Annotated in this window: 50 protein-coding genes and 1 pseudogene; 30 read left to right on the forward strand and 21 right to left on the reverse strand. The window is 71.5% G+C overall.

Annotated features, from left to right (window positions below):
* The first annotated feature begins 191 nt into the window (after window positions 1-191).
* A complete protein-coding gene (locus ACGFIQ_RS30270) occupies window positions 192-722 on the forward strand; it encodes an Lrp/AsnC family transcriptional regulator (protein WP_393248906.1) in 531 nt (176 codons plus the stop codon).
* Here ACGFIQ_RS30270 and ACGFIQ_RS30275 read toward each other — a convergent pair.
* On the reverse strand, window positions 652-1,263 hold the full coding sequence (locus tag ACGFIQ_RS30275; protein WP_357067322.1) for a histidine phosphatase family protein: 612 nt from the start codon (window positions 1,261-1,263) through the stop codon (window positions 652-654). The two genes, ACGFIQ_RS30270 and ACGFIQ_RS30275, sit on opposite strands and share 71 nt — an antisense overlap.
* Window positions 1,264-1,420: 157 nt before the next feature.
* On the opposite strand from ACGFIQ_RS30275, the gene ACGFIQ_RS30280 reads away from it, so the two are divergent.
* From ACGFIQ_RS30280 to ACGFIQ_RS30290, 3 genes are all read left to right on the forward strand, one after another.
* Window positions 1,421-1,615: a CsbD family protein gene (locus tag ACGFIQ_RS30280; protein ID WP_393248907.1), complete on the forward strand. Its 195-nt coding sequence runs from the start codon at window positions 1,421-1,423 to the stop codon at window positions 1,613-1,615.
* A 74-nt stretch (window positions 1,616-1,689) separates the two neighbouring features.
* Window positions 1,690-2,031, forward strand: coding sequence for a YnfA family protein (locus ACGFIQ_RS30285; RefSeq protein WP_393248908.1), 342 nt, complete (start codon window positions 1,690-1,692; stop codon window positions 2,029-2,031).
* A 193-nt stretch (window positions 2,032-2,224) separates the two neighbouring features.
* Entirely contained in the window at window positions 2,225-3,106 is an 882-nt protein-coding gene (locus ACGFIQ_RS30290; RefSeq protein WP_393248909.1) for a polysaccharide deacetylase family protein, read from the forward strand.
* Between the two features lie 108 nt (window positions 3,107-3,214).
* Here ACGFIQ_RS30290 and ACGFIQ_RS30295 read toward each other — a convergent pair whose 3' ends face one another.
* On the reverse strand, window positions 3,215-4,606 hold the full coding sequence (locus ACGFIQ_RS30295; RefSeq protein WP_393248910.1) for a KamA family radical SAM protein: 1,392 nt from the start codon (window positions 4,604-4,606) through the stop codon (window positions 3,215-3,217).
* 154 nt (window positions 4,607-4,760) lie between these two features.
* Between ACGFIQ_RS30295 and ACGFIQ_RS30300 the strand changes: the two genes are divergently transcribed.
* The 9 genes from ACGFIQ_RS30300 (at window position 4,761) to ACGFIQ_RS30340 (ending at window position 15,051) form a co-directional block, all read left to right on the forward strand.
* Window positions 4,761-5,810 carry a zinc-binding alcohol dehydrogenase gene (locus tag ACGFIQ_RS30300; RefSeq protein WP_393249035.1) on the forward strand — a complete coding sequence of 350 codons (1,050 nt, stop codon included), beginning with the start codon at window positions 4,761-4,763 and terminating at the stop codon, window positions 5,808-5,810.
* A 4-nt stretch (window positions 5,811-5,814) separates the two neighbouring features.
* Window positions 5,815-7,380, forward strand: coding sequence for an amidohydrolase (locus ACGFIQ_RS30305; protein ID WP_393248911.1), 1,566 nt, complete (start codon window positions 5,815-5,817; stop codon window positions 7,378-7,380).
* Window positions 7,377-8,936 carry a lysine 5,6-aminomutase subunit alpha gene (locus ACGFIQ_RS30310; RefSeq protein WP_393248912.1) on the forward strand — a complete coding sequence of 520 codons (1,560 nt, stop codon included), beginning with the start codon at window positions 7,377-7,379 and terminating at the stop codon, window positions 8,934-8,936. The genes ACGFIQ_RS30305 and ACGFIQ_RS30310 overlap by 4 nt, the downstream gene beginning before the upstream one ends.
* Window positions 8,933-9,688: an OAM dimerization domain-containing protein gene (locus tag ACGFIQ_RS30315; protein WP_393248913.1), complete on the forward strand. Its 756-nt coding sequence runs from the start codon at window positions 8,933-8,935 to the stop codon at window positions 9,686-9,688. Before ACGFIQ_RS30310 ends, ACGFIQ_RS30315 begins: the two co-directional genes overlap by 4 nt.
* A complete protein-coding gene (locus ACGFIQ_RS30320) occupies window positions 9,685-10,089 on the forward strand; it encodes a hotdog domain-containing protein (protein WP_393248914.1) in 405 nt (134 codons plus the stop codon). Before ACGFIQ_RS30315 ends, ACGFIQ_RS30320 begins: the two co-directional genes overlap by 4 nt.
* Before the next feature lie 40 nt (window positions 10,090-10,129).
* Complete coding sequence (locus ACGFIQ_RS30325) at window positions 10,130-11,467, forward strand: glutamate mutase L (RefSeq protein ID WP_393248915.1); 1,338 nt, start codon at window positions 10,130-10,132, stop codon at window positions 11,465-11,467.
* A 517-nt stretch (window positions 11,468-11,984) separates the two neighbouring features.
* Complete coding sequence (lnt, locus tag ACGFIQ_RS30330) at window positions 11,985-13,619, forward strand: apolipoprotein N-acyltransferase (protein ID WP_393249036.1); 1,635 nt, start codon at window positions 11,985-11,987, stop codon at window positions 13,617-13,619.
* Window positions 13,620-13,653: 34 nt separating this feature from the next.
* The gene (locus ACGFIQ_RS30335) at window positions 13,654-14,463 is read left to right on the forward strand and encodes a polyprenol monophosphomannose synthase (RefSeq protein WP_357523786.1); all 810 of its coding nucleotides are present in this window, start codon (window positions 13,654-13,656) and stop codon (window positions 14,461-14,463) included.
* 69 nt (window positions 14,464-14,532) lie between these two features.
* On the forward strand, window positions 14,533-15,051 hold the full coding sequence (locus ACGFIQ_RS30340) for an FxsA family protein (RefSeq protein ID WP_393248916.1): 519 nt from the start codon (window positions 14,533-14,535) through the stop codon (window positions 15,049-15,051).
* A gap of 71 nt (window positions 15,052-15,122) precedes the next feature.
* On the opposite strand, the gene ACGFIQ_RS30345 is transcribed toward ACGFIQ_RS30340, so the two are convergent.
* From ACGFIQ_RS30345 to ACGFIQ_RS30355, 3 genes are all read right to left on the reverse strand, one after another.
* Window positions 15,123-15,464 (reverse strand): RNA polymerase-binding protein RbpA, encoded by a 342-nt coding sequence (locus ACGFIQ_RS30345; protein WP_030327608.1) that lies wholly within the window; start codon window positions 15,462-15,464, stop codon window positions 15,123-15,125.
* A 193-nt stretch (window positions 15,465-15,657) separates the two neighbouring features.
* Complete coding sequence (locus ACGFIQ_RS30350; protein ID WP_393248917.1) at window positions 15,658-16,845, reverse strand: hypothetical protein; 1,188 nt, start codon at window positions 16,843-16,845, stop codon at window positions 15,658-15,660.
* A 51-nt stretch (window positions 16,846-16,896) separates the two neighbouring features.
* Entirely contained in the window at window positions 16,897-18,297 is a 1,401-nt protein-coding gene (locus ACGFIQ_RS30355) for an MFS transporter (RefSeq protein ID WP_393248918.1), read from the reverse strand.
* A 57-nt stretch (window positions 18,298-18,354) separates the two neighbouring features.
* On the opposite strand from ACGFIQ_RS30355, the gene ACGFIQ_RS30360 reads away from it, so the two are divergent.
* From ACGFIQ_RS30360 to ACGFIQ_RS30370, 3 genes are read left to right on the forward strand one after another with little or no spacing between them, the layout of a single operon-like run.
* Entirely contained in the window at window positions 18,355-19,002 is a 648-nt protein-coding gene (locus ACGFIQ_RS30360) for a TetR/AcrR family transcriptional regulator (RefSeq protein ID WP_393248919.1), read from the forward strand.
* Between the two features lie 57 nt (window positions 19,003-19,059).
* The gene (locus ACGFIQ_RS30365) at window positions 19,060-20,472 is read left to right on the forward strand and encodes a flavin-containing monooxygenase (RefSeq protein ID WP_393248920.1); all 1,413 of its coding nucleotides are present in this window, start codon (window positions 19,060-19,062) and stop codon (window positions 20,470-20,472) included.
* Complete coding sequence (locus tag ACGFIQ_RS30370) at window positions 20,469-21,302, forward strand: SDR family NAD(P)-dependent oxidoreductase (protein WP_393248921.1); 834 nt, start codon at window positions 20,469-20,471, stop codon at window positions 21,300-21,302. Before ACGFIQ_RS30365 ends, ACGFIQ_RS30370 begins: the two co-directional genes overlap by 4 nt.
* A gap of 56 nt (window positions 21,303-21,358) precedes the next feature.
* Here ACGFIQ_RS30370 and ACGFIQ_RS30375 read toward each other — a convergent pair whose 3' ends face one another.
* Window positions 21,359-22,009: a LysE family translocator gene (locus ACGFIQ_RS30375; RefSeq protein ID WP_393248922.1), complete on the reverse strand. Its 651-nt coding sequence runs from the start codon at window positions 22,007-22,009 to the stop codon at window positions 21,359-21,361.
* A gap of 228 nt (window positions 22,010-22,237) precedes the next feature.
* Between ACGFIQ_RS30375 and ACGFIQ_RS30380 the strand changes: the two genes are divergently transcribed.
* Window positions 22,238-22,726 carry a DUF1992 domain-containing protein gene (locus tag ACGFIQ_RS30380; protein WP_393248923.1) on the forward strand — a complete coding sequence of 163 codons (489 nt, stop codon included), beginning with the start codon at window positions 22,238-22,240 and terminating at the stop codon, window positions 22,724-22,726.
* A complete protein-coding gene (locus ACGFIQ_RS30385; protein ID WP_393248924.1) occupies window positions 22,705-23,307 on the forward strand; it encodes a GNAT family N-acetyltransferase in 603 nt (200 codons plus the stop codon). Before ACGFIQ_RS30380 ends, ACGFIQ_RS30385 begins: the two co-directional genes overlap by 22 nt.
* Before the next feature lie 3 nt (window positions 23,308-23,310).
* Here ACGFIQ_RS30385 and ACGFIQ_RS30390 read toward each other — a convergent pair whose 3' ends face one another.
* Window positions 23,311-23,886, reverse strand: coding sequence for a maleylpyruvate isomerase N-terminal domain-containing protein (locus ACGFIQ_RS30390; RefSeq protein ID WP_393248925.1), 576 nt, complete (start codon window positions 23,884-23,886; stop codon window positions 23,311-23,313).
* A 115-nt stretch (window positions 23,887-24,001) separates the two neighbouring features.
* On the opposite strand from ACGFIQ_RS30390, the gene ACGFIQ_RS30395 reads away from it, so the two are divergent.
* Genes ACGFIQ_RS30395 through ACGFIQ_RS30405 form a run of 3 tightly spaced genes read left to right on the forward strand, consistent with a single transcriptional unit; the run spans window position 24,002 to window position 26,567 of the window.
* Window positions 24,002-24,979 carry an ABC transporter ATP-binding protein gene (locus tag ACGFIQ_RS30395; protein ID WP_393248926.1) on the forward strand — a complete coding sequence of 326 codons (978 nt, stop codon included), beginning with the start codon at window positions 24,002-24,004 and terminating at the stop codon, window positions 24,977-24,979.
* A gap of 15 nt (window positions 24,980-24,994) precedes the next feature.
* Window positions 24,995-25,753: an ABC transporter permease gene (locus ACGFIQ_RS30400; protein WP_393248927.1), complete on the forward strand. Its 759-nt coding sequence runs from the start codon at window positions 24,995-24,997 to the stop codon at window positions 25,751-25,753.
* Between the two features lie 31 nt (window positions 25,754-25,784).
* Window positions 25,785-26,567, forward strand: a complete 783-nt coding sequence (locus tag ACGFIQ_RS30405; protein ID WP_393248928.1) for an ABC transporter permease — start codon at window positions 25,785-25,787, stop codon at window positions 26,565-26,567.
* A 137-nt stretch (window positions 26,568-26,704) separates the two neighbouring features.
* On the opposite strand, the gene ACGFIQ_RS30410 is transcribed toward ACGFIQ_RS30405, so the two are convergent.
* Window positions 26,705-27,337, reverse strand: a complete 633-nt coding sequence (locus tag ACGFIQ_RS30410) for an NAD(P)-dependent oxidoreductase (protein ID WP_393248929.1) — start codon at window positions 27,335-27,337, stop codon at window positions 26,705-26,707.
* Window positions 27,338-27,414: 77 nt separating this feature from the next.
* Between ACGFIQ_RS30410 and ACGFIQ_RS30415 the strand changes: the two genes are divergently transcribed.
* The gene (locus tag ACGFIQ_RS30415) at window positions 27,415-27,942 is read left to right on the forward strand and encodes a MarR family winged helix-turn-helix transcriptional regulator (protein ID WP_393248930.1); all 528 of its coding nucleotides are present in this window, start codon (window positions 27,415-27,417) and stop codon (window positions 27,940-27,942) included.
* Between the two features lie 113 nt (window positions 27,943-28,055).
* Here the strand turns inward: ACGFIQ_RS30415 and ACGFIQ_RS30420 are convergent, their stop codons facing one another.
* Both ACGFIQ_RS30420 and ACGFIQ_RS30425 read right to left on the reverse strand, forming a co-directional pair.
* On the reverse strand, window positions 28,056-28,532 hold the full coding sequence (locus ACGFIQ_RS30420) for a tetratricopeptide repeat protein (RefSeq protein WP_393248931.1): 477 nt from the start codon (window positions 28,530-28,532) through the stop codon (window positions 28,056-28,058).
* A gap of 34 nt (window positions 28,533-28,566) precedes the next feature.
* Window positions 28,567-28,944, reverse strand: coding sequence for a VOC family protein (locus ACGFIQ_RS30425; RefSeq protein WP_393248932.1), 378 nt, complete (start codon window positions 28,942-28,944; stop codon window positions 28,567-28,569).
* Window positions 28,945-29,053: 109 nt separating this feature from the next.
* Between ACGFIQ_RS30425 and ACGFIQ_RS30430 the strand changes: the two genes are divergently transcribed.
* A complete protein-coding gene (locus ACGFIQ_RS30430) occupies window positions 29,054-29,764 on the forward strand; it encodes a winged helix-turn-helix transcriptional regulator (protein ID WP_393248933.1) in 711 nt (236 codons plus the stop codon).
* 57 nt (window positions 29,765-29,821) lie between these two features.
* A complete protein-coding gene (locus ACGFIQ_RS30435) occupies window positions 29,822-30,385 on the forward strand; it encodes a dihydrofolate reductase family protein (RefSeq protein WP_393248934.1) in 564 nt (187 codons plus the stop codon).
* A 22-nt stretch (window positions 30,386-30,407) separates the two neighbouring features.
* Here the strand turns inward: ACGFIQ_RS30435 and ACGFIQ_RS30440 are convergent, their stop codons facing one another.
* Together ACGFIQ_RS30440 and ACGFIQ_RS30445 are read right to left on the reverse strand one after the other, a co-directional pair.
* The gene (locus ACGFIQ_RS30440) at window positions 30,408-31,415 is read right to left on the reverse strand and encodes an RNA polymerase subunit sigma-70 (protein WP_393248935.1); all 1,008 of its coding nucleotides are present in this window, start codon (window positions 31,413-31,415) and stop codon (window positions 30,408-30,410) included.
* 235 nt (window positions 31,416-31,650) lie between these two features.
* Window positions 31,651-32,514 (reverse strand): NmrA family NAD(P)-binding protein, encoded by an 864-nt coding sequence (locus ACGFIQ_RS30445; protein WP_393248936.1) that lies wholly within the window; start codon window positions 32,512-32,514, stop codon window positions 31,651-31,653.
* Window positions 32,515-32,599: 85 nt separating this feature from the next.
* Here ACGFIQ_RS30445 and ACGFIQ_RS30450 point away from each other — a divergent pair, with 85 nt between their 5' ends.
* Both ACGFIQ_RS30450 and rox read left to right on the forward strand, forming a co-directional pair.
* A complete protein-coding gene (locus ACGFIQ_RS30450; RefSeq protein WP_393248937.1) occupies window positions 32,600-33,310 on the forward strand; it encodes a TetR/AcrR family transcriptional regulator in 711 nt (236 codons plus the stop codon).
* Between the two features lie 175 nt (window positions 33,311-33,485).
* Complete coding sequence (gene rox / locus ACGFIQ_RS30455) at window positions 33,486-34,949, forward strand: rifampin monooxygenase (protein WP_393248938.1); 1,464 nt, start codon at window positions 33,486-33,488, stop codon at window positions 34,947-34,949.
* Between the two features lie 73 nt (window positions 34,950-35,022).
* On the opposite strand, the gene ACGFIQ_RS30460 is transcribed toward rox, so the two are convergent.
* Window positions 35,023-35,691 (reverse strand): DUF899 domain-containing protein, encoded by a 669-nt coding sequence (locus ACGFIQ_RS30460; RefSeq protein WP_393248939.1) that lies wholly within the window; start codon window positions 35,689-35,691, stop codon window positions 35,023-35,025.
* 113 nt (window positions 35,692-35,804) lie between these two features.
* Between ACGFIQ_RS30460 and ACGFIQ_RS30465 the strand changes: the two genes are divergently transcribed.
* Window positions 35,805-36,266 (forward strand): winged helix-turn-helix transcriptional regulator, encoded by a 462-nt coding sequence (locus ACGFIQ_RS30465; protein WP_393248940.1) that lies wholly within the window; start codon window positions 35,805-35,807, stop codon window positions 36,264-36,266.
* A gap of 114 nt (window positions 36,267-36,380) precedes the next feature.
* On the opposite strand, the gene ACGFIQ_RS30470 is transcribed toward ACGFIQ_RS30465, so the two are convergent.
* Window positions 36,381-37,355, reverse strand: coding sequence for a helix-turn-helix transcriptional regulator (locus ACGFIQ_RS30470; RefSeq protein WP_393248941.1), 975 nt, complete (start codon window positions 37,353-37,355; stop codon window positions 36,381-36,383).
* Between the two features lie 137 nt (window positions 37,356-37,492).
* Between ACGFIQ_RS30470 and ACGFIQ_RS30475 the strand changes: the two genes are divergently transcribed.
* Both ACGFIQ_RS30475 and ACGFIQ_RS30480 read left to right on the forward strand, forming a co-directional pair.
* A complete protein-coding gene (locus ACGFIQ_RS30475; protein ID WP_393249037.1) occupies window positions 37,493-37,888 on the forward strand; it encodes a RidA family protein in 396 nt (131 codons plus the stop codon).
* Between the two features lie 316 nt (window positions 37,889-38,204).
* Window positions 38,205-38,885, forward strand: coding sequence for an AAA family ATPase (locus ACGFIQ_RS30480; protein ID WP_393248942.1), 681 nt, complete (start codon window positions 38,205-38,207; stop codon window positions 38,883-38,885).
* 96 nt (window positions 38,886-38,981) lie between these two features.
* On the opposite strand, the gene ACGFIQ_RS30485 is transcribed toward ACGFIQ_RS30480, so the two are convergent.
* From ACGFIQ_RS30485 to hemC, 5 genes are all read right to left on the reverse strand, one after another.
* Window positions 38,982-39,668, reverse strand: coding sequence for a Type 1 glutamine amidotransferase-like domain-containing protein (locus tag ACGFIQ_RS30485; RefSeq protein ID WP_393248943.1), 687 nt, complete (start codon window positions 39,666-39,668; stop codon window positions 38,982-38,984).
* 95 nt (window positions 39,669-39,763) lie between these two features.
* Window positions 39,764-40,357: a dihydrofolate reductase family protein gene (locus tag ACGFIQ_RS30490; protein WP_393248944.1), complete on the reverse strand. Its 594-nt coding sequence runs from the start codon at window positions 40,355-40,357 to the stop codon at window positions 39,764-39,766.
* A gap of 65 nt (window positions 40,358-40,422) precedes the next feature.
* Window positions 40,423-41,259 (reverse strand): helix-turn-helix domain-containing protein, encoded by an 837-nt coding sequence (locus ACGFIQ_RS30495; RefSeq protein ID WP_393248945.1) that lies wholly within the window; start codon window positions 41,257-41,259, stop codon window positions 40,423-40,425.
* A gap of 82 nt (window positions 41,260-41,341) precedes the next feature.
* Complete coding sequence (locus ACGFIQ_RS30500) at window positions 41,342-41,800, reverse strand: HNH endonuclease (protein ID WP_393248946.1); 459 nt, start codon at window positions 41,798-41,800, stop codon at window positions 41,342-41,344.
* A 7-nt stretch (window positions 41,801-41,807) separates the two neighbouring features.
* The gene (gene hemC, locus ACGFIQ_RS30505; protein ID WP_393248947.1) at window positions 41,808-42,800 is read right to left on the reverse strand and encodes a hydroxymethylbilane synthase; all 993 of its coding nucleotides are present in this window, start codon (window positions 42,798-42,800) and stop codon (window positions 41,808-41,810) included.
* 72 nt (window positions 42,801-42,872) lie between these two features.
* Here hemC and ACGFIQ_RS30510 point away from each other — a divergent pair, with 72 nt between their 5' ends.
* On the forward strand, window positions 42,873-43,358 hold the full coding sequence (locus tag ACGFIQ_RS30510) for an NUDIX hydrolase (RefSeq protein ID WP_393248948.1): 486 nt from the start codon (window positions 42,873-42,875) through the stop codon (window positions 43,356-43,358).
* Window positions 43,359-43,435: 77 nt separating this feature from the next.
* On the opposite strand, the gene ACGFIQ_RS30515 is transcribed toward ACGFIQ_RS30510, so the two are convergent.
* Together ACGFIQ_RS30515 and ACGFIQ_RS30520 are read right to left on the reverse strand one after the other, a co-directional pair.
* A complete protein-coding gene (locus tag ACGFIQ_RS30515; RefSeq protein WP_393248949.1) occupies window positions 43,436-44,419 on the reverse strand; it encodes a hypothetical protein in 984 nt (327 codons plus the stop codon).
* 8 nt (window positions 44,420-44,427) lie between these two features.
* Window positions 44,428-45,049, reverse strand: a pseudogene (locus ACGFIQ_RS30520) (hypothetical protein); the annotation flags it as partial.

Consider the following 45,049-nt stretch of genomic DNA (forward strand, 5'->3'; position numbering starts at 1 on the left):
GGGGGGGGGCGCGGGGGGGGGCCGGGGGGGCGGCGGGGGGGCGGGGGGGGGGGGGGGGTGGGGTGTGGGGTGGGGGGGGGGGGGGGGGGGGGGGGGGGGGGGGGGGGGGGGGCCCGGCCGCCCCCCCCCCCCCCCCCCCCCCGGCGGGTACCTCGTCGCCGTCGGGCCGTTTTCCCGGTAGGTTGCACGCCGTGGAGGAGATCGACCGCGCTATCGTCGCCGCGCTGACCGCCGACGGCCGACTGTCGTACACCGACCTGGCCGAGAAGGTGGGGTTGTCGGTGTCCGCCGTGCACCAGCGGGTGCGCCGGCTGGAGCAGCGAGGGGTGATCAAGGGGTACGCCGCCCGGGTGTCGTTCGAGGCGCTGGACCTGCCGCTCACCGCGTTCGTGGCGATCCGCCCGTTCGACCCGTCGCAGCCGGACGACGCGCCGGAGCGGCTGGCCCACCTGCCCGAGATCGACTCGTGTTACTCGGTGGCGGGGGAGGACTTCTACCTGCTGCTGGTGCGGGTGGCGAGCCCGGCCGACCTGGAGCGGGTGCTCCAGGAGATCCGCACCTCGGCGAACGTGACGACCCGGACGACTGTGGTGCTGTCCACCCCGTACGAGAACCGGCCGCCGAAGATCGGCGCGGCGGCACCGGGTCAGCTCAGCGCGGCGGCACCGAGTCGGTCGCGGTCCCGGGCGCCGGAGGAGCCGGCTGGTTCCAGCGCAGGATGACCTGCCGACCGTGCTCGTGACCGAGCGCGCTGACCGTGGCGGTCTCCAGGCGCAGCCGTCCGCCGGCGGACGGGGGCAGGCCGATCCAGCGGGCGCCGAGGACCCGCAGGCTGTGCGCGTGCCCGACAAGTGCGACGGTGCCCCGGTCGAGCAGCGGGGTGACGCGCGCCAGCACCCGGTCGAGTCGTTCGCCCACCTGCGCGGGTGACTCGCCGCCGGGGCATCCGTCGGTCCAGATGTTCCAGTGTGGTTGGTCGGCGTGGATGTCGACGGTGGTGCGGCCCTCGTACTCGCCGTAGTTCCACTCGCTGAGGTCCTCGTCGACGGCGTCGACGGTGAGGCCGGCGAGCTGTGCGGTGCGCAGCGCCCGGGAGCGGGGGCTGGACAGCACCGTCGCGAACCGCCGCCCGGCCAGGAACGCGGCGAGCGTGCGCGCCTGTCGCTCGCCGTCGGGGGTCAACTCCAGGTCGGTGTACGAGGTGTGCCGCAGGCTGGCACTCCAGGTGGTCTCGCCGTGCCGGATCAGCAGGAGCTCTCCCATGCGGCAAGTTAACCATCGTGACCGACCCTCAGCAGGCGACCCTCCCTCAACCTATCTTCCTAGGATGCCTTAGCGGGTGTGCCGACCGGCACCGCCGGTTTCGGCACCCGGAGAGCGGGCAAGCGAGCGAGGACAACCGCCAGACCGAGGAGGCGCGATGAGCTTCACCGAGAAGGCACGAAACAAGGTCGAGCAGATGGCCGGCGCCGCACGGGAGCGCGTCGGCGACATGACCGACAACGAGCGGATGCGTGGCGAGGGCGCCAGCCAGGAGAGTGAGGCGCGCGCCAAGCAGGCCGGTCAGAACATGAAGGACGCCGGTCGCAACGTGAAGGACTCCTTCACGAAGTGACCTGAGCGGTCCACGGGTCCCCGGGCGCCACTGCCGCCCGGGGACCCGTCGCTGTCCGCGGCTAGTGTCGGCCGGTGATGGTGCTGCGTTCCCTGGTGTTGTTCGTGCTGGCGGCGTTGGCCGAGATCGGTGGCGCCTGGCTGGTGTGGCAGGGCTGGCGCGAACAGCGGGGCCTGTGGTGGATCGCCGCCGGGGTGGTCGCGCTGGGCTGCTACGGCTTCGTCGCCACGTTCCAGCCGGACGCGCACTTCGGCCGGATCCTGGCCGCGTACGGCGGGGTGTTCGTGGCGGGTTCGTTGGGCTGGGCGATGGTGGTGGACGGCTTCCGCCCGGACCGGTGGGACGTGGCCGGTGCGGCGCTCTGCCTGCTCGGCGTCGCGGTCATCATGTACGCCCCCCGTGGCGGTTCGGCGTAGCCGCCCGTGCGGGTTCCGCGTCGTCCGCTGGTCGGGTGATCGACTCGGGTTTCATGATGTCGGGGTGTCCGGGCGGGTGGGACAGCGCGGTATCGGTAAACCCGAGTGGATCACCGGCGGCGCACCGGTGGTCCGGCCGGTTCCGGGTGCTGAGGGACAGTGAGCCCCGTTCACTTCTGCGATGATCTGCGGCGTGATTCGACCTTGGGCTCGCCCGTTGTGTGGCGTCCTGGTTGCGGTGGTCGTCGTCGGCAGCGCCGCGTGCACGGCGTCCCGTGTGCCGCCGCCGGCCGGGCCGGTCTTCGTCGGTTCGTCGGCCGGTCCGGCGGCCAGCGTCAGCGCCACTCCGGCGCCGACGGTTGCGACGGTGCCCGGGGCGACGCGGGTGGGGGCGCGGGCGCCGGTGGTGGATCACGGGCCCCGGCGGGGCAACCGGGTCGCGTTGACCTTCGACGCGGACATGACCGACGGGATGCTGACCAGCCTGCGGGCCGGCCGGGTGAAGTCGTACGCGAACCTGCGCATCCTCGACCTGCTGGAGCGCGACGAGGTGGCGGCCACGTTCTTCCTGACCGGCAAGTGGGTGCAGCGGTATCCGGACGTGACCCGGCGGATCGCCGGCAACCCGCGCTTCGAGTTGGCCAACCACACCTACGGGCACGCGGCGTTCACGGCCGACTGTTACGACCTGCCCTCGCTGCCGGTCGACGAGTTGGCCGGGGACGTGGCGAAGACGTTCGAGGTGATCAAGCCGTACGGGGGTCGGCAGACCCGGTACTTCCGCTTTCCGGGGCTGTGCCATGACGCGGCGACGCTTGACGCCCTGGCGCCGCTGGGTGTGACTGTCGTCGACGGGGACGTGGTCAGCGGGGATCCCTTCGCGACCGCGTGGAGGCCGCTGGTGCGGGCGGTGTTGGACCACGTCCGCCCCGGCTCGGTGGTGATCATGCACGTGACCGAGGCGAACGCGGCGATGACCGACGAGGCGTTGCCGCACATCCTGGCCGGGCTGCGCGAGCGAGGCCTGGAGCCGGCGCCGTTGTCCGAGGTGCTGGCCGGCGTCCGGGGCGGCTGAGCGGGTCGACGGCGTGAGGGGCCCATATCTCCATCGAGTCTGATGTCGGTGAGTCATCAAGATGACTCACCGACATCAGCGTGGTCCGGCCGGGCCCGGTGACGGGGGTCAGTCGTCGCGGTGGTCGGTCCACCACTGCTGGCCGTCGGCGGGGAGGGTGTCGATCGGGTCGTAGTAGGCGTAGCGCTTGTTGAGCGCCTCCAGGTCGGCGGTTTCGATGGAGGTGCGGTAGTTCTTGGTCCAGTAGGAGATGCCGCGTTCGCGGTCGTAGTCGGTGAGCATGTGCACCCAGCGTTTGCCGACGAAGGGCACGTCGCAGACGATGCGGGGGGTGGCGTAGCCGGGGAGGTAGCCCATGATGTCGTGTTGGAGCTGCTGGGCGTGCCAGACGGGGACGCGCCAGTGTTCGGCGTTGGGGATCATGTCGCACATGTAGAAGTAGTACGGCAGGATCCCGGCTTCGCCCTGGAGTGCGAAGCAGAGGTCGAGCAGTTCGGGTGTGGTGGCGTTGACGCCGCGCATGAGGACGCCCTGGTTGCGGACGTCGCGGACGCCGACGTCGAGGGCGGTCTGGGCGGCCTTGGCGACAAGTGGGGTGAGTGACTGGGCGTGGTTGACGTGGGTGTGGATGGCGAGGTTGACGCCGCGGCGGGCGGCGGTGCGGGCGACGCGCTCCAGGCCCTCGACGACGTCGGGTTGCAGCCAGTGTTGGGGTAGGCCCATGAGGGCCTTGGTGGCGAGCCGGATGTCGCGGACCGTCTCCAGTTCCAGCAGGCGCATGAGGTACGACTCGAGGTTGCGCCAGGGGACGTTGGCGACGTCGCCGCCGGAGACGACGACGTCGCGGACGCCGGGGTGGGCCTTGAGGTAGGCGATGTGGGCGTCGTATCGGTCGACGGGCTTGAGGGTGAGTTTGAGTTTGTCGACGGCGGGGGTGGAGTTGCCGACGAGGTCCATCCGGGTGCAGTGCCCGCAGTATTGCGGGCAGGTGGAGAGCAGTTCGGCGAGGACCTTGGTGGGGTAGCGGTGGGTGAGGCCTTCGGCGACCCACATGTCGTGTTCGTGGAGGCTGTCGCGGCTGGCGTAGGGGTGTGAGGGCCAGTCGGTGCGGCGGTCGGAGGCGACGGGGATCATGTAGCGGCGGATGGGGTCGGCGAGCAGCGCCTCGGTGGTGGGGGTCGCGAACGGCACCATCGTGTTGATCATTTGGGGTGGCACCAGCATGGACATGGTGGCCAGGGCCTTCTGGTCGGCTTCGAGGTCGGCGTAGAAGGTGTCGTCGACGAGGTCGCCGAGGACGGCGCGGAGCTGTTTGGTGTTCTTGACGCAGTTGACGCGTTGCCACTGGGCGGATTCCCACTGGTCGCGGGTGATGTGGCGCCAGCCGGGGAAGCGGGTCCAGTCGGGTTCGACGAGGGGGCGGCGGACGTATTCGTAGGGTTGCCCGGCGGTCGGTGTGGCGACCGGGGCGTGACTCGGGTGCGGGATGGTTTGGGTCACGGCCCCTCCTCGGTGGTGCGGCTGGTCATCGGAGCGCGAACGCTACTGGAAAATATTCGGTGAAGAAATTAGTCTGCCGTAAGTTTTCCCGTTACGCGAGCCTTGACCGGGGCTTCGAGCGGCTGGGCAGGGGAGGGTTGGCGTGACGTCACCGGTGGGACTGCACCGCGTCGTGCAACCGGCGGGGGTGCTGCCGCAGGCGGCTTGGCGCCTGGACGCGTCGGCGGCGATCGCGCCGAACGAGGTGCGGATCCGGGTGCGGCGGCTCAACCTGGACGCGGCGAGTTTCCGACAGTTGTCGGAGAAGCACGGCGGGAACGGGGACGCGGTCCGCGCCGAGGTGCTGGAGATCATCTCCACGCGGGGCAAGATGCAGAACCCGGTGACCGGGTCGGGTGGGATGCTGATCGGCACGGTCGAGGAGGCGGGTCGGCGGTCCCCGCTGGGGCTCAGGGTGGGGGAGCGGGTCGCCACCCTGGTGTCGTTGACCCTGACGCCGTTGGTGATCACCGACGGGCTGGCCCGCTGGGACGGGCGCAGCGAGCAGGTGCCGTGTGACGGGTGGGCGATCCTGTTCGCGCGGTCCATCGCCGCGGTGTTGCCCGAGGACGAGGACCCGCAGTTGTCCCTGGCGGTGTTGGACGTGTGCGGGGCGCCGGCGTTGACCGCGCGGGTGGTGTCGCGCTACGTCGAGGACCGTGGTCGCGCCGGTGATCCGACGCCGGTGCGGGTGGCGGTGATCGGCGGGGCCGGCAAGAGCGGGTCGCTGTCGCTGGCCGCCGCGCGGGGGGCCGGTGCGGCGCGTACCGTCGGGGTGGTGCCGGTGGCGGCGGAGCGCGACGCGCTGACGGCCGCCGGCCTGGCGTCGGTGGTGGCGGTGGCCGACGCACGGGACCCGGTGGGGTTGTCCACGGCGGTGACCACCGCGTTGGGGGCGCCGGCGGACGTCACGGTGGTGTGCGTGGACGTGCCGGGGTGTGAGCACGGGGCGGTTCTGGCCACCGCGGACGGTGGCACGGTGATCTTTTTCTCGATGGCGACGAGCTTCTCCGCGGCGGCGTTGGGTGCCGAGGGGTTGGCCGCGGACGTGACGATGCTGGTGGGCAACGGGTACGTGCCGGGGCACGCGGAGTTGGCGCTGGGGCTGTTGCGCTCCGAGCCTGGGGTGCGTCAGCTGTTCACGGCGCGGATCGCGGCACACTGAGGCCATGACGAACCCCTCGACGTTGTATCGCGGCGGCGTGCTGCACTGCCCCGCCGACCCGAGCGCCACCGCGCTGCTGGTGTCCGGTGGGCGGATCACCTGGTTGGGGACCGACGGTGACGCGCCGCCGGCCGAGAAGGTGGTGGATCTGGGTGGTGCGTTGGTGACGCCGGCGTTCGTCGACGCGCACGTGCACGCCACCGACACCGGGCTGGCGTTGTCCGGGCTGGATCTGGCCGGGGTGCGTTCGGCCGGGCAGTTGCTGGACGCGGTGGCCGGGTTCGCGGCGGGCCTGCCGGCGGACGCGGTGGTGCTCGGGCACGGCTGGGACGAGTCGGCCTGGTCGGATGCGACGGTGCCGGACGCGGCGGCGTTGGGCCGGGCGGCCGGTGGGCGGCAGGTGTACGTGTCGCAGGCGTCGCTGCATTCGGCGTTGGTGTCGTCGGCGTTGTTGGCGGCGTGTCCGCAGGTGGTGGAGGCGACCGGGTACGACGCGTCGGGGTGGTTGCGTCGCGACGCGCATCACGTGGTGCGGGCGGCGGCGCAGGGGTCGGTGAGTCGGGCGCAGCGGGTCGCCGCGCAGCGGGTGGCCCTGTCGCACGCTGCGTCGCTGGGCATCGCGGCCGTGCACGAGTGCGGTGGGCCGGAGATCTCCGACGAGGAGGACTTCACCGGCCTGTTGGGCATCTCGGGGGCGGGGTTGCCGGAGGTGTACGGGTACTGGGGTGAGTTGGGTGGTGCGGCGCGGGCCCGGGAGTTGGGTGCGGTGGGTGCCGGTGGTGACCTGTTCGCCGATGGTGCGTTGGGTGCGCGTACGGCGCACGTGTCGCAGGCGTACGGCGACGGTGACGGTTGTGGGCACGCCTACCTGAGCGCCGAGCAGGTGCGTGATCACCTGCTGGACTGCGCGGCGCACGGCTTGCAGGGTGGGTTCCACGCGATCGGTGACGCGGCGATCGGCACGGTGCTGGACGGTTTCGCGGCGGCGGCGCGGACGCTGGGTGTGGAGCGGCTGCGGGCGGCCCGGCACCGCATCGAGCACGCCGAGATCATGAACAAGCGGTTGATCGCCGGGTTCGTGGAGTACGGGGTCGTGGCGAGTATGCAGCCGGCGTTCGACAGGTTGTGGGGTGGTGCGGGTCGGATGTACGAGTCGCGGCTGGGTCTGGACCGGGCGTTGGAGTCGAACCCGATGGGTGCGATGCACGGTGTGGGTGTGGCGTTGGCGTTCGGGTCGGATTCGCCGGTGACGCCGTTGGATCCGTGGGGGTCGGTGCGGGCGGCGGCGGCGCACCACAACCGGGCGCAGCGGATGAGTGTGCGGGCGGCGTTCGCCGCGCACACCCGTGGTGGGTGGCGGGCGGTGCACCTGGACACCGAGGGGGTTCTCGCGCTGGGTGCGCCGGCGACGTTCGCGGTGTGGTCGACGCCGGCGGGGGTGGAGCGGGGTCTGCCGGTGCTGTTGGCGGAGGACCCGGACCTGCGGGGTCCGGACGACCCGACGCCGTTGCCGGTGTGTCGGCGGTTGGTGCTGCGCGGTGAGGTCATCTACGAGGAAGGGTCATCGTGACCGGGAAGCTTGATCTTGATCCGGTGTTGGTGGCGCGGGCGCGGGAGTTGGCGCGGCGGGCCGGGCAGCCGGTGGTGGACCTGGCGCGCAGCCACACGACGGTGTCGGTGGAGCGGGCGGTGCTGCGGTTGGCCGGGGTGGCCGGCGCCGACCCGGACGGCATTCCGTGGGTCAACCGGCTCGTCGACGCGGTCGCCGCGGATGTGGGGTTGGGGCACGGGGTGGCGGTGCCGGTGTTCGACGCCCTGGCCCGGGAGGGCATGACGGATGTGACGTTGCTGGCGCAGAAGGCCGCCGCCGGGTCGGTGCGGTTCGCCGTGCCGTCCGGGCGGGCGGCCACGGCCGCCCGGTCGGCGGCGCGGAGGGCGGTCGGTGCGGGCGTCCGGCGCATTGACCGGCGGCGCGCCGAGCGGGACCGGCTGATCAGGCGGCACGGTGATCCGAAGCAGCGGCCGTGGATCTACCTGATCGTCGCGACGGGTGACATCTACGAGGACATTCCGCAGGCGCAGGCGGCGGCGCGCGCCGGTGCGGACGTGATCGCGGTGATCCGTTCCACGGGGCAGTCGTTGTTGGACTACGTGCCCGAGGGTGCGACCCGGGAGGGGTTCGCCGGCACGTACGCCACGCAGGAGAACTTCCGGCTGATGCGTGCGGCGTTGGACGAGTCGTCGAGGGAGGTGGGCCGCTACGTGCGGTTGACCAACTACGCGTCCGGGTTGTGCATGCCGGAGATGGCGACCCTGGCCGGGTTGGAACGCCTCGACATGATGCTCAACGACTCGATGTACGGGATCCTGTTCCGTGACATCAACCCGGTGCGGACGTTCGTCGACCAGCGGTTCTCCCGGCAGGTGCACGCCCGCGCGGGGATCATCATCAACACCGGTGAGGACAACTACCTGACCACCGCCGACGCGGTGGACGAGGCGCACACGGTGACGGTGTCGCAGTTGCTCAACGAGTTCTTTGCGCACGAGGCGGGGTTGGCGGACTGGCAGTTGGGGTTGGGTCACGCGTTCGAGATCAACCCGGAGGTGCCGGAGTCGTTCCGCCTGGAGTTGGCGCACGCCCTGCTGGCGCGGGAGTTGTTCCCCGATGCGCCGTTGAAGTGGATGCCGCCGACGAAGCACATGACCGGTGACGTGTTCCGGGGCAATCTGCTCGACGGGTTCTTCAACCTGGCCGGGGCGATGACCGGTCAGGGGATCCTGTTGGTGGGGATGATGACCGAGGCGGTGGTGACGCCGTGGTTGTCGGATCGGGACATCGCCCTGCAGAACGTGCGCTACGTGCTGGGTGCGGCCGGTGGGCTGCACGAGGACTTCGTGCCGGCGCCGGGCGGGTTCATCCGCCGCCGCGCCAACCAGGTCCTCGGTGAGGCACTGGATCTGTTGGAGCGCATTGGGGAGCAGACGTTGCTCACGGCGATCGCCGAGGGCACGTTCGGGATCATGAAGCGGCCCGCCGACCGGGGCAAGGGCCTGGACGGGGTCGCCGCGCACGAGGCCGACTACTGCAACCCGGCCGCCGACATCCTGGAGGCCGCCGCGTGAGCGGGGAAAAGAAGATTGTGCGGCCGTACGGGGACACCACCGGTGACGGGATGGTGCAGGTGTCGTTCACCCTGCCGGTGGCCCACGACAAGCGGGCCGAGGGTGCGGCGGTGCAGTTGGCCAACAGGATGGGCATCGACCCGGCGATGGTGGTGCACGCCAAGGGAATGGGTGACGGGTTCACGTTCTTCGTGGTGTACGGGCGGGTCAACCACCTGGTCGACCTGGGTGCGGTGCAGGTGGTGGAGCGGGACTTCGCGTTGCTGTCGGCGAAGGACGTCAACACGGTGATCAAGCAGCGGTTGCGGCGCAAGTTGTCGGTGGTCGGGGCGTGCATCGGCACCGACGCGCACACCGTGGGCATCGACGCGATCCTCAACGTCAAGGGCATCGCGGGGGAGAAGGGCCTGGAGTACTACCGGGAGTTGAAGGTCACCAACATGGGTGCGCAGGTCAGCGTGCCGGAGTTGGTGGAGACCGCCCGGGTGGAGAAGGCCGACGCGGTGCTGGTGTCGCAGGTGGTCACCCAACGCGACGCGCACCTGCACAACACCCGGGAGATGTCGGCGGCGTTCCGGGAGGCGATGCCGGCGGGGCGGCGGCCGCTGCTGATCGTCGGTGGTCCCCGGTTCGACGAGTCGATGACCGACGAGTTGGGCGTGGACCGGATCTTCGGTCGGGGCACCACGCCCGGCGAGGTGGCCAGCTACCTCGTGCACGCCCTGATCACGCAGCGGAAGGCGACAGCATGACCGACGAACGGCTCGGGTTGACGGTGACGCACCGGCGGTATGTGCCGTACTCGCACGCCCACTACGCGGGCAACCTCGTCGACGGGGCGTACGCCCTGGCCCTGTTCGGGGACGTTGCCACGGAGGTGTGCATCCGCACCGACTCCGACGAGGGTCTGTTCGCCGGGTACTCCGACGTGCGGTTCAGTGCCCCGATCCGGGCCGGTGACGTGGTGGAGGTGACCGCGCGGGTGTCGCGGGTGGGCACCCGCAGCCGCACCCTGGAGTTGTCCTGCGCGGTGGTGTGTCGGGGCCGCCCGGACCGCTGCGAGTCCGCCGCGGAGGTCCTCGATCCGCCGATCGTGGCGGTCACCGCGACCGGCACCGTGGTCGTTCCCGCCGCCGTGAGTCGCGAGGAGTGAGCCGGGGTTGCGAGCCCCGCAGTCGCGAACAGGGAAACTCGTGAGCCTGGCGGTCTGCGCGGACGTCGGGTCCACGTACACCAAGGTGGCGGTGGTGGACCTGGCCGCCGGTGTCCTGGTCGGTGCGGCGGCCGCGCCGACCACGGTGGGCACCGACGTGTTGCACGGCCTGGACACCGCGGTCGCGGCGGCCACCGTCGGGCTCGGGGTGCGCGACGTGCCGTGGTACGTGTGCTCGTCGGCCGGTGGTGGGCTGCGGCTGGCCGTGGTCGGCTACGAGCCGCTGGTCACCGCGCAGGCGGGCCGGCGGGTCGGGTTGTCCGCTGGCGCGCACGTGGTGCACGTCGCGGCCGGTCGGCTCGGTGCGGCGGACCTGACGGCGTTGCGGGCAGCCCGCCCGGACGTGGTGCTGCTCGTCGGTGGCACCGACGGCGGCGACGCCGACACGGTCACCCACAACGCCACCCGTCTGGCCCGGGCCCGGTGGCGGCGACCCGTGGTGTACGCGGGCAACGCCGACGTGCGCGAGCAGCTGACCGGGCTGCTGCGCGACGCCGGGGTGCCGGTCACCGACGCGGAGAACGTCCTGCCACGCATCGGGGTGCTCGCCCCGGCGTCGGCGCGGGCGGCGATCCGCGCGGTGTTCCTGCGCCACGTCATCGGTGGGAAACGGCTGTCGAGGGGCACCCGGTTCGCGCGGCTGGTGCGCGCGGCCACCCCCGACGCGGTGCTCACCGGTGTGGAGGTGCTCGCCGACACCCTCGGCGGTGACCTGGCCGTGGTCGACGTGGGTGGCGCCACCACCGACGTGTACTCGGTGCTCACCCCGGACGAGCGGGCCACCGGGCCGGGCCGGGAGGTCGCCGGCAGCCTGTGGCGGGCCCGCACCGTGGAGGGTGACCTGGGCATGCGGTGGAGCGCCCCCGGGGTGGTGCGGGCCGCTGCCGACGAGCGGCTGCTCACCGCCGACGAGTCCGACGACCTGGGTGCCGCCGTGGCGCGCCGGGCGGCCGACCCGGCGTTCCTGGCCGTGGACGACGTCGAGCGGGCCGTCGACGCCCGCATCGCCACCCTCGCGGCGACTGTGGCGTTGCGCCGGCACGCCCGGGGTGCCGCCACCGGCGAGCGGGCCGGGCGGGACCTGCGCGACGTGCGGCTGCTGGTGGGCTCCGGTGGGGTGCTGCGGCACGCGCCGACCGACGCGTCCGGTCAGGTGTTGGCGGCGGTCCTCGCCGACCACGCCGGCGGGTGGGCGTTGCCCCGTGCCGCCGCGGCGGTCGTCGACGCCGACTACGTGCTGGCCGCCGGGGGGTTGCTCGCCGCGGAACACCGGGGCACCGCGCAGGCGCTGCTGCGTCACCATCTGCGCACGCATTGAGACTCGCCGACCCGACACGCCGTGGCGCAACACACGACAGGCCCGGGCGGGTTGACAACCGACGGGGGTCGGCACGTACCGTCTTTGAGTCCTACCACGGGAAGCGGCTGTTGTTCGCTTCGTCCTCTCGTCCGCTGGCCGAGCGACATTTTTGAGCGTCATCGTCGCGGCGGCCAGGTCCAGCGGGCGGGGGTCGGCGGGGCGGCGCGAACCGGCCGCGGTTACCGGTGTACGGGCAGGGTGAGGTGCACGGCCAGTAGACAACGGCCCGGCGGGGGCAGCCAGTCCACGCCTGGTCGGTCCGAAGGTCGTCGTGCCCCATCCTCGCCACACCGGCCGGGAAGGGCCTGGGAGCATCGGGGCGCGGCGTCAGCCGCGCCCCGATTTCATGTCCGCTGGGCGGTCTGTGCCCGACGGCCCGACGCGGCCGGTGCGCAGGCCAGCCAGGTAGCCTTCGCCCTGTGATCGAGGTGAAGCGGTGACGGTTCTGGACCGGGATGAGACCCCCACCCCGGCAGTGGTGCTGCCCCCACCGGTGACCACCGGTGGGCCGCTGCCGCTGACGGTCGCCGTGCCCCTGGCCCTGGCCGCCGGGCTGGCCCTGCTGGTGGCGTTCCCCCCGTACGGGGTGTGGCCGCTCGCGCCGGTCGGGGTGGCGTTGCTGGCCGCCGCCGCACACCGGCGGCGGTTGCGCGCCGGCGCCGGCCTGGGCTTCCTCACCGGGGTGGCGCTCTTCGCCCCGATGTTGGCCTGGACGAACCTGCACACCGGTTACCTGCCGTGGGTGCTGCTGTCGCTGCTGCAGGCCGGTTACCTGGCCCTGCTGGGCGTGGCCACCGCCTGGGTGTCGCCGCTGGCCGACCGTGTCCGGTGGGCGTGGCCGGTGCTGACCGGGCTGCTGTGGGTGGGGCAGGAGGCGCTGCGCGACCGCACCCCGTTCGGCGGGTTTCCGTGGGGGCGGTTGGCGTTCAGCCAGGACACCTCGCCGCTGCTGCGCCTCGCCGCGTGGGGCGGTGCCCCGCTGGTGACCTTCGCGACGGCGCTCGTCGGCGGGTTGCTGGTCACCGCCGCCTGGCGGGGCTGGGTCACCGCCCGACACACCCCGCAGGACGCCACACCGCCCGCTGACGGCCCGCAGGACGAACGGGTCACCCGGGGGCGGCGGTGGGCGCCGGTGGGCGTACCGGCCGTCGTGGCGGTCGCGGTGGTCGTCGGGAGTCTGCTCGTGCCGGTGGCCACCGCCGGGTCCGGCGCCACGGTCACCGTCGCGATCGTGCAGGGCAACGTGCCGCGCCTGGGCCTGGACTTCAACGCCCAACGGCAGGCGGTGCTCAACAACCACGTCGACGCCACCATCGACCTGGCCGCGCGGGTCGCCGCCGGGCAGGAGCGCCAACCCGACCTGGTGGTGTGGCCGGAGAACTCCAGCGACATCGACCCGCTGCGCAACCCCACCGCCGGGGCCCGGATCTCCCAGGCCGCCGACACGGTCCGCGCCCCGATCCTGGTCGGCGCGGTGCTGCTGGGCCCCGGCCCCGGGCAGGTCCGCAACGCGGGCATCCTGTGGCGGCCCGGCACCGGCGCCGACCTGAGCCAGCTGTACACCAAACGCCACCCGGTGCCGTTCGCCGAGTACGTGCCGCTGCGCGACATCGCCCGGATGGTCAGCAAGCAGGTCGACCTGATCCGGGCGGACTTCGTACCCGGAAGCACCCCGGGTGTGGTACGGGCGGGGCCCGTCGTGCTCGGTGACGTGATCTGCTTCGAGGTCGCCTACGACCACGTGGTCCGCGACACCGTCGACGGCGGCGCGCAACTGCTGGTGGTGCAGACCAACAACGCCACCTTCGACGTGGCCGAGGCCCGCCAGCAGATGGCCATGGTCCGGTTGCGGGCGGTGGAGCACGGCCGGCCGGCGTTGATGGCGTCCACGGTCGGCGTGTCCGGGTTCGTCGCACCCGACGGGCGGGTAAGCGATGCCACCGGGTTCAACACCCGGGAGGTCGTGGTGCGGCAGTTGCGGCTCGACGACGGACGTACCCTCGCCACCCGCCTCGGCTGGTGGCCGGAGGTGACGCTCGCCGCGCTGGCCGTGGCGGCCCTCATCGGCGCGGCGGTGCTGCGCCGGCGGCAGCGGGTCAGGCCCGGATAGCAACAGCCGGTACGCCGGCGGGAGCGGAGGAACCGTGATCCAGGCGACCGATACGATCCGACGCCCGGACGAGGTGCCGGGTGTGGGCCGGGTGTTGGTGGTGATCCCCACCTACAACGAGGCCGACAACATCGCCGTGATCGTGGGCCGTCTGCGGCGTGCCGTCCCGGCGGTGCGGATCCTCATCGCCGACGACAACAGCCCCGACGGCACCGGCGCGATCGCCGACGCCCTCGCCGACGGCGACGCGCACGTGCAGGTGCTGCACCGTCAGGGCAAGCAGGGCCTGGGTGCCGCGTACCTGGCCGGGTTCGGGTGGGCGCGGGAGCGCGGCTACCAGGCGGTCGTGGAGATGGACGCCGACGGGTCGCACGCGCCGGAGGACCTGCCGGCGTTGCTGGACGCCGCCCGCGACGCCGACGTGGTGATCGGGTCACGGTGGACCAGCGGCGCGCGGGTGGTCAACTGGCCGTTGCGGCGGCTGCTGCTGTCGCGCGGCGGCAACCTGTACGCGCGTCTCGCCCTGGGCATGCCCGTCTCGGACGCCACCGGCGGTTACCGGGTCTACCGGATCAGCGCGTTGGACGCCATCGACCTGGGGTCGGTGACGTCACAGGGTTACTCGTTCCAGGTGGAGTTGTCCCGGTTGGCGCACCGGGCCGGGGTGCGGATCGTGGAGGTGCCGATCACCTTCGCCGAACGGGAACGCGGAGACAGCAAGATGAGCCCGCGGATCGTGGCCGAGGCGCTGTGGCGGATCACCACCTGGGGTGTGCAGGACCGCCGCCAGGCGGTGCGCCGTGGCCTGCACGGCACCCCCTCCGGTCAGGTGCGGTGGCCGTGAGCGCGGCCGTGTCATGCTGGATGGGCGGGGCACGCCCACGGTGCCCGCACAGAATGGCGATGAGGTGAGATGCGCCGAGGACTGAGGTTCGTGCCGTTGGCCCTGTTGCTGGCGGTGGTGCTGGAGTTGGCGGTGTTCGTCGGTGTCGGGCGGGCGCTGGGGTTCGGCGCGGCGGTGCTGCTGGTGTTCGCCGCGTCCCTGCTGGGGTTGGTGCTGCTGCGCCGGGAGGGGATGCGCGCCTGGCGGGGGTTCCGCGCCGCCGCGGCGGCCGGGCAGCCACCCGGGGGGCAGGTCACCGACGGGCTCGTCGGGTTGGCCGGTGCCCTGCTGCTGGCGGTGCCCGGGCTGGTCAGCGGCCTGGTCGGGTTGCTGCTGCTGGTGCCGCCGGTGCGCCGTCTGGCCCGCGCCGGTGTGCGACGGGCCACCGAGCGGCGGGTGTCGTCGATGGTCGCCGGTGACCTGTTCGGCCCCCGCACGGTGCGGGTGCGCCAGGGTGCGCCCCAACCGACCCCGCAACCGGAACAGCCGGTGGTCGTCGACGGCGGTCGGGCCATCGAGGGCGAGATCGTCGAGCCCGGTCGAAACTGAACAGCGACGAGCGGACACGACGGCGCCCCCGGGGAGAACCCCGGGGGCGCCGTCGTCGTTCGTCGTGCGGCTCAGGCGCGGCCGCGGCGGGTCCGAACCTCCTGCAGGCGCTCCTCGAGGATGTCCTCAAGCTCGGCGATCGAGCGCCGCTCCAGCAGCATGTCCCAGTGGGTACGCGGCGGCTTGGCCTTCTTCTGCTCCGGCTCGCTGCCGTCGACGAGTCGGGCGACGCTGCCGTCGAACTTGCATTCCCAGGTCGTCGGGACCTCGGCGTCGACGGCGAACGGCACCTCGAACTGATGGCCCTTGGCGCAGAGGTACTCGCGGGTCTGACGCGGCGCGAGCTCCGTGTTGCGGTCGGATTCGTAGCTCACCGCGCCAAGGCGGCTTCCGCGCAGCATACGCTCGCCCATGATCGACTTCCCCTCGTTCGTGGTGCTGGTCTTCTCGGTGTAACGGTGCGTTCCCGTCGAGCCATTCCCGCCCGAGGGCGTGAGGCGTCCACGGGGGTGGGCCGCGACCCAAGGGTAGCCGGCCGGGACGCGCACCCGGCCAGGTGATCCCCAGCCGGGCCGCAACGGGGTGTATCCGCTGCCACCAGGGAGGTTAACCGCCCGGAGGTCGCGAAGGTTGCGCCGTGCCCGACTCAGCCGGTTGCGGCACCGACCCGAGCCGGGCCAGCGCCACCGCCAGGTCGCTGACCTGGTCACCGAGCTGCGCCACCCGCCGCTGGGCCAGGTCCCGGTCGGTCTCGGCGGCGTCGAGTCGTACCGTCAGGGTGGTGACCTGGCTCTCGGCGGTGGCCGCCGCCTGCCGGGCCGCGGTCACCTCGACGGTGAGCGCGTCGCGTTGCGCGGCGGTGGCGGCCAGCTCAGCGCGCAGCCGCGTCGCCAACTCCGCGGCCTCCTGCCGGGCGTCGTCGACCTCCCGGGCGGCGACCTGGGCCCGGTCGCGGGCCCGGTCGGCCTGCTCCCGCGCGCGGGTGGCGTCGGCGGCCTCCGCGCGGGCACGCGCCGCGTCGGCGCGGGCCTGCTCGATCTGACGCCGCACGTCCTGCACCTCGGCCTGCCACCGCCCGGCCCGCTCGGTCGCGTCGGCGGCGACCCGGGTGGCCCGCTCGGCGTCGGCGCGCACCGCGTCGCGTTCGGCGGTCAGGTCGGCCACCCGCTGCCGCTCGGTGTCGCGTTGCGCGCGCAGGTCCCGCACCTCGACGCGGGCCTGGTCGCGGTCCCGTTCGGCCTGCTCACGCAGCGCCTGCGCGGCGCTGACGTCGTGCCGGGCCTGGTCGCGGGCGGCCTCGGCGCGCTGTGTGCGCTCGTCGGCGGCGGTGGCCTGCTGGTGTGCCCGCTCGGCGCGCTGGCGGGCGTCGTCGGCCTCGGCGAGAGCCGCGCGGGCCTGCTCGCGGGCGCGCGCCGCGTCGGCGGCGGCGGTCTCGGCGTCGTCGCGGGCCTCGTCACGTTCGGTCTGCGCCGCCGCGACCTCGGTGGCGGCCTGGGCACGAGCCTGCGCGATCTGCCGCTGCACCCCCACCGGCGACAACTCGGCGTGCAGCGACTCGGTCAACGTCTCGACGATCTGATCGAGGCGGTCCACCGCCTCCCAGGTGCGGGCCACCTGCCCCGGCAGGCCGGGCGCGTTGCGGTGCCGCATCCGGCTGTTACGTGAGGCCCGCTGGCAGGCGCCGTCGTTGTCCCGGCAGTAGCGAAACGGTCGGCCCGCGCCGACACGCTGCGGCACCGGTGCTCCACAGTGGGCGCAGGGACGGGTCTCGGTGGTGGTGGGCTGGGCATCCATCGAGGTGGCAGTCTAGTGCCGCGGCGCCGGCCGCCCACACCGCGCCAGGGGTCAGCTCGCCGCGCGGGCGCTCGCGTCCAGGGTGTAGCGGCGTTGCAGCAGCAGCGCCGCGAGCATCGCCACCGCCGGCAGCAACCCGAAGCCGTAGCGGACCGCCGCCAGCGCCGCGTCGGGCTGCGTCGGGGACTCACCGGCCGTCGAGGCCACGAAACCACCAACGGCCAGGCACAGCGCGTACGCGTACGGGCCCAGCGCCGCACCGGTGGCCTCGGTGGCCGTCCACACCCCGGTGTAGGTGCCGGCACCGCTGGCGGTGGTGGTCTCGGCACCGCTGGCGGCGGTCGTTTCGGCAGCGTTGGTGTCGGTGGCGGCGCGGATCACGTCGGGCAGCATCGAGAACGGCAGCAGTTGCATGCCGGCGAACGCCACACCGAGCACCGCCACCGCGCCGACCAGCACCGGCAGGCCGGCCGGGCGACCCACCGCCAGCACCAGCGAACCGAGGGCGAACGCGCCCTGCGCACCGAGCAACGCCCGCTGCTTGCCGACGCGGCGGGCCACCACCAGCCAGGCCGGCGTGATCAGCAGCGCCGGCGCCACGAACGCGGCCACCAGCACCGTGGTCAGACCGGGCGCGCGCAACTCGTACTCGGCGTAGTAGGGCACCCCGGCGAGCACCAGGTGGGTGGTCGTGGACATGGCCAGGTACGCGGCGACCAGCCACCGGAACTGCCTGTCGCGCAGGGCGGTGCGCAACGCCCGCCACCCGCCGTGCCCGGACCCGACGCTGCCCGCCGCGGACCCGCGCAGCCGGGCGATGCCGGCGACACCGACCAGCATGGCCACCAGCATCCCGACGGAGAGGACTACCCCCATGCGTTGGTAGCCGCCCCGGGTGGCGGCGTCGCCGCCGGTGAGCAGCGGGGCCAGCAGCCCGGAGACCAGGATGCCCAGGGTCAGCACGACCATCCGGAACGCCATCAGCCGGGTGCGTTCGTCGTAGCCGATCCGCAGGTCGGCCGGGGTGGCCAGGTAGGGGACCTGGTAGGCGGCGAAGAGGAGGTTGCCGGCGACGAAGAACACGGCCACCCAGGCGGCCGCCGGTGCGCCGGTCAGCCCGCCGGGCACCGCGAAGAGCGCGGCGAACGCGACAGGCAGGGCGCAGCCGAGCAGCAGCAGGCGACGGCGGTCGCCGCGTCGGGTCTGCTCGACGTCGGCGCGGTGCCCCACCCACGGGTGCAGCAGCACGTCGGCGATCTTCGGCAGCAGCAGCGCGAGGCCGGCCAACCACGGCCCGACCGCCAGCACGTCGGTGAGGAAGTACAGCAGCAGCAGGCCGGGCACTGTCACCCAGATCCCCATGCCGAGCGACCCGGCGGCGAAGCCGGCCAGGGGGCCGCGGGGTAGCGTCGCGTCGGTGGCGGCCACGGGCCGCCGGTCCAGCCCGGTCATCGCCGCATCCCCTCGGTAATCCAACGGTTGCTGGATTCTAGGGGCAGAATGGCGGCCATGACCATGCCCCGACGCCGTCCCGGTCGACCGCGGCGCGAGGAGACCCGACCGACCCGCGAGGTGGTGCTCACCGCGGCGACCGCGCTGTTCGCCGAGCGTGGCTTCGACGCCGTCGGGCTGCGGGAGGTCGCCGCCGCCGCCGGGGTCGACGTCGCCACTGTCGCCCACCACACGGGTACGAAGGCGGCGCTCTACGACGCCTGCTTCGCCCGGGTCTTCGCCGCCGAGCGGGACGTGCTCACCGAGGCCGCAGAGCGGGCCCGCGCCGCTCTCGACGCGGGGCCGGACGCGGCGCGACGCGCCCTGCACGAGCTGGTCGACGTCTTCGTCGACTTCCTCGAAGACCGCCCGGAGACCACCGCGCTGTGGCTGCGCCGCTGGCTGGAACCGCAGCGACACGCCGAGCTCGACAAGCGCTACGCCGAACCGTTGTACCGGCTGGTCGCGGAGTTGCTCACCGCCGCCGCGGCGACCGGCGCGCTGGCCGAGCCGACCCCGCACATCACCGTTCGCAGCCTGGTCTGGGCGACGCACGGGCACGTGGTGGCGTTGGCCGCCGGCGCGCCTGGCGCCCGGGAACGGCGCGAGTTCCGCGCGTTCGTGCATCGCCTGCTCGACGGGTTGTACGGGTCGCCGGCCCCTTGACGCGTCGCCGCCGCACGACGATTATCCATCGGACGTTGGATTAAGTGGGGGGCGGCGATGGGCGTACCACCTCGGGTGGCGGTGATCGGCGCCGGCGCGGCCGGGCTCGCCGCCGTCAAGGCACTGCGCGACGCCGCGGTGCCGACGATCGGCTTCGAGGCCGCCGACCAGGTCGGCGGCCTCTGGGTGTACGGGGCACCCGACTCGCCCGCGTACCGCACGCTGCACCTGAACACCAGCCGTGGGCGCACCCAGTTCGCCGACCACCCGATGCCGACCGACTGGCCCGACTACCCCGACCACCGTCGGGTCGCCGGCTACCTCGCCGACTACGCCGACCACTTCGGGTTGGGCGACACCATCCGACTGCGGCACACCGTCGAGCGGGTCACCCGGGATTCCGCCGGCACGTGGACGGTGGCCGCGAACGGGCCGCACGGGCCGGTCTCGGTGACCGTGGACGCCGTGGTCGTCGCCAACGGGCACAACCGGGTGCCCCGGCTGCCCGACCCGTCGTACCCCGGCACGAGCACGGCCGAGCAGATGCACAGCCACGACTACCGGGGCCCGGAGCAGTTGACCGGCAAACGGGTCCTGGTCGTCGGCGGTGGCAACTCCGCGATGGACATCGCGGTGGACGCCTCGTACGCCGCCACCCGCACCCTGCTGTCGCTGCGCCGAGGCGTCTGGGTGGTGCCGAAGTACCTGCTGGGCCGCCCCTCGGACACCCTGAACGGGGCGCTGGCCCGCCGACTGCCGTGGCGACTGCGCCAACGCATCAGCCAGGCCACGCTGAGCGCGACCGTCGGCAGCCCCGCCCGGTACGGGCTGCCCGCGCCGACGCACGGCTTCCTGCAGGATCATCCGACGCTCTCCGACGGCCTGCTGTCCCGGTTGACCCACGGCGACGTCGAGGCCCGACCCGGCGTCGCCGCCCTGAACGGGGACCGGGTCGAGTTCACCGACGGTCGCAGCGACACCGTGGACCTGATCATCTGGTGCACCGGCTACCGGGTGGAGATCCCGTTCCTCGACCCGGCGCTGCTCGGTGGGAGCGGCGACAGCCTGCCGCTGTACCGGCACGTGTTCCACCCCGACGTCCCGGGCCTGACGTTCGTGGGGCTGATGCAGTCCACCGGTTCGGCGTTCCCTCTGGTGGAGGCGCAGGCGAAGTTGATCGCCGCGCATCTCACCGGCCGGTACGCGCTGCCCGACGCGGACCGCCAGCGGGCCGTCTGCCGGGCCGAGTTGCGGGCCGCGACCGCCCGCTGGGGGCAACGCCGTCCGGCGATGCGCGTGGACTTCGACGTCTACCTGGCCGAGTTGACCCGCGAGTTGACCGCCGGAACCCGCCGTGCCCGTTCCGGTGCCGCCGGTGCGCCCGGCTCAACCGCCGCGGCCGGTGCGGGCGGTGCGGCCAGTGCGGGCGGCGCCGCTGGTGCCGCCTCGTCGGTCGGGGTGGAGCAGTGAAGGGTCGGGTGGCCAGCGGGTTGGCCGGCCGTCGGGTGTTGGTGACCGGCGCGAGCGGAACCTTCGGCCGGCACCTCGGCGCGGCGTTCACCGCAGCCGGCGCTCAGGTGGTGGGGCTCGACCTGCACGCCCGCCCCGACGCCGACCTGCCGGTGCTCGGCTGCGACCTGACCGACCCGAACGCCGTACCGGCGGCGGTGCGGGCCGCTACCGACCGGCTCGGCGGGCTCGACCTGCTGATCAACAACGCCGGTGTGGGTGGCCCCGCCCCGGCCGAGCTGGCACCCGACGAGGTGGTCCGTCGACAGCTGGAGGTCAACCTGCTGGCCGCCTGGCGGACCACCGCCGCGGCGCTGCCGCCGCTGCTCACCGCACGCGGCCGGGTGATCTTCGTGGCCAGCCGGATGGCGGTCCTGGCACTGCCGCTCGCCGCCGCGTACGGGGTCAGCAAGCGGGCCCTGGTCGCGTACGCCGACGCGCTGCGCCACGAGGTCGGTACGCACGTCGGGGTGAGCGTGGTCTACCCGAGCATGGTCGCCTCACCCATCCACCACAGCACCGCCGAGGCCGGGCTGTCCCTGCGGGGAGTGTCCCGTCCCGAGCCGGTCGAGGGGGTGGTCGCGGCGATCCTGCGCGCCGCCACCGCCCGCCGGGCACCTCGGGACGTGGCGACCACCCGGCGTGGACGGCTGGAGCTGGCCGTCGGGCGGCACGCGCCCGCGCTGGCCGACCGACTGGTACGCCGTACCCTCGCCGCTCGGCTCGCCGCCGGTGACCTGGACGCCGCGCCCCTGGCCGCCGCGATGCTCCGCCGCCACCGGGGGCAGTAAGGCTCCGGCCCGGCGTGGCGCGCGGTGGTCCGCCGCTGGGGGTGGTGAGGCTCCGGTCAGGGTGTGGCGACCGCCGCGCGGGAGCGGTCGGCGGCGATCCGGACGGCCAGCGCGGCCAGGGCCGTCCCGGTGACCCACCGCTGCGCCCGTAGCCACCCCGGTCGGCGGGCGAAGAACCCGGCCAACGAGCCGGCGCTGAGCACGATCAGCGCGTTCACGATCAGCGCGACGGTGATCTGGGTCAGGCCCAGCAGCAGACTCTGCGTCGCCACGTGCCCGCGCGCCGGGTCGATGAACTGGGGCAGCACCGACACGTAGAGGATGGCGATCTTCGGGTTCAGCAGGTTGGTGACCAGGCCCATGGTGAACAGCCGCCGGGGCGGGTCCGGCGGCATCGGCGCCGGTGTGAACGGTGAGTGCCCACCCGGACGCAGCGTCCGCCAGGCCAGCCAGAGCAGGTAACCGGCCCCGGCCAGCTTCACCACCGCGTACAGCGTCGGCACCAGGACGAAGACGGCGGCCAGGCCGGCGACCGCCGCCGTCAGGTAGACACCGAAACCGGCGGCCACCCCGAGCAGTGAGACCAGCCCGGCCCGGCGGCCCTGCGCCACCGAGCGGGACACCAGGTAGACCATGTTCGGGCCGGGGGTGAGCACCAGCCCCAACGCCACCAGGGTGATGCCCACCACTGCACCCGTACTCACCATGACGCCCCCCGTCCGCCGACACCCGCACCGACCGTAGGCCGGGCCACAGTTCCCGATCCAGGGCCACCGGGCAGGTGGTGGCCTGCTGATGCGAACCGGTCATCCGGGCCCGAACCCACCGGTCGGGCGGCGCCCGGGAATGGTCGCCGCGGCGGCTGCGCTGACCGTTGCGGTGCGTGTCGCCGTCCGGAGGCGGCGCGTTACGGTGACCGGGGGAGGTGCCGCAGGGTGACCGAGGCGTGGGAAGCGGCCGTGGAGGCGCAGATCCGGGGAGCCGTGCAGCGCGGCGAGTTCGACGACCTGCCCGGCATGGGCAAGCCGATCCCCGGTCGAGGAGCACCGTACGACGAGTCGTGGTGGATCAAGAGTTTCCTGGAGCGGGAGGCACTGCCCAGCGACCTGCTCCTACCCACCCCGCTGCAGCTGCGTCGGCGCATCGAGCAGGTCCCCGACGAGGTCCGCGACCTGCCCACCGAACAGTCCGTCCGCGACTTCGTCGGCCAGTTGAACACGCAGATCGTGGCCTGGCTGCGCAACCCCGACGGTCCGCGCGTCGCGGTGCGTCCGGTGAACGTCGACGAGGTGGTGCGCCGCTGGCGTGCCGAGCACGCCCCGCCCCGCGTTCCGACGTCCCCGACCGAGCGGGCGAGCGCCGTCGCCGCGCCGCGCCGGTCGCGCCGTACCTGGTGGTTGCCGTGGCGTCGCCGTTCGCGTTGACCCGGGTCGGCGGCGTCGCACGGCACCGCCAGACTGGGCGGATGGTGATCGAGTTGCTGGCGTCCGGCACCTCCTCGGTGCCGGGTCTCGCCCTGCGCCCCTGGCACGACGACGACCTGGACGCCCTGCTGGACGTGTACCGGGACCCGGTGTTGCGTCGGTGGACCCGGATGCCGGTGACCAACCTGGCCGAGGGCCGGCAGTGGCTGGCGCGGGTACGACAGGACTGGGACGCCGGTCGGCGGTACAGCTTCGCGGTCGTCGAGGACGACGCCGACGGCCCACGGCTGGTGGCGAACGTGGTGCTCAAGATGGTCAGCGTGCATTGGCCGGAGCCCGAGGTGGGCTACTGGACGGCGGCGTGGGCGCGCGGTCGTGGCGTCGCCCCGCGGGCGGTCACCGCGCTGAGCCGGTGGGCGTTCGACGAGTTTCCCGCGATGAAACGCCTCGACCTGCTGCACCAGGTGGACAACGTGGCGTCCTGCCGGGTGGCGCAGAAGAGCGGCTACGTGTTCCAGGAGGTGCTGCCGGCCCGGCCTCCCTTCCCGTTGGACGGTCACCGGCATTCGCTGACGCCCTGAGGGTCAGCTCAGCGCCGCCCGCCACGTCCACGAGGTGCGTCGTGCCCGGCCGGGCAGGTCACCACGGCCGGTCATCCACAGCAGAACCTCGGGCGCTGCACCGTCCGGGGCGTCCGGGAAGAGCCGCCGTAGCACCGCCGCGCTCAACCGCCGCGGTGGCTGCCAGGGCACGCCGAGGCCGAGGGTGATGTCGTGGGTGTGCAGCAGGGTCTCGGCCACCCCCATCGCGGCGAAGCCGGCCGGGTCGCAGGGCCCGAAGTGCCAGGCCCGCGCGTGCGCCGGGGCGGCGTCGACGGCGGTGGCGAGCAACCCCGCGCTGGCCCGCACCACGGTGAGGGTCTGCGCCGGGTTCGCGTCGGGGGAGACCCGCAGGTCGTACGGCAGGTAGCTGTCCGTGGGGCTGGCGGTGACCTGCCCGGCGTACGCGAGCAGGTCGTGCGCGACGTGCGCGGCGGTGGTCCAGCAACTCCAGGTCAGGGTGCCGGCGGGCACGGACCAGTCGCGCTCGCGGTGCGGGTGCAGCACCCGCGTCATCTCGTCGGCCGCCTGGAGCAGGTCGGCACCGGTCAGCGCGGACATTCGTCGAGCCTCGCATCGCAACTCGGGCACCGCAACCGCGATCTGCTGCTGCGCCTGGAACTTTCAATGCCCTGCCCAGATCTTGCAGAAGCCTGTTGATTTTCCGTACGCTGCCGTGGTGAGCGAACCCCCGCTGGTCCAGGCGACCCAGCTGACGAAGATCTATCCGCCGCGCGGGTCCACAGCGGAGTTCCACGCCGTCGACGGCATCGACTTCGAGGTCCAGCGGGGCGAATCGTTCGGGCTGCTCGGCCCCAACGGCGCCGGCAAGTCCACCACCATGCGGATGGTCGCCGCGACGTCGCCGATCAGCGGCGGCAGCCTGCGCGTGCTCGGCATGGACCCGATGCGACAGGGGCCGCAGATCCGCGCCCGGCTGGGCGTCGTGACGCAGGACGACTACCTGGACAACGAGCTGACCGTGCGGGAAAACCTGCACATCTACGGGCGATACTTCAGCCTGCCGCGGGCCGTCATCCGGGACCGCGCGACCCGACTGCTGGACTTCGCCCAGCTGCGGGAGAAGGCCGGCGACCAGGTCGAGACGCTCTCCGGGGGTATGCGCCGACGGCTGACCATCGCCCGTTCCCTGATCAACGAACCCGACATCCTGCTCCTCGACGAGCCCACCACCGGCCTCGACCCGCAGGCCCGCCACGTCCTGTGGGACCGGCTCTTCCAGCTCAAGCAGGAGGGCGTCACGCTCATCCTCACCACCCACTACATGGACGAGGCCGAGCAGCTCTGCGACCGGCTCATCGTCGTCGACCACGGCCGGATCGTCGCGCAGGGCTCACCCCGGGACCTGATCGCCAGGTACGCCACGCGCGAGGTCCTGGAACTGCGCTTCCGCCTCGACGAACGCGACACCGTCGCGGAGAAACTGCGCACGTCGGCCCTGGCCACCGGCGGCGACGACACCGACGGGCGCGTCGAGTTGCTCCCCGACCGGGTGCTCGTCTACACCGCCGACGGTGAGGCCGCCCTCGCCGCGGTGCACGCTATGTCGCTCACGCCACTCACCGCCCTGGTCCGCCGCGCGACGTTGGAGGACGTGTTCCTCACCCTCACCGGCCGATCGCTGATCGAGTAACAGGGAGGACCACCGGTGCTGCACGCCTTCGGATACTGGGTCACGCGCTACCGGCGCACCTGGCGTGGCTCGATCGTGCTCAACGTACTGAATCCGTTGCTGTTCCTCATCGGCATCGGCGCCGGCCTGGGCGCCCTCGTCGACGACAACGCGCCACCCCAGATCGACGGCGTCTCCTACGCGGCGTTCTTCGCCCCGGGCATGCTGGCCGCCGCCGCGATGCAGAACGCGTTCCTGGAAGGGTCCGCGGGAGTCGCCCGGGCCGCGGGTTTCGGGGCCTACCGCAGCGCCACCCCGACACCCGTGCGACCGGAGCAACTCGCCGCCGGGCACCTGCTCTTCATCACCGTCCGGGGGCTCATCGCCAGCGGCGCCTTCGTCGCGGTGATGGCCGCGTTCGGGTTGATCGGCGGCTGGTGGGCACTCGGCGCCCTGCTCGGCGCGACGCTGACCGGAGCCGCGTTCGCGACGCCGGCCGCGGCGTGGGCAGTCGGCGTCCGCAAGCTGCGCCACATCGACACCGTCTTCCGCTTCGTCATCATGCCGCTCTACATGTTCTCCGGCACGTTCTTCGCCGTCTCGCAGCTACCGGAGTGGATCCGGCCGGTGTCCTATGTGCTGCCGCTGTGGCACGGGGTGGAGCTGTGCCGCACCCTCAGCCTCGGCACGGCCACGATCACCGGCAGTTGCGTCCACGTCGCGTACCTGCTGACGCTCGCGGTCGGCGGCTTCCTGGTCGCCCGGGTCACCTACCGCCGACGGCTGCACCCGTGACGGCCCACCCACCGAGCCTCGGGGAGACAGCATGAGCACCGTCGTCGTGCCGGCCTGGACGGGCCGCCGAGCCCTCGCGCTCGTCGAACGCAACGCCATGATCTACCGCCGGTCGCTCACACCGCTGCTCAACGCGCTCGTCGAACCGATCCTGTACCTGTTGTCGATAGGTGTCGGTGTCGGGCTGCTCGTCGGCACGGTCCCCGGGGTCGATGTCCCGTACGCCGTCTACGTGGCGCCGGCGATCCTGGCCACGACCGCGATGAACACCGCGTTCAACCAGACCAGCTTCGGCGTCTTCACCAGGATGCGGGTCGAGAAGACCTACGAGGCGATCCTGCCGACACCGCTGTCGGTCACCGACATCGCCGTCGGCGAGGTCACCAGCGCGATGATCAACGCGCTGGTGACGTCGATCGGCTTCCTCACCCTCATGGCGGTCAGCGGGCTGGTCACCTCGGCCTGGGCGCTACTGGCCCTGCCGGCGTCGGTGCTGATCTCCTACGCGTTCGCCGCCGGCGGGCTGGCCGTCACGACGTACCTGCGCGACTTCCCCGACTTCCAGTACATCCAGCTCTTCATGCTGCCGATGTTCCTGTTCGCGACGACGTTCTATCCCCTGTCGGTCTATCCGGAGGCGGTGCGGCCCCTGATCCAGGCACTGCCGCTTTACCACGGCATCGAGCTGGTTCGCGAACCGATGCTGGGCCGACTCGGCTGGGACCTACTCATTCCGGTGGCCTACCTGCTCGCCTTCGGCTCGATCGCGATGGCCGTCGCCACCCGTCGAATGACCCGGGCGATGCTGCGCTGAGCGACGGGTCGGGCATGCCGGAACGCGTGGGCGCACGACGGATCAGGATGACGCTGTATGCCACGATCCAGACCAGCCAGAGAAGCCAGCCGAGGAGGGCGACGGGGTTGACGCCGCCGACACCGTACGGGCTTCGGTCAGTACGCGATGCCGATCGCCCGGTGGATCGTCGCGGGGTCGCCTACCGCGGTGAGCATGGCGTGGGCCACGTCGGCCCGCGAGATCGTGTAGCCGCGAACGACGTTGCCGCCGATGGTGGTGCGGTACCGGCCGGTCATCGTCTTGTTCACCAGCTTCGGCGGCCGTAGCACCGTCCATTGCGCCTGGCTGTTCGCCATCGCGTGCTCCATGGCACGCAGGTCCGCGTACAGCTCTCTGAGCAGGGCACTGATGGCCGGCAGAACAAGGCGGCGGTTGAGGAAGCTGTCCTCGTCCGGTGTCGGGCCGACCGGAGCGGCGCTGACCGCGACGAGTCGGTGGACACCTTCGGCGTGCATCGCGCTCAGAATCGCGCGCGTGGCGGTGGAGGCGACCGGCCCGTCGTGGCGCCCGCGCGGGCCCACACCGGACAGGACGGCGTCGCTGCCGCGCACCACGGGGCCCAACGCGTCGGCGTCGTCGAGCGTCGGCACCGTCGTGACCTCCAGTGCCGGGTGTCGCACGTCGAGGCGGGCCGGGTCGCGGACGACCGCGGTCACGGTGCAGCCGCGGTCGAGTGCCTGCCGTACGACGTGACTGCCGATTCCCCCGGTGGCACCGAAGACGGTCATCCTCATCATCATCCTCCAAATGTGGATCGCCGTAACTGTTACCGTAGCGGACAATAACGAGGACGTACAATATCGGGGTGTTCGACGACTCCGCACCTGGCACAGACCGGCCGCTGGCCGGGCGGGCCAATTTTCTGCTGTCACAGCTCGGGTTCCACATCGCGCAGACGTTCGCGGCCAGGCTGGCGCCGCTGGGCATCGCGCCGAACCACTTCGGGCTGCTCATGCACCTGGAGCGAAGTGAGGGCAACACCCAGCAACAGCTCGCTGACGCGCTGGGCATCCACCGCAAGGTCATGGTCGGCCTGCTCGACGACCTCGAGCAGCGCGATCTGGTCGAACGTCGTCGGCATCCCAGCGACCGTCGTGCCCACGCCATCCACCTGACCGAAGCCGCGCGCCGGCTGCTACCCCGCGCTCGCCGGGTCGCCGACCAGCACGAGGACGAGATCCTCACCCCGCTCGACACCGGCGAACGCGCCCAGCTTGTCGCTGTCCTGCAGCGACTCGCCGCGCACACCGGAAACCCGGCCGGCGTCCACCCGGGCCTGCGCCAGCCGGCCGCCCGTTCTCGCCACCCCGAGGGCTCGTCGGGTTCCGCATAGCGCCGCGCTCTCGCAGCGCCAACGTCCGCTGGGCCGACTCCAGCGATGGTGCAGCCGAAGCGGCTCAGCTCGTGAAAGCCCAGCGAGCCTGACGCTTCGGCCCTCGCCGAGCGTTACCTGCGAGCGTCGGTCGGGTCGTCCGCGACGAAGTCGCGGATGGCGGCGTGGATGGCCTCGCCGTACGGGTCGTCCGGCAGGTGTACCAGGTGTTCGGTGGCCCGCGCGAGGTGCTCCCGGGCCTGGGCGGGATTGCCCAGTCGTCGGTGGCAGTCGGCCAGGTTCAGGTGCAGCGACGGAAGGAACGCCTGGACCTGGAGCGAGGACAGGTGGCGTTGGGCGCGTTCGTCGGTCAGGTCGGACACGGCGGCCAGGGCCCGCTCGTCCCAGCTCAGCTCCGCCTCGGTGGTGTCCTGGAGATCGGCGAGGTAGTGGGCGAGGGTGCAGCGGTGGAAGGCGTCGCCGGTGGGGCCGATCTCGTCCCACAACGCGGTGAGGGCGTCGCGGGCCGGGCCGTGCTGCCCTGATCGGCCGAGCTGCACCGCCTCGCCGATACGGGTCATTGTCGGGTCGGGAGTCGGTTGGTCGTCCATGTCGCCGATGGTCGAGCCTCGACCCGGTCGAGGGTCAAACCGCTGCGGCGGCGAGCCCGACGAGGTGTCCTTCGGGGTCGGTGAAGAAGCCGACGACCAACGTCCCGTCCGGGTTGGGGTGCGGCCCCGACACTCGGGTGCCGCCGAGATGCTCGGCCTGCTGCAACGCGACCTCGACATCTCCGACTGAGACGTAGAACAACGTGCGACGTGGATATTCAGCGCCGCCACCGACACCGCCCGGGATCCCACCACCGTCGGGGTGGACGAACCCGTAGTTGCCCGGCGCCGAGACCGCCTCGGCGGCGTCGCCCGCGACGTCGAACTGCCAGTCGAAGAGCTTGCCGTAGAAACCGCGCAACCGTTGCGGATCGGTCCCGATGATCTCGAAGTGCACCACTGGGTTTCCCATGGTCTCTCCTTCGCTCCCGTTTGCGAGACCGTAACGGTCGTGGTTGCTAAAAACAACCGCAGGGGAGCGATTAACATCTACGGCAATCGGTGCGGGGAGAGGGGCCGACATGCCGACCAGCCGCAGCTACGGTGACGCCTGCGGGATCGCCCGCGCCCTCGACGTCGTCGGGGAGCGGTGGGCGCTGCTCGTCGTCCGCGAACTCCTGCTCGGGCCGCAGCGCTTCTCCGACCTGCGCCGGGCGCTGCCGGCGGTCAGCTCCAACATGCTCACCGACCGGCTCCGCGAGCTGGAGGGCCATGGCGTGGTGCGTCAGCGCCGACTGCCGCCCCCTGCGGCCTCGATGGTGTACGACCTCACCGAGTCCGGCCGTGAGCTGGAGCCGATCGTGCTGGCGCTCGGTGGCTGGGGAATCCGCGTACCCCTGCCCCCGGCTCCGACGCACCTCAGCGCGACCTCGGTGTTGCTGTTCCTGCGCGGCTCGCGGCGCCCGAGCCGACCGGCGGCACCGGCCACCTACCGGTTCGAACTCACCGGACAGGTGTGGACGATCCGCACCCGGGACGGGCAGGTCCACGTCGAGCCCGGCGAGCCAACTCACCCCCACGCCGGCCTGCGCACCGACCCCACCACGCTCAACCGCCTGCTCGACGGGTCCACCGCACTGGCCGCCGCCGTCAGCGCCGGCGCGGCGGTTGTCAGCGGGGACGAGGCCGCGCTACGCCGACTCCTCGAGGTGCGGGCCGCGGATCGTCGGCCTGGCGCTCGGGTCGGTGAAGCGGAGGCGATAGACCGCGGGCAGCAGATCGCGCACCGATGAGGTTTGCGCGCCGTGCCCGTCTGTACGTGTGAGATCGACTGACGAGAGGCTGGCACGATGCGGAAACTGATCTTCGCTATGAACCTGAGCCTGGACGGCTACATCGCCGCGCCGGGCGGCGACCTCGGCTGGAGCGTACCGAGCGACGAGCTGTTCCAGTGGTGGTCCGACCGGGTGGGAGCGACCAGCCTGGCGCTGTACGGGCGCAAACTGTGGGAGGGGATGAGCTCCCACTGGCCCACGGCCGACCAGCAGCCCGGCGTCACACCGGCGGAGATCGAGTTCGCCCGCCGCTGGCGGGACATGCCGAAGGTGGTGTTCTCCTCGACGGCCCGCACCGTCGACTGGAACACCCGCCTGGTCGTCGGCGACGTGGTCACCGAGATCACCCGGCTCAAGGCCGACGACGGCGGCCCCATGGACATCGTCGGCGCCACACTTGCCGCAGGGGCCATGCGGGCCGGGCTGATCGACGAGTACGTGCTGCTCACCGCACCGACCTTGCTGGGCGGCGGCACGCCGTTCTTCACAGCCCTGGACAACTGGGTGAACCTGAACCTGGTGGAGACCCGGACGTTTCCCGGCGGCGTGCTACTGACCCGATACGAGACGAGGCGATGAGCACGGGCCAGGCCCTGTGTGATCACCGTGTCGGCGGCAGGTCCAGCCATGGCTTGTCGGCGGCCTCGAATCCGGTGAGTTCGGCGATCCTCCCGTCGACGATGTGCAGGACCGCGATGGCGAACAGCCGGTACTCCGGGTCGTCGGGGGTGCGGAGGTACAGCGCAGCGGCAGGCATGCGGTTGACCGTCGTGGGGATACCGCGCCAGTCGTCGTGGCCGCGCTGGAAGAGCCCACCGGAGACCCAGCCGTCCACCGCCTCCTTGGCGGTGGTGGTCACGGTGCCCGGATCGGGCAGCATCGCGAAGCGCAGGCTGTCGCGCAGGAGGGACGTCAGCCCGTCGAGGTCGTTGCGCTCATGGGCCCTGATGTACGACCTCACTGCGGCGCGCTCGTCATCCGACAACTCGTGCGTGGCGGGACTCCGCCAGTCGAGGCGGCGGTCGGGCAGCTGCTCACGCATCGTCACACGAGCCCGCTGCAGTGCGCTGGTCACCGATGCGACGGTCAGCTCGAGAGCGTCGGCGGCCTTCGACGCCGGCCAGCCGAGGACGTCGCGCAGGATGAACACCGCCCGCTGCCGCGGCGGCAGGTGCTGGACGGCGACGATGAACGCCAGCTCGATCGTCTCCCGTGCCACCACCGACTCCTGCGGGTCCTCGGGGAGCATCCGGTCGGGGTACGGCTGCAGGTACGGCACCTCGGAGTCGGGGTCCGGCAGCCCGGACGGTACGGGTGTGCGGTCGTTGCGTTTCTGCAGGAAGTCGAGGCAGGCGTTCGTCGCGATCCGGTACAGCCAGGTCCGCAGGGCCGCGTGGCCCTTGAACGACTCCCGCTTGTGCCACGCTCGCAGGAACGTCTCCTGCGTCAGGTCCTGAGCGTCCTCGTAGTTCGCGAGCATCCGGTAGCAGTGCACCTGCAGCTCACGCCGGTGGCGCTCGGTCAGGAGCGCGAACCGCCCGGAATCCTCCGCGCGGACCGCAGCGATGAACGTGGCCTCGTCGGCGCCCAGCCGTCTGGCGTCGGTCATGGTCGTTGATCCTTCCACCGGTGCGAGAGGGGCCGACAGAACTGACGACGGGGCGGAGGATTTCTCATCGGTGCGCGGCCGGCGCGGTGAGTGCGGCCAGGGCGTTTCATCTCGTCGACGGTCCGGATGACCCGGCAGGGCGGGGCCTGGGCCCTGATCTGCCGGGTCAGCGGCCGTCGACCGTCCGGTCCGCCGCCGGGGGATTGACGGCGCCGGTGCTCTCCCGGCGGGCCCGTCAGCCCCGGGCGGCGATGACGTCGAGCACCGAGCGGACGGACGTCGGGCGGTGCCCGATGAGGGTCTGAAGCGTCGGGTCGGTGACGGCGAACTCGCCCCGGCGAGCCGCACGGTACATGCCGAGGGTGAAGTCGGCCGCCGCCGCGGGGAGGCCCCGTGCGATGGCATCGGCCCGCCACTGGTCGTCATCGGCGACGACGCGCCTGACGGTCCGGCCCGTGATGGCACTCAGGACGCCGGCCACCGCTTCGAGGTCGAGCATCTCCGGCGCGGTCAGCGGGGCAGTGACCCCGTCGAGCGCGCCGTCCTCGGTGAGGGCGACGGCCGCGGCCTCGGCCAGGTCGGCGTGTGCGGTCCAGGAGACCGGACCGTCCGCCGGTGCCACGAGCTGACCGGTCTCCAGCGCCGTACCGATGGCGAAGCTGAGCGTGCTCGCGTAGAAGCCGTTGCGCAGGGCGGTGAAGGGAACACCCAGCCCGGCCAGGTGCTCCTCGGTCGCGGCGTGCGTGAGCTGGGCGGGGAAGAGCGAGTCCCTGGACGCCGCCTGGTGGCTGGTGTAGAGGATGCGCTTGGCTCCGGCGGCGTGGGCGGCGTCGATGGCGGCCAGGTTCGCGGTGACCGCACCGCTGCCGCGGATGGCGGCGGACACGACGAGGACCTTCTCGGCACCCTCGAAGGCGTGTCGCAACGTGGTCGGTTCGGTGAAGTCTCCGGCGCGGACCCGTACGCCGCGCGCGGCGAGAGCCGCGGCCCTGGTCACGTCGCGCACGCTGACACCCACGGTTTCGGCGGGAACCCGATCGAGGAGTCGGTCGACGATCTGGGATCCGAGCTGACCGGTGGCGCCGGTGATGACGATCATGATGAGCACTCCCTGTTATCGGTGTTATCGCTGCAACGTTAGCAATGATATTTCGAGGATAACAAGTTGCTGTTAGCATTGATTCATGACTCCGGCGCAGGACACGGCATCCCGGGACGACGTACGGCTCGGCATCGTCACCGCAGCCAGCCAACTGCTGCGTGACAAGGGCGCGAACGCGGTGACGACGCGAGCCGTGGCCGAAGCCGCAGGTGTGCAGGCACCCACCATCTACCGTCTGTTCGGTGACAAGGACGGCCTGATCGATGCCGTCGCGGAACACGTCATGGCCACCTACGTCGCCGCCAAGGCGACTGCGGTGCAAGCCGCCGAGACTGACCCCGTGGCGGACCTGCGCCACGGATGGCGGGTGCACGTCGAGTTCGGCCTGGCGAATCCTGAGCTGTACGCGCTCATCGGCACGCGAGGGCGCGGCGGGCCGTCACCGGCGACCGCCGCGGGCATCGAGGTGCTGCGCACCCGCGTACGACGACTGGCCGCGACCGGCCTGCTGCGGGTCGACGAGCAGCGGGCCCTCATGATGATCCACGCCGCCGGCAACGGCACCATCCTCGCCCTCCTGGCGACGCCCCCGCAGCAGCGCGACAGTGGTCTGAGTGACGCCATGTTCGAGGCGGTGCTCGGCAGCATCCTGGTGAGCACCCCGGCGACACCCGACACGACCGTGCGGGCGGTGGCGGTCACCTTCGCCACGGTGGTGCCCGACCTCCCGGGGCTCAGCGACGCCGAACGCGCGCTCATGACGGAGTGGCTGCGCCGCTCGCTGGGAATATGACTCGACGGGGGACTGCTCGGCTTGTAGCTTGCAGCTGACCGTGACACCGCCCGAGGAGGTGAGACCCATGAACGCTGTATCGATGTGGGTGCTCCCCCTCCCGTCATGGCCGAGCGACTGACGTAGGTGTCGCCGGGAGCGCCTCGCCAACAAGGCACTCTCGAAGGACGACACCATGCCTGCTCTGCACGTCCCCGCCGACCGCGCACCCCTGGACTTCGACGTGATCATCGTCGGATGCGGGCCCACCGGTGCCATGCTCTCCGCCGAACTACGGCTGCACGAGGTACGGGTCCTCGTACTGGAGAAGGAGACCGCGCCCACGTCGTTCGTCCGCATCGTCGGCTTGCACATTCGCAGCCTTGAGCTGATGGCGATGCGCGGTCTGTTGGATCGCGTCCTCCCGCACGGACGACGGCGTCCGGCCGCCGGCTTCTTCGCCGCCATCGCCAAACCCGAGCCCAAGGGCCTGGATTCCGCGTACGCCTATCTGCTGGGTATTCCGCAGCCGGTCATCGTGAACCTGCTCGAAGAACACGCGATCGCACTGGGCGCGCAGGTCCGGCGCGGTTGCGCGGTCGCCGGTCTCTCGCAGGACGACGAGGGCGTGACCACCACACTGGCCGACGGGGAACGGCTGCGGTCGCGCTATCTCGTCGGCTGCGACGGTGCGCGCAGCACGGTACGCAAACTGCTCGGTGTCGGCTTCCCCGGCGAGCCCGCACGGACCGAGACGCTGATGGGCGAGATGGAAGTAGGCGCGCCACCGGAGGAGATCGCCGCGAAGGTGGCCGAGATCAGCGAAACTCGTCGCCCCTTCTGGCTCCGGCCCTTCGGCAACGGGGTCTACAGCGTCGTGGTCCCCGCCGCAGGGATCAGCGACCGGGCGGAGCCACCCACCATCGACGACTTCCAACAGCAGTTGCGCGCCATCGCCGGGACCGACTTCGGTGTGCACTCCCCGCGCTGGCTGTCCCGCTTCGGAGATGCCACCCGGCTGGCCGAACGGTACCGGGTCGGGCGGGTGCTGCTGGCCGGCGACGCGGCACACATCCATCCACCCATCGGCGGGCAGGGCCTCAACCTCGGCGTACAGGACGCCGTCAACCTCGGCTGGAAGCTGGCCGCACAGGTCCGGGGCTGGGCGCCGGACACGCTGCTGGACACCTACCAGGCCGAACGTCATCCGGTCGCCGAGGACGTGCTGGACAACACCCGCGCCCAGACCGAACTGCTGTCCCCCGAACCGGGCCCACAGGCCGTGCGCAGGCTGCTCACCGAACTGATGGACCTCGACGAGGTGAACCGCCATCTGATCGAGAAGATCACCGGGATCGGCATCCGGTACGACTTCGGGACGGGCTCGGACCTGCTCGGCCGCCGCCTGCGCGACATCGAACTGAAACAGGGCAACCTCTACGGTCTGCTGCATGGCGGCCGGGGCCTGCTGCTGGACCGTACCGAACGCCTGACCGCCGACGGCTGGTCGGACCGGGTCGATCACCTGGCGGATCCCACCGCCGAGTTGGACGTCCCGGGTGTCCTGCTCCGCCCCGATGGCCACGTCGCCTGGGTCGGTGAGGACCAACGGGATCTGGACGAGCACCTCTCCCGCTGGTTCGGCGAGCCCGCCCACTGATCTCGGGCCGGCAGCCTCGACGTCGAGATTGAGGAGGGCCCAGACCTGCCAACGGCGACTGGCGTGTTGGCTGTCACGACGGATCGGTGTTCGTGTCGTACTCGTCGTGCAGCCGCCACCACTGGTAGGGCTGGGTCTGCGGCCAGCCTTCCGGCGAGTCCTCCCAGGTCTCCTGGCGGCCGTACGGCGTCAGGTCGAGGAAGGTCCAGTTACTGCCGAGCCGCTCCACGCCCCGGGCGGTGGTGGTGTAGGTGCGGAAGATCCGGTCGTCGACGCGGAGGAAGACGTTCAGCGCGAAACCGTCACCGGTTCCCATGTCGGCGTTGAAGCTGTTGTTCAGCGACGAGTACCAGGGCAGCTCCCAACCCATTCGCCGCCGCAACGCCAGCAGGTCGTCCAGTGGGCCATGGGACGTCAACGCCAGGGTGACGTCGCGGGCGTTGAGGTGGGCCGGGTGTCCGACGTTGTCGGTGAACAACGAGCAGCCGGAGCAGACGGAGTCGCCGCCGTGCCACATGAAGGTGTACACGATGAGCTGGCGGCGGCCCTGGAACAGGTCACGCAGAGTGGCTGGCCCGCTCGGGCCCTCGAACACGTAGTCCTGCTCCACCGGCGTCATCGGCAGTCGGCGACGCGCCGCGGCCACTGCGTCGAGCTGGCGGGTGAGTGCCTTTTCCTGGACGCGCAAGGTGTCCACCGCGTCTTGCCAGTCCTCGGTCGGCACGATCGGCGGGTGGTTCATGAGGGCCTCCTTCGTCGTGGGGGACAGGGGCAGTCCGTTCCTTGAGGGGGTGGACTGACGTGACGCTAACAGAGTCAGTTCCTTGAAGGAACTACCTTGCGTATCGTGGTCCCATGCAGCGAACGCAGTTCGGCGCCATGGCATGCTCGATCGCCCGCACCCTCGACGTCATCGGTGAGCCGTGGTCTCCGCTGATCCTGCGGGACGTCTACGCCGGCACGCACCGCTTCGAGCAACTCCAGCGAGGCCTCGGCATGTCCCGCAAGGTGCTCGCCGAGCGGCTGAACTGGCTTGTCGAACAGGGCGTCCTGACCCGGCGTGAGTATTGCGCCCGGCCGGTCCGGCACGAATACCTGCTCACCGACAAGGGCCGGGAGCTGTGTGACCTGCTGCTCGTCATGGTGCGGTGGGGTGACCGGTGGACGGCGGGCGAGGCCGGCCCGCCGGTGCTCTACCGCCACCACGCCTGCGGCAAGATCAGCCACGTGGAACTACGGTGCTCGGAATGCGAACAGCCGATGCGGGCCACGGACATCGATCTGTTGCCCGGGCCGGGCGCCCACCCAGGAGCTTGACCACCGGATCTACGCGGTCCTGCTGCCGAACCCGTGCCTGGTTCGATCGCTGGCTCCAGCCCTTACCCGGGGGGCATGAGAGCAGTCGCCCAACGCGGAGTCCCGATCGGACTGTCAGGATGAGGCTTCGTAGCGGGCGGCGATCGAGGCTGCGCGGCTGCGTAGGGAGGTGCGCAACCACTGCGGGGCCAGGGCTTCCGCGTTCGTGGCGAGCTGCCAGAGCGCCCATTCGGCGTGTCTCGGATCTTGGAAAGTCACCTCCAGCCGCACCCAGCCGTCCGCATCGGTCTCCTCGGTGCGGACGGCCAGTGCGGTGCCCACCAGGTCCTCCCGCCGCGCCGGGTTCACCCGTACCAGCACGCTGACCTGGTCGCCACCGGTCCGAAACTGGGTGCTGCGTTCCTGCCAGGCCCAGTCCAGATCGACCTGGTCTGGCCGCTGTGCGGGTTCGGTGAGTTCCTCGGCGGCCACGATTCGGGACAGCCGGTAGGTGCGGTCCGCGCCAGACCTCGTGGCCAGCAGATAGCCCTGGTCGCGTACCGTGACCAGGCCGATCGGGTCAACAGTGCGCCACTTCGGGGTCTGGTCCACAGCCGCGTAATGGATGCGCAGCTTGTGCCCGGCGAACACCGCACGTCGGACCTCGGCCACCACGGCGTCGGGCACTTCGTCGGGCACCAGCCGGCGCGACAGCAGGTCGGTCTGCGGGTCGATGAGCAATCGTTGGACCGCGCCGGCCGCGGTGGTCCGGTAGCTCTCGGGCAGCGCGTCAACCACCTTGCGCATGGCCGAAGCGAGCGCTGGGCCGAGGCCGAATGCCTGAGCGCCGCGCCGCGATCCGGCGACCAGCAGGGCGAGCGCCTCGTCGTGGCTCAGCCCGGTGAGCTCGGTCCGGAAGCCGGGCAACAATGCGAAACCGCCGTGCCGACCGCGTTCGGCGTGCACCGGGACGCCCGCGGCGGACAGCGCCTCGATGTCGCGCAGCACCGTGCGGGTGGACACCTCCAGCTCGCGGGCCAGCGTGGCCGCCGACAGCCGCCCGCGTTGGCGCAGCAGCAGCACCAGCGAGACCAACCGGTCTGCACGCACCCGAAAACTCTACCGAAATATGCGACACAAGGTGTCGTGATTCTTTGGCAGCCTCGTCACCACGGCGTCGACGACGGTGGCTTCGAACCGGTAGGCGTGCGTACTCCCCGAATGAATCGAATGGAGCTGATATGGCAGTGCAGCGAACGGCAGTCAACCCCGTGACGTGGTCGTTGGAGATGGGATTCAACCAGGGTGAGCTCGTCTCCGGGCACACCCGGACCCTGTACTGCTCTGGACAGACCGCGATGAGCGACGACGGCAAACCCCAGCACGACGGTGACATGGCCGCACAGTTGGCGCTGAGCCTCGACAACCTGGAGGCCGTGCTCGACAAGGCCGGTATGTCCCTCGCGAACCTCGTCCGGCTCAACGTCTACACCACCGACGTCGACCTGCTCTTCCCGCACTACGGCGTCCTGGCATCGCGGTTGGGCACCGCCGGGGTGGCGCCGGCCACCACGATGCTCGGGGTGACACGGCTGGCGATCCCCGGCCAGATGGTCGAACTTGAGGGAACCGCTGTCGCGTGAGATGACCTCCCGTCGCTGGTGCTCGTGCCGGTTCCACCGACACGAGCATCAGGCAGGGTGTTGCGAGCCGAGCCGCTGATCCGTCCTCCTGCGGCAACCGATTATCGGATTGCCAGCAACAGTAATCCAATAATTAGCCACACAAAATGGGGCAAACGCTCCGTACATCATAATGACAGTTCTTGTGCGTAATGGATCAGCTTGGTGTGACTGCGGCCGGTCACCGCTTGCCCTGCCCCAACAGACATGGTCTGCCAGAATGACTTCCTCGGTCCGTGGGGCGTGTGGAGCCTCCGGTCGTGGATGGAGGAACGGCGTGGGCGTCGTGCGGGGGCAGGTGCTTGACGATGTCGCCGGCATGGTTCCGACGTTCCCCGCGCCGCAGTGCGTACGGGTAGCCGTCGACGGGGTCGACGGGGTGGGTAAGTCGACGTTCGCCGGCGAGTTGGCCGCGTCGCTGAGCGGCCGGGGACGTGACGTCGTGCACGTGTCGGCGGACGACTTTCATCACCGACGGGCGGTGCGGCATCGCCGGGGCCGGGATTCGCCGGAAGGCTTCTGGCTCGACAGCTACGACCACGAAGCCCTCGTCCACAACGTGCTGGAGCCGTTCGGCCCCGAGGGCTCACGCCGCTACCGTCCTGCTGTCCACGATCTTCGGACCGACGAGGTCCTGGATCCTGCGTGGCGGATCGCGGCGCCCGGCACCGTACTCATCGTCGACGGGCTGTTCCTGCACCGTGACGAGTTGGTGGAGTTCTGGGACTTCTCCGTTTTTCTCGACGCGCCGTTCACGGTCACCGTGGCACGGATGGCCGGACGTGACGGCTCGCACCCGGATCCTGACCATCCCAGCGTCGGCCGCTACGTCGGCGGACAGCGGCTGTACTTCGCCGCCTGCGCGCCGCACGAACGCGCGGACGTCGTCATCGACAACCAGGATGTGACCCGGCCGGTCCTCACCAGGGTCGACCTCGGCCGACGGGGATCGAGATGAGCGAGAACGAGCTCGCGTCTCTTCGACCGATTGCGGTGTTCGTGAGTTGTGGACCCGCCCTGTGTGGGGGCTGGCTCGGCTGAAGGGACGTCTCAGTCAGGGATTGATCAGTTTCCAGTCGCCTTCGGAGACGACCTCAACTGTGCCACCGACCACCTTGACGGCGGTGTTGTCGTCGATGGCGTAAGTCGGGACCGGGATTCCGGACGCCCACTTCTGGATGGTGGACAGCTCGGTGTCCGCCATGTCCGGGTGGTTGAGGTGGGGGTACAGCGTGAAATCCACAAGCCCCAGCGCCCGGTCGGCACCCTGCGCCATGTCACTGCCGTCAGGGACGAATTCGAGGTCGAATTCGGCGTCGCAGTTGTACGGGGTGACCGCGATGCTTCCGGCGCTGACCCCCACGTAGACCGTGTCACTCAGCGACGGCAGGAGGTCGGCCAGGCCCGACTGGCGCAGCCAGTAGGTCAGGTACAGCACGTCGCCGCCCCAGACCAGGAGGGCATCGGCCTCCCGGACCGCCGGGACCCAGTTCTCTTGTCGAATGGTCGGCAGCGCGGTGAGCTCCAGAATCCCCAGAGATTTCCAACCGAGCTGGGACAGCGGGATCGAAGCCCGGCCGTGGATCGCCGTCCACGCCCGCTCGGCTCCGCCGGGGAAGGGGTAGACACCGGTGGGGACGAACAGGGCCGTGGCCTCGGCGATCGGCTTGCCCAGCAGGTCGACGAGCGCGTTGGAGATGCTCGGGTTGCAGATGCCCGACGACGTGAGAAGAAACTTCATCGAATCCGCTCTCCTGAAGGCCACCACCTGACGGCGATCATGCTGCCCGTGCGGACCAGCATCCCAGGTCGTCAACCCGAGCGACAATCGCTGGATCATCCGCTGGCGGCCGTCCGCACCGGATAGCGCAGGTGAAGCACCCGGTTGCCCTGGATCACCACGTCCGGATCCACCAACAGGTGCTGCGCGTCGACCGACCCGAAGTAGCGCTTGCCGGACCCGAACACGACGGGTACGACGTCCATGCGCACCTCGTCGACCAGGCCCGCGGCGAGCACCTGGCCACCGACGTCGCCAGCGGCGACCTCGACGATGCGGTCACCCGCCAGCTCCCGCGCCGTGGCCACGGCTGCCTCGACGCCGTCCACGAAGTGAAACGGCGCCTCGGGATCCCAGCCCTCGGGCTGCGGCCGGTGCGTCACGACGACCACGTGGTCGATCCCGCTCGGTGGCTTCCCGTCCCAACCGTCGGTCATGTCGAAGACGTGGCGGCCGGCGATCGTGACTCCGATCTGGTCCCAGTACGGCCGGGTGTAGTCGTAGGACGTCTGCGACACCGTCAACGCGCCGCTCTCGTCCAACGGGACGTCACCGCTGGACAACCAGTCGAACAGCGGCCCGGGCTGGTCTTTGGCGTCGGCGATGAAGCCGTCCACCGACACCGAGCCGTACATGACCACCTTGCCCACGGGGCTCTCCTCTGCTCTGGGAGCCCTCACGTTAGCGTGGCGTGAGCTGGCGTTCTTGTAGGAAATCAATCGGTCGGCAGCGGCCAGTTGTCCAGCACGTGGCCGGGATGTTCGCGCAGGAACCGCCGCCGGACTTCGACGTAGCGGGTCGGCGTGAGCCCGGTGAACGCCCGGAACTCGTGGCCGAAGTGGGCCTGGTCGAAGTAGCCGGCACCACCGGCGAGGTCGCCCCAGTCGATCGGGCCGGCAGGGTCGATCGAGAGCACGGTGGCGGCGAAGCGGTAGGTGCGGGCCAACCGCTTCGGTGTGACGCCGATGAGTTCCTTGAACCGCTGCGCCAGGTGGGTGCTGCTGACACCGACTGCCGCCCGCACGTCGCCGATCGCCACCGCCCCGCTGGTCGCCGCGATGACGCTGCTCGTGTGGCGGACCAGCCCCAGACCGGTGGTCTCGCACAGCCGTCGCAGCAACTCGTCCTCAAGCAGCGTCAACATCTCGCCCGGCCCGGCCGCCGCGGCCAGTCGGTCCCGCAACTCAGCGATGGCGGGTCGGCCCCAGACCTGCTCCACCGTCACCGGTCGGTCACACAGCTCGGCCGCCGGCATCGGCAGGAACGGTGCCAACCCCCACGGCTTGAAGTGCACGCCGACGGACCGGGTCCAGGGTGGGTAGCCGAACTCCCACGCGCGGGTGGGCATGGTGACCACACAGCCGTCGGCGTAGTCGCCCGTCTCGACGTCGGCGCCGCCCCGAATGCGGAACGGCGCCCCGAGGTTGACGATGAGCAACGCCGACGGCGGCGGCAGCGTCAGCCGGGCGTACGGCGGCGCACCCTGCAGGTAGTAGAGGTCGTCGATCAGCCCGTCCAGCGGTGGTCGCGGCACTCTGGACACGTACTCCACGCCCACAGCATCGCCGACGCTCCGCCGGCATGGCGCGGCGGGATGGACCAGCTCGGACACGGCGCGGTACGCGGTCCGCCCCCTATCGCCCGTGGGCAGCCCGTGCGGCGGCGACCTCCGCGGACTGGCGCGCGCGCCACCTCTTCTGGGCCTCGCTGTTACACACTCGGCACACCTTGCGGTATCGACCGCTCGTGGGATCGATCTCCCGCTCGTGCCCGTTGCGGCAGAGCGGCTGCTGGGCGCGGTCTCGGCAGGTCTCGGCGTGGGTCACCTGGCGCAGATGGGTGGGTTCGATGCAGTCCGGCGTGCCACAGAGGTGGCGCACGTCCAGCTCGGGGTCGTAACCGCCCACGAAGACGACGTAGGCCGTGATGTGCGCCCACGCCCTCCCGGCCACCTTCTGGTGCACGCCCCGCTGGCTGCCGTAGCCGCGCACGATCAGACAGCCGTCGTCTCGCCGCACCGAACGACCGATGAGGTACGCGCGCAGGGTCTCCTCCGTGAAATGTCGGGACAGACCCGTCAGCTGCGACAGCAAGGCTAGGTCAGCGCCCCGACACGTTCCGTCCGGCAGCGGCGCCGAACGGGCCCGCGACGTCGGCCGACCCGTGGGCGGGCAGTGCGAGGAGGTCACGGGCGCCCTGCCGGAGCAGGGCCGCGGCGACGGAGGTGCCGAGGGTGATCGGGTCCGCCGCCCACTCGTGCACGTCGAGCACCGTCTTGCCGTCCAGGCTGATCACCCGTGCCCGCAGGCCGAGGCGGCCGTCCGGTTCGGTGCGGGCGAGCGCGGCGATGGGGGAGTGGCAGTTGCCCTGCAGGATGTGCAGCATGGTCCGTTCGGCCACGGTCTCCTGCTGTGCCCGTGGGTCGCCGAGGCTGGCGGCCAGGTCACGGGTCCGGGTGTCGTCGTCGCGGCACTGCAGGACGAGGGTGCCGGAGCCGACGGCGGGGACCATCGTGTCGACGTCGATCGGGTGGGTGATCCGAGCGGCCTGGCCGATCCGTCGCAGCCCGGAGACGGCGAGCAGCAGCGCGTCGTAGGTGTCGCCGGCGTCGAGTTTGGCCAGTCGGCTGTTCGCGTTGCCGCGGATGGGCACCGGCGTCAGGTGCGGCCAGTGCAGGGCCAACTGGGCGACCCGTCGTACCGCGGAGGTGCCGATCCGGGTGCCGGCGGGCAGGTGCTCGATCGGCAGGCCGGACGGGTGCACCAGGCAGTCCCGGACGTCGTCGCGGGCCAGGTAGGCGGCCATCACCGTCCCGGCTGGTGCCGGCCGGTCTCCGGGGACGTCCTTGACGCAGTGCACGACCAGGTCGACGTGCCCGGCGAGCAGCGCGGCGTCCACCTCCTTGGTGAACGCGCCCTTGCCGCCCAGCGCGGCCAGGTCGCCGTGCCAGCGGTCCCCGCTTGTGGACATCGACAGCACCTCGACGGAGATGTCGGGGTGCTGGTCGGCGAGCATCGCGCGGACCCGTTCGACCTGGGCGAGCGCCATCGGGGAGTTGCGGGTACCGATGCGCAGCAGGCGGGAGTCCGGCATACCGGCGAGGGTAGTCCTGCCCGGGCGGCGGCGAGCAGGCCGGTCGGCAGGTCGACACCTACCCTGGTCACCGTGACCACACAACGGCTCCGGGTCGCCGCGTACGCGGTGTGTCTGCGCGACGATCGTCTGCTGCTCGCCCGTTGGGTGTCGCCCGACGGGGCTCGGCGGCACTGGACGCTGCCGGGCGGAGGGGTCGAGCACACCGAGGATCCGTTCGACGCCGTCGTGCGCGAGGTCGCCGAGGAGACGGGGTACGAGGCGCGGGTCGAGCAGCTGCTCGGCGTGAACTCGCGGACCAGGCAGGTGCAGTCCTACGACGACCCGGGCGTTGTCGACCTGCACATGGTGGCGGTCTTCTACCGGGCCGCGATCGTCGGCGGTGAGCTTCGGCCCGAGACGGGTGGTTCGACCGACCTGGCGCAGTGGGTTCCGCTGGCGCAGGTCGTGACGGTGGAGCGTTCCGTCGTCGTCGACGTCGGTCTGGAGCTGCACCGCAGCGCGCCGCCCACCGGGCACCTGGAGCCGATCCACACGACCGGCCTGCTGCGGCACTGATCGGTTGGCCCCCTATGGTCGATGAGGTTGACTATCCAGATTGGGGCCACCCTGAACCGATTTTCTCAATCCCGGTGTCAGTACCTGGGCCCGAAGCCGGGCGTGTAGCGACCGGTTTCGAGGTTCACCGACTCACCGTGACCGAGGTCGACATGTCCGGGCGGCGCGGCCAGCTCCGCCGCTGTGTCGGCGGATGCACGGGCCGGTTCGGGGACCGTGCGGACGAACGGCGCGGGCGCCGGGCCGCCGGCTAGGTCCGACTGGGCCCGGCGGGCCTGGCCGCGGTCGTACCATGCCTCGCCGCCGGGCCGGCTGTGCGGAAACCCGGGCTTGCCGCGGCCGACTCCGGGGTTGCGGCCGGTGAGTTCTTCGGTCAGCGAGTTGTACGCGATGTCGGCCGGCTTGACGACGTACTCGTAGCCGCGGTCGATGGCCTTTCCCGGTATCACGGGCCCGACCTCGCGCGGTACGTGGTACTTCCGGATCACGTGCCGTTCCAGCCAGGCGTCGCCGAGAGTGCCGTACAGGTAGCGTTGCGCGTCTCGGAGAATGAGGCTCTCGGAGGATCCGATCTTCGCGTCCGACTGCCGCAGGGCGGTGACCGTCCACAGCGCTTTCTCGGCCAGGGCCTCCCACCGGGCCGGCGGGTAGTCCCGGCCGGGCACCGCGCCCGCCTTCTCCAGCGCCCAGTTGACCGTGTAGGACACACGGACGTTGTGCTCATGGTCGGCGGGGTTCGCGGGGATGAGCCGCTCGGCCTCGGTGGCTGGCTTGCGCTCGACGGCCACCCAGCCACGGATCTCCCGGCCGGCCCTGGTCAGGTCGGTCGGAATGGGCGCGGCCGGAATGGGCGCGGTCGGGATCGGTGTGGTCGGGATCGGTGTGGTCGGGATCGGTGTGGTCGGGATCGGTGTGGTCGGGGCGGCGTCGGCGGGTCGGCCTGGGCGCGGAGTCATCGTCGCCTCGTGCTTGAGCTGCCAGGAGTCCTGCGACACCCGCGCCGGCGGCGGGTCAACCCTGGGCGGCACCTCCGGCGGTCGCGGGCGATCGGTCGGCGACATGGGCCTTCCTAACGGCGGTGGGGGTCAAACGGTGGCTGGTGAGGCGGCTGGGGGATGTGCACCGGGGGCGGCGGGACGTGCACCGGTGCCGTTCGAGTTGGCTGCTGCCGCGGCTGGTCGGCCTTGCGAACCTCCGGTTTCGGGACGGGTCCGGCCTGGGTCGTGTCGGGCGGTCGCGGCGGTTCGGGCCCTCTGGGATGCACCGGTGCGATCAGCTTGCCGTCGGTCGTCGTCAGTTGACGGTTTGTCACCACGGAGACGCGGACGAGGATTCCCTCCTTCGCACCGACTGATTTGAGGGTCTTCTCGATGCTCTGCGCCTCGCTGCCCTTGCCGGTCCCGACGTTCTTCAGCCGCACGTCCAGGAGCACCGCGCCATGGCTGCCGGTTGCCTTGCGCTCGGCCGCGAGCTGCTTCACCTCCTGCGTGAAGACGCTCTGTAAACGCTGTAGGTCGACGCGTCCGTCGACACGGAACTGGTTGACATCCCTGGTCTCGTGCACGACGTGCGTGGCGTCGCGCCAGGTCCTGAGGTCGGCGTTGGGTGGGACGCCCTGCCGGTCGGCGCCGACCAGCCCGGGTTGCCGCGGACTGGCCGCGTCCAGCCTGGTTGGGCCGGCTCGGCCCGCG

This window comes from Micromonospora sp. NPDC048898 (assembly GCF_043198035.1).
Classification (GTDB): Bacteria; Actinomycetota; Actinomycetes; order Mycobacteriales; family Micromonosporaceae; genus Micromonospora.

Coding starts and splice junctions, on each gene's coding strand:
- ACGFIQ_RS30365 (WP_393248920.1), top strand. CDS start 19,060: ATGGGCGTACCACCTCGGGTGGCGGTGATCGGCGCCGGCGCGGCCGGG.
- ACGFIQ_RS30440 (WP_393248935.1), bottom strand. CDS start 31,415: ATGACCGACGCCAGACGGCTGGGCGCCGACGAGGCCACGTTCATCGCT.
- ACGFIQ_RS30350 (WP_393248917.1), bottom strand. CDS start 16,845: ATGGATGCCCAGCCCACCACCACCGAGACCCGTCCCTGCGCCCACTGT.
- ACGFIQ_RS30430 (WP_393248933.1), top strand. CDS start 29,054: ATGCCGACCAGCCGCAGCTACGGTGACGCCTGCGGGATCGCCCGCGCC.
- ACGFIQ_RS30280 (WP_393248907.1), top strand. CDS start 1,421: ATGAGCTTCACCGAGAAGGCACGAAACAAGGTCGAGCAGATGGCCGGC.
- ACGFIQ_RS30320 (WP_393248914.1), top strand. CDS start 9,685: ATGACCGACGAACGGCTCGGGTTGACGGTGACGCACCGGCGGTATGTG.
- ACGFIQ_RS30435 (WP_393248934.1), top strand. CDS start 29,822: ATGCGGAAACTGATCTTCGCTATGAACCTGAGCCTGGACGGCTACATC.
- ACGFIQ_RS30360 (WP_393248919.1), top strand. CDS start 18,355: ATGACCATGCCCCGACGCCGTCCCGGTCGACCGCGGCGCGAGGAGACC.
- ACGFIQ_RS30445 (WP_393248936.1), bottom strand. CDS start 32,514: ATGATCGTCATCACCGGCGCCACCGGTCAGCTCGGATCCCAGATCGTC.
- ACGFIQ_RS30275 (WP_357067322.1), bottom strand. CDS start 1,263: ATGGGAGAGCTCCTGCTGATCCGGCACGGCGAGACCACCTGGAGTGCC.
- rox (WP_393248938.1), top strand. CDS start 33,486: ATGCCTGCTCTGCACGTCCCCGCCGACCGCGCACCCCTGGACTTCGAC.
- ACGFIQ_RS30450 (WP_393248937.1), top strand. CDS start 32,600: ATGACTCCGGCGCAGGACACGGCATCCCGGGACGACGTACGGCTCGGC.
- ACGFIQ_RS30345 (WP_030327608.1), bottom strand. CDS start 15,464: ATGGGCGAGCGTATGCTGCGCGGAAGCCGCCTTGGCGCGGTGAGCTAC.
- ACGFIQ_RS30410 (WP_393248929.1), bottom strand. CDS start 27,337: ATGACCGTCTTCGGTGCCACCGGGGGAATCGGCAGTCACGTCGTACGG.
- ACGFIQ_RS30390 (WP_393248925.1), bottom strand. CDS start 23,886: ATGTCCGCGCTGACCGGTGCCGACCTGCTCCAGGCGGCCGACGAGATG.
- hemC (WP_393248947.1), bottom strand. CDS start 42,800: ATGCCGGACTCCCGCCTGCTGCGCATCGGTACCCGCAACTCCCCGATG.
- ACGFIQ_RS30425 (WP_393248932.1), bottom strand. CDS start 28,944: ATGGGAAACCCAGTGGTGCACTTCGAGATCATCGGGACCGATCCGCAA.
- ACGFIQ_RS30460 (WP_393248939.1), bottom strand. CDS start 35,691: ATGAACCACCCGCCGATCGTGCCGACCGAGGACTGGCAAGACGCGGTG.
- ACGFIQ_RS30355 (WP_393248918.1), bottom strand. CDS start 18,297: ATGACCGGGCTGGACCGGCGGCCCGTGGCCGCCACCGACGCGACGCTA.
- ACGFIQ_RS30465 (WP_393248940.1), top strand. CDS start 35,805: ATGCAGCGAACGCAGTTCGGCGCCATGGCATGCTCGATCGCCCGCACC.
- ACGFIQ_RS30420 (WP_393248931.1), bottom strand. CDS start 28,532: ATGGACGACCAACCGACTCCCGACCCGACAATGACCCGTATCGGCGAG.
- ACGFIQ_RS30305 (WP_393248911.1), top strand. CDS start 5,815: ATGACGAACCCCTCGACGTTGTATCGCGGCGGCGTGCTGCACTGCCCC.
- ACGFIQ_RS30405 (WP_393248928.1), top strand. CDS start 25,785: ATGAGCACCGTCGTCGTGCCGGCCTGGACGGGCCGCCGAGCCCTCGCG.
- ACGFIQ_RS30340 (WP_393248916.1), top strand. CDS start 14,533: ATGCGCCGAGGACTGAGGTTCGTGCCGTTGGCCCTGTTGCTGGCGGTG.
- ACGFIQ_RS30485 (WP_393248943.1), bottom strand. CDS start 39,668: ATGAAGTTTCTTCTCACGTCGTCGGGCATCTGCAACCCGAGCATCTCC.
- ACGFIQ_RS30515 (WP_393248949.1), bottom strand. CDS start 44,419: ATGTCGCCGACCGATCGCCCGCGACCGCCGGAGGTGCCGCCCAGGGTT.
- ACGFIQ_RS30375 (WP_393248922.1), bottom strand. CDS start 22,009: ATGGTGAGTACGGGTGCAGTGGTGGGCATCACCCTGGTGGCGTTGGGG.